At 69.6% G+C, this 56894-nt stretch carries 50 protein-coding genes and 1 tRNA gene (2 of these 51 only partly in view); 22 read left to right on the top strand and 29 right to left on the bottom strand.

Features of this window, described 5'->3' with window-relative positions; translation table 11 throughout:
- Positions 1 to 1190 carry the 5' end (the start) of a TonB-dependent receptor gene (locus ASD35_RS21705; RefSeq protein WP_056877007.1) on the bottom strand. The gene continues 2074 nt to the left of window position 1, outside the view, so only the first 1190 of its 3264 coding nucleotides appear in the window; the start codon lies at positions 1188 to 1190; its stop codon lies beyond the left edge, outside the window.
- A gap of 42 nt (positions 1191 to 1232) precedes the next feature.
- On the bottom strand, positions 1233 to 2807 hold the full coding sequence (locus ASD35_RS21700) for a hypothetical protein (protein ID WP_157275701.1): 1575 nt from the start codon (positions 2805 to 2807) through the stop codon (positions 1233 to 1235).
- A 204-nt stretch (positions 2808 to 3011) separates the two neighbouring features.
- Between ASD35_RS21700 and ASD35_RS21695 the strand changes: the two genes are divergently transcribed.
- The gene (locus ASD35_RS21695; RefSeq protein WP_235538419.1) at positions 3012 to 4505 is read left to right on the top strand and encodes a tryptophan halogenase family protein; all 1494 of its coding nucleotides are present in this window, start codon (positions 3012 to 3014) and stop codon (positions 4503 to 4505) included.
- Positions 4506 to 4732: 227 nt separating this feature from the next.
- Here the strand turns inward: ASD35_RS21695 and ASD35_RS26790 are convergent, their stop codons facing one another.
- From ASD35_RS26790 to ASD35_RS21665, 6 genes are all read right to left on the bottom strand, one after another.
- Entirely contained in the window at positions 4733 to 5848 is a 1116-nt protein-coding gene (locus tag ASD35_RS26790; RefSeq protein ID WP_255354549.1) for a LacI family DNA-binding transcriptional regulator, read from the bottom strand.
- A 308-nt stretch (positions 5849 to 6156) separates the two neighbouring features.
- Positions 6157 to 6232, bottom strand: a tRNA-Ala gene (locus ASD35_RS21685).
- Between the two features lie 54 nt (positions 6233 to 6286).
- Positions 6287 to 7348, bottom strand: coding sequence for a tRNA 2-selenouridine(34) synthase MnmH (gene mnmH / locus ASD35_RS21680; RefSeq protein ID WP_056877003.1), 1062 nt, complete (start codon positions 7346 to 7348; stop codon positions 6287 to 6289).
- Entirely contained in the window at positions 7345 to 9933 is a 2589-nt protein-coding gene (locus ASD35_RS21675; RefSeq protein WP_082580338.1) for a [protein-PII] uridylyltransferase, read from the bottom strand. Before ASD35_RS21675 ends, mnmH begins: the two co-directional genes overlap by 4 nt.
- A gap of 1 nt (position 9934) precedes the next feature.
- On the bottom strand, positions 9935 to 10756 hold the full coding sequence (gene map / locus ASD35_RS21670; RefSeq protein ID WP_056877001.1) for a type I methionyl aminopeptidase: 822 nt from the start codon (positions 10754 to 10756) through the stop codon (positions 9935 to 9937).
- Between the two features lie 27 nt (positions 10757 to 10783).
- Positions 10784 to 11626 carry an undecaprenyl-diphosphate phosphatase gene (locus tag ASD35_RS21665; protein ID WP_056877000.1) on the bottom strand — a complete coding sequence of 281 codons (843 nt, stop codon included), beginning with the start codon at positions 11624 to 11626 and terminating at the stop codon, positions 10784 to 10786.
- Between the two features lie 129 nt (positions 11627 to 11755).
- Here ASD35_RS21665 and ASD35_RS21660 point away from each other — a divergent pair, with 129 nt between their 5' ends.
- The 3 genes from ASD35_RS21660 (at position 11756) to ASD35_RS21650 (ending at position 14582) form a co-directional block, all read left to right on the top strand.
- A complete protein-coding gene (locus tag ASD35_RS21660) occupies positions 11756 to 12391 on the top strand; it encodes a TetR/AcrR family transcriptional regulator (protein ID WP_235538418.1) in 636 nt (211 codons plus the stop codon).
- Between the two features lie 52 nt (positions 12392 to 12443).
- Positions 12444 to 13097: a protein-L-isoaspartate O-methyltransferase gene (locus ASD35_RS21655; RefSeq protein ID WP_056877474.1), complete on the top strand. Its 654-nt coding sequence runs from the start codon at positions 12444 to 12446 to the stop codon at positions 13095 to 13097.
- A 138-nt stretch (positions 13098 to 13235) separates the two neighbouring features.
- Entirely contained in the window at positions 13236 to 14582 is a 1347-nt protein-coding gene (locus tag ASD35_RS21650) for a TolC family outer membrane protein (protein ID WP_056876998.1), read from the top strand.
- A gap of 18 nt (positions 14583 to 14600) precedes the next feature.
- Here ASD35_RS21650 and ASD35_RS21645 read toward each other — a convergent pair whose 3' ends face one another.
- Positions 14601 to 15104, bottom strand: coding sequence for an Lrp/AsnC family transcriptional regulator (locus ASD35_RS21645; RefSeq protein ID WP_056876997.1), 504 nt, complete (start codon positions 15102 to 15104; stop codon positions 14601 to 14603).
- Between the two features lie 109 nt (positions 15105 to 15213).
- Here ASD35_RS21645 and yedA point away from each other — a divergent pair, with 109 nt between their 5' ends.
- Positions 15214 to 16113, top strand: coding sequence for a drug/metabolite exporter YedA (yedA, locus tag ASD35_RS21640; RefSeq protein ID WP_056877473.1), 900 nt, complete (start codon positions 15214 to 15216; stop codon positions 16111 to 16113).
- Here yedA and ASD35_RS21635 read toward each other — a convergent pair.
- Complete coding sequence (locus ASD35_RS21635) at positions 16091 to 16945, bottom strand: MBL fold metallo-hydrolase (protein WP_056876996.1); 855 nt, start codon at positions 16943 to 16945, stop codon at positions 16091 to 16093. The two genes, yedA and ASD35_RS21635, sit on opposite strands and share 23 nt — an antisense overlap.
- 54 nt (positions 16946 to 16999) lie before the next feature.
- Between ASD35_RS21635 and ASD35_RS21630 the strand changes: the two genes are divergently transcribed.
- Genes ASD35_RS21630 through ASD35_RS21610 form a run of 5 tightly spaced genes read left to right on the top strand, consistent with a single transcriptional unit; the run spans position 17000 to position 19802 of the window.
- Entirely contained in the window at positions 17000 to 17323 is a 324-nt protein-coding gene (locus ASD35_RS21630; protein ID WP_056876995.1) for a metalloregulator ArsR/SmtB family transcription factor, read from the top strand.
- Complete coding sequence (locus tag ASD35_RS21625; RefSeq protein WP_056876994.1) at positions 17320 to 17748, top strand: YeeE/YedE family protein; 429 nt, start codon at positions 17320 to 17322, stop codon at positions 17746 to 17748. Before ASD35_RS21630 ends, ASD35_RS21625 begins: the two co-directional genes overlap by 4 nt.
- Entirely contained in the window at positions 17745 to 18149 is a 405-nt protein-coding gene (locus ASD35_RS21620) for a DUF6691 family protein (protein ID WP_056876993.1), read from the top strand. Before ASD35_RS21625 ends, ASD35_RS21620 begins: the two co-directional genes overlap by 4 nt.
- 34 nt (positions 18150 to 18183) lie before the next feature.
- Positions 18184 to 18963: a peroxide stress protein YaaA gene (yaaA, locus tag ASD35_RS21615; protein WP_056876992.1), complete on the top strand. Its 780-nt coding sequence runs from the start codon at positions 18184 to 18186 to the stop codon at positions 18961 to 18963.
- The gene (locus tag ASD35_RS21610) at positions 18960 to 19802 is read left to right on the top strand and encodes a 2OG-Fe(II) oxygenase (RefSeq protein WP_056876991.1); all 843 of its coding nucleotides are present in this window, start codon (positions 18960 to 18962) and stop codon (positions 19800 to 19802) included. The genes yaaA and ASD35_RS21610 overlap by 4 nt, the downstream gene beginning before the upstream one ends.
- Here the strand turns inward: ASD35_RS21610 and ASD35_RS21605 are convergent, their stop codons facing one another.
- Together ASD35_RS21605 and ASD35_RS21600 are read right to left on the bottom strand one after the other, a co-directional pair.
- Positions 19803 to 20753: a DUF3667 domain-containing protein gene (locus ASD35_RS21605; protein WP_056876990.1), complete on the bottom strand. Its 951-nt coding sequence runs from the start codon at positions 20751 to 20753 to the stop codon at positions 19803 to 19805. It abuts the gene before it with no gap.
- Positions 20750 to 21304: a LuxR C-terminal-related transcriptional regulator gene (locus ASD35_RS21600; protein WP_056876989.1), complete on the bottom strand. Its 555-nt coding sequence runs from the start codon at positions 21302 to 21304 to the stop codon at positions 20750 to 20752. The genes ASD35_RS21605 and ASD35_RS21600 overlap by 4 nt, the downstream gene beginning before the upstream one ends.
- Positions 21305 to 21385: 81 nt before the next feature.
- Between ASD35_RS21600 and ASD35_RS21595 the strand changes: the two genes are divergently transcribed.
- The 8 genes from ASD35_RS21595 to paoC all read left to right on the top strand — a co-directional run bounded on the left by ASD35_RS21595 (position 21386) and on the right by paoC (position 31725).
- Positions 21386 to 22093 carry a CoA transferase subunit A gene (locus ASD35_RS21595; RefSeq protein ID WP_056876988.1) on the top strand — a complete coding sequence of 236 codons (708 nt, stop codon included), beginning with the start codon at positions 21386 to 21388 and terminating at the stop codon, positions 22091 to 22093.
- 1 nt (position 22094) lies between these two features.
- Positions 22095 to 22733, top strand: coding sequence for a 3-oxoacid CoA-transferase subunit B (locus ASD35_RS21590; protein WP_056876987.1), 639 nt, complete (start codon positions 22095 to 22097; stop codon positions 22731 to 22733).
- Between the two features lie 109 nt (positions 22734 to 22842).
- Entirely contained in the window at positions 22843 to 24543 is a 1701-nt protein-coding gene (locus tag ASD35_RS21585) for a DUF1800 family protein (protein ID WP_235538417.1), read from the top strand.
- Positions 24544 to 24745: 202 nt separating this feature from the next.
- Positions 24746 to 26053, top strand: a complete 1308-nt coding sequence (locus ASD35_RS21580; protein WP_235538442.1) for a DUF1501 domain-containing protein — start codon at positions 24746 to 24748, stop codon at positions 26051 to 26053.
- Positions 26054 to 26079: 26 nt separating this feature from the next.
- On the top strand, positions 26080 to 27843 hold the full coding sequence (locus ASD35_RS21575; RefSeq protein WP_056876985.1) for a gamma-glutamyltransferase family protein: 1764 nt from the start codon (positions 26080 to 26082) through the stop codon (positions 27841 to 27843).
- Between the two features lie 101 nt (positions 27844 to 27944).
- Complete coding sequence (paoA, locus tag ASD35_RS21570; RefSeq protein ID WP_056876984.1) at positions 27945 to 28577, top strand: aldehyde dehydrogenase iron-sulfur subunit PaoA; 633 nt, start codon at positions 27945 to 27947, stop codon at positions 28575 to 28577.
- The gene (locus ASD35_RS21565; RefSeq protein WP_056876983.1) at positions 28574 to 29530 is read left to right on the top strand and encodes a xanthine dehydrogenase family protein subunit M; all 957 of its coding nucleotides are present in this window, start codon (positions 28574 to 28576) and stop codon (positions 29528 to 29530) included. The genes paoA and ASD35_RS21565 overlap by 4 nt, the downstream gene beginning before the upstream one ends.
- On the top strand, positions 29527 to 31725 hold the full coding sequence (gene paoC / locus ASD35_RS21560) for an aldehyde oxidoreductase molybdenum-binding subunit PaoC (RefSeq protein ID WP_056876982.1): 2199 nt from the start codon (positions 29527 to 29529) through the stop codon (positions 31723 to 31725). The genes ASD35_RS21565 and paoC overlap by 4 nt, the downstream gene beginning before the upstream one ends.
- A 43-nt stretch (positions 31726 to 31768) precedes the next feature.
- Here the strand turns inward: paoC and ASD35_RS21555 are convergent, their stop codons facing one another.
- On the bottom strand, positions 31769 to 32263 hold the full coding sequence (locus ASD35_RS21555) for a disulfide bond formation protein B (RefSeq protein WP_056876981.1): 495 nt from the start codon (positions 32261 to 32263) through the stop codon (positions 31769 to 31771).
- Complete coding sequence (locus ASD35_RS21550) at positions 32263 to 32730, bottom strand: RidA family protein (RefSeq protein WP_056876980.1); 468 nt, start codon at positions 32728 to 32730, stop codon at positions 32263 to 32265. The genes ASD35_RS21555 and ASD35_RS21550 overlap by 1 nt, the downstream gene beginning before the upstream one ends.
- Before the next feature lie 79 nt (positions 32731 to 32809).
- Between ASD35_RS21550 and ASD35_RS21545 the strand changes: the two genes are divergently transcribed.
- Both ASD35_RS21545 and ASD35_RS21540 read left to right on the top strand, forming a co-directional pair.
- Positions 32810 to 35212 carry a DNA internalization-related competence protein ComEC/Rec2 gene (locus tag ASD35_RS21545; protein WP_235538416.1) on the top strand — a complete coding sequence of 801 codons (2403 nt, stop codon included), beginning with the start codon at positions 32810 to 32812 and terminating at the stop codon, positions 35210 to 35212.
- A 46-nt stretch (positions 35213 to 35258) separates the two neighbouring features.
- On the top strand, positions 35259 to 36326 hold the full coding sequence (locus ASD35_RS21540) for a cyanophycinase (RefSeq protein WP_056876978.1): 1068 nt from the start codon (positions 35259 to 35261) through the stop codon (positions 36324 to 36326).
- A gap of 14 nt (positions 36327 to 36340) precedes the next feature.
- On the opposite strand, the gene ASD35_RS21535 is transcribed toward ASD35_RS21540, so the two are convergent.
- The 8 genes from ASD35_RS21535 to ASD35_RS21500 form a co-directional block, all read right to left on the bottom strand.
- A complete protein-coding gene (locus ASD35_RS21535; RefSeq protein WP_056876977.1) occupies positions 36341 to 37102 on the bottom strand; it encodes a hypothetical protein in 762 nt (253 codons plus the stop codon).
- A 101-nt stretch (positions 37103 to 37203) separates the two neighbouring features.
- Positions 37204 to 38271, bottom strand: coding sequence for a lytic murein transglycosylase B (mltB, locus tag ASD35_RS21530; RefSeq protein ID WP_235538415.1), 1068 nt, complete (start codon positions 38269 to 38271; stop codon positions 37204 to 37206).
- A gap of 35 nt (positions 38272 to 38306) precedes the next feature.
- On the bottom strand, positions 38307 to 39365 hold the full coding sequence (locus ASD35_RS21525; RefSeq protein WP_162254502.1) for an ankyrin repeat domain-containing protein: 1059 nt from the start codon (positions 39363 to 39365) through the stop codon (positions 38307 to 38309).
- Positions 39366 to 39370: 5 nt separating this feature from the next.
- Positions 39371 to 40402: an ankyrin repeat domain-containing protein gene (locus ASD35_RS21520; protein ID WP_056876975.1), complete on the bottom strand. Its 1032-nt coding sequence runs from the start codon at positions 40400 to 40402 to the stop codon at positions 39371 to 39373.
- A 54-nt stretch (positions 40403 to 40456) separates the two neighbouring features.
- Positions 40457 to 42484 carry a DUF3488 and transglutaminase-like domain-containing protein gene (locus tag ASD35_RS21515; protein ID WP_056876974.1) on the bottom strand — a complete coding sequence of 676 codons (2028 nt, stop codon included), beginning with the start codon at positions 42482 to 42484 and terminating at the stop codon, positions 40457 to 40459.
- A complete protein-coding gene (locus tag ASD35_RS21510) occupies positions 42481 to 43464 on the bottom strand; it encodes a DUF58 domain-containing protein (protein ID WP_056876973.1) in 984 nt (327 codons plus the stop codon). Before ASD35_RS21510 ends, ASD35_RS21515 begins: the two co-directional genes overlap by 4 nt.
- 36 nt (positions 43465 to 43500) lie before the next feature.
- A complete protein-coding gene (locus tag ASD35_RS21505; protein ID WP_157275696.1) occupies positions 43501 to 46971 on the bottom strand; it encodes a DEAD/DEAH box helicase in 3471 nt (1156 codons plus the stop codon).
- 99 nt (positions 46972 to 47070) lie between these two features.
- Positions 47071 to 48195: a pectinesterase family protein gene (locus ASD35_RS21500; protein WP_157275695.1), complete on the bottom strand. Its 1125-nt coding sequence runs from the start codon at positions 48193 to 48195 to the stop codon at positions 47071 to 47073.
- Positions 48196 to 48408: 213 nt separating this feature from the next.
- Between ASD35_RS21500 and ASD35_RS21495 the strand changes: the two genes are divergently transcribed.
- Entirely contained in the window at positions 48409 to 49500 is a 1092-nt protein-coding gene (locus ASD35_RS21495) for a hypothetical protein (protein ID WP_157275694.1), read from the top strand.
- Between the two features lie 20 nt (positions 49501 to 49520).
- On the opposite strand, the gene ASD35_RS21490 is transcribed toward ASD35_RS21495, so the two are convergent.
- The 7 genes from ASD35_RS21490 to ASD35_RS21460 are packed head-to-tail and all read right to left on the bottom strand — an operon-like array spanning position 49521 to position 56683.
- Positions 49521 to 50798, bottom strand: a complete 1278-nt coding sequence (locus ASD35_RS21490; RefSeq protein WP_056876970.1) for an L-fuconate dehydratase — start codon at positions 50796 to 50798, stop codon at positions 49521 to 49523.
- A complete protein-coding gene (locus ASD35_RS21485; RefSeq protein ID WP_056876969.1) occupies positions 50795 to 51649 on the bottom strand; it encodes an ureidoglycolate lyase in 855 nt (284 codons plus the stop codon). The genes ASD35_RS21490 and ASD35_RS21485 overlap by 4 nt, the downstream gene beginning before the upstream one ends.
- A gap of 12 nt (positions 51650 to 51661) precedes the next feature.
- Positions 51662 to 52594, bottom strand: a complete 933-nt coding sequence (locus ASD35_RS21480) for an ABC transporter substrate-binding protein (protein ID WP_056876968.1) — start codon at positions 52592 to 52594, stop codon at positions 51662 to 51664.
- A 20-nt stretch (positions 52595 to 52614) separates the two neighbouring features.
- A complete protein-coding gene (locus ASD35_RS21475) occupies positions 52615 to 53367 on the bottom strand; it encodes a hypothetical protein (protein WP_056876967.1) in 753 nt (250 codons plus the stop codon).
- 4 nt (positions 53368 to 53371) lie between these two features.
- Complete coding sequence (locus tag ASD35_RS21470; RefSeq protein ID WP_056876966.1) at positions 53372 to 54343, bottom strand: ABC transporter permease; 972 nt, start codon at positions 54341 to 54343, stop codon at positions 53372 to 53374.
- Complete coding sequence (locus ASD35_RS21465) at positions 54340 to 55860, bottom strand: sugar ABC transporter ATP-binding protein (protein WP_056876965.1); 1521 nt, start codon at positions 55858 to 55860, stop codon at positions 54340 to 54342. Before ASD35_RS21465 ends, ASD35_RS21470 begins: the two co-directional genes overlap by 4 nt.
- Positions 55861 to 55894: 34 nt before the next feature.
- Positions 55895 to 56683: an SDR family oxidoreductase gene (locus ASD35_RS21460; RefSeq protein WP_235538414.1), complete on the bottom strand. Its 789-nt coding sequence runs from the start codon at positions 56681 to 56683 to the stop codon at positions 55895 to 55897.
- Between the two features lie 100 nt (positions 56684 to 56783).
- Here ASD35_RS21460 and ASD35_RS21455 point away from each other — a divergent pair, with 100 nt between their 5' ends.
- Positions 56784 to 56894: the 5' portion of a FadR/GntR family transcriptional regulator gene (locus ASD35_RS21455; protein ID WP_056876964.1), read on the top strand. 588 nt of this gene lie beyond the right edge of the window; only the first 111 of its 699 coding nucleotides appear in the window; the start codon lies at positions 56784 to 56786; the stop codon falls past the right edge of the window.

Raw genomic sequence — 56894 nt, 5'->3', positions numbered from 1 at the left:
TTGAAGTTCCAGGCCAGTTCACTGGTGGTGCTGCGGTGCTCGGTGAACGCGCGGCTGGTGCCCATGCTCAGGCCGCCGTCGGCGAACTGGTTCGCGCCCTTGCCGCCATACGACCAGTTGATGGTCCCGTCAGGGTACGTGGGCAGCCGCAACGGATAGCTGTAGTGGCCCGACACCACCACGCCGCGGTCGTCGACCACCGGCCTCTCGATGAGGACGTTGTAGGGCGAGGCGTTGTAGTTCGGGTCGGAGAAGCTGGGATAGATGTTGGAGCCGGTGTTCTCGTCCCGGCCTTTGGAAATGAAGGCCGTCAGCGACGACTGCATGTCGTTCTTCTTCCACTGCAGTGCGCCATACAAGCCCCTGCGGTCCGTGGTCCCGACGTTCTGGCCCCAGTTGGCCGCGCCCGGTGCCCACACCGTCTGGCCGGGGATCACGTCGGTGCGGGGGAAGTAGGGCTGCAGCTCCAGCTTCTGCTGTTCGTAGGTCGAGTGGTTCAGAGCCACGTCGACCAGCGCGCCCCATTGGCCCGAGTCAGTGTCCCATCGGGTCGAATAGATGGCCGAGAGCGCTGGCGCCGCCTTCTTCGTCTTTTGCTCGTAGTTGCTGCCGAACCTGACGACGCTCTTGGTGCCGTTGAAGTTGAAGGGCAGGTGAGTGCGCAGGTCCACCTGGCCGCTGACGCCGCCTTCGATCCTTTCGGCCGACGGGTTCTTGTAGACGTCCACGGCTGCCATCAGTTCGGACGGCACCGCGCTCCAGCTCAGGTCGCGACCCGGCCAGCCGGCGGAGAACAGTTCGCGTCCATTGAGCGTGGACGATCCCCACGACAGGCCACGCACGTTGATGCGGTCGTCACTGCCTTCGGAGAAGTGCTTGGGGTCGTTGTTGGTCGAGCGCAGGCGCTCGATCGTCACGCCGACGATGCGCTGCAGCACTTCGGTGATGGACTTGTCGGGCAGCTTGCCTGCCTCGTCGGCAACGACCGAGTCGACGATCTCCTCGGAGTTCTGCTTGATCTTCTGCGCGCTCTGCAGCGCGGCACGCGTGCCCTTGACGACCACGGTCTCGAGCGATTGGGGCTTCTTGTCCTCGGCCGGCTGAGCCTGCGCCAGCGCGGCACCGCCGACGCTCAGCAGCGCGAGCTGAATGACGCCGCGGTGGATAGCTGTGGTTCGAAACTGTCTCATGGATGTGTCTCTGTTGATCGTTGTATTGCGTCCGAGGGGCCGTCACTGCACAGTGATCGGGCCGAAGACGGTGATGCCGGTGCTCAGCGTGTAGGCCGCATCTTTCGGATCGGTGGGCACGGAGCCGTCGGCATTGGGCGTCGGCCGGGTGGTGTTCAGGCCGTTCGGCGCGAACTGCAGTGCGCGGATGCCGTAAGTCCTGATTTCCTTGAGCGCAGCGGCCTTCGATTCAGCCGAGACGCCCCAGTCGAACATCCAGCCCTCGGTCTGGGGCAAATCGGCGCTTTCGCACTTGTCCGTCACGGCGAAGTCCTTGAACGGAAGCACGTAGCCCGCAGGTGCCGCAGAGGTTGGCAGCACGTGCGTCGATACCGTCACGTAGCAGTCGGAGCCATCGGACTTCTTCAGCAGGTGATTGGTCTTGACGCGGACGAAAACGCCGCCCTTCCCGTCGAACAGCGTCTGGTTCATGTTCAGCGTGACGAACAGCGACTCCTCGGTCTTCACGTCGAAGGGCAGAGCCTCGAACGTGGAACCGTTTTGCTTCATCGGCGCGCCGATCTCGAAGGTGTAGTACGACCAGCCGAAGTCGCCCTTCCAGTTGGGGTTGTTCGACGGCTTGATGTCGAAGCTGAAGGTCGCGGAGAAGGGGGTCACCGAGAGATTGCAGTACGACGGCGTCACCGCACCACACCAGGAGGCATCCGGGAACCCGCCGTTGGAGTCGATCCCACCCAGCTCCGCGGTGCGACTCGTGGTCGCGTTGAAGCCGGACGCGAAGAATCGCGGGCCGACGTTCACGGTGAGCGTTTCGGAAGCGCCGTTTGCCCCGGACATGCTCAATGTGCAAAGACCATCGGCAGTCAGCTGAAGAGAAGTGCCGGAGACCGAGCACACCGCGGGCGCGGTGCTTGAATAGGTCAGTGCGCTGCCGCTCGCGTCAACTGCGGCAAGCGCGATCGTTTGGGTCTTGTTCTGCCTTTGGACCACCATCGGGGGGATCGGTCCGACTGCGATTGCCGCGACTCCCCCTTCGAGCGCGGCGTAGTGGTCATTTGCCGGCGCCGTCACGCCCAGCATGCAGAGCCCGGCGCCCGAGGCCGTCAAGGTCTTGCCGCTGACCGTGCAAACGGTTGGCGTGGTGGACGTGTACGTCGCCGCGATCCCGGCCGAGGTCGTGGCCGACAGCTCCACGTTCGCGCTGCTCGCCCGCACCATCACAGCGAGTGGCACGATCGGCAGCTGGGGGTGCTTCAGCACCGTGAACAACTGATCGGCATCGTCCGCGGCGGCCCACTGGACGCCGTCATCGGTTTTTCCGCCCGCTTGACTGGCGATGACGCGGCACTCGCCCGCCTTCACCAACGTGAGTTGATCACCCGACACGGTGCAGAAGTCCGGCGTGGACGACTTGAAGCTCACCGCCAGGCCCGACGTCGTGGTGGCCGACAGCGTCTTCACCTGCTCCAGTTCGCCGCCGCCGGGATATTTGAAGGTGATGAACTGCTGGCGCCCGCCCGCGTTCGCCCCTTCACCGCCGCCGCCGCAGGCGGCCAACATTGCGCACGCCGCCAAAAGCGTCAACTTGCCGGCATGTGGAACCCATTTTTTCGTCACGATGTCTCTCCTCGTTCTCTGGTGAGCTGAGTGTTTTTCCCGGGAGGTGTTGTTCCGCACCCCACGCCACTCCGCAATGTGGAATATTGATATACCGAGATATCATCTAATTGGTCAGGCCAAAGCGCATCGGTAGAAACGCCACGCTGACCAGTTTCGAATCATTGAAGGGTTCTTGTTATGCGAAGTCGGTCTCTGCGTCGCGTGGTCATCGTGGGCGGCGGCAGCGCGGGCTGGATCACCGCCGCGCCCCTGGCCCGCATGCTCTGCGGGCCGGACGGGCCTGACCACTGTGAGGTCGTGCTGGTCGAGTCGGAGGAGATCGGTACGGTGGGCGTGGGTGAAGCCACGCTGCCGACCATCCGCTTCTACAACCAGTTGCTGGGCATCGACGAAACCGATTTCGTCCGTGCCACGCAGGCGAGCTTCAAGCTGGGCATCGAGTTCTGCGACTGGGGGCGCATCGGCCACCGCTTCTTCCACGGCTTTGGAGGCTTCGGTCCGCCCATCCACAACAGGCCGCTGTGGTCCTACTGGCTGCGCCTGCGCGAGCGGGATCCTGGCATCGAATCCTATGAGGACTGGTCCACCGCCACGGTCATGGCGCGTGCGCTGCGATTCACACCGCCGCAGCCGGGTGAACCTTCACCTGCGAACGCATTCGACTACGCCTACCACTTCGACGCGGCACTCTATGGCCGCTACCTGCGTGATTACGCGGTTCGACATGGCGCGCAACGCGTCGTCGGCACCATCGTCGGCGTGAAGACCTCGGAGCAGAACGGCTTCGTCGAGGCACTGCATCTGAGCGACGGCCGCCGCGTGGAAGGCGATCTCTTCATCGACTGCTCGGGCTTCCGCGCGCTACTCATCGGGGGCGCGATGAAGTCCCCTTACGAGGACTGGAGCCACTGGCTGCCTTGCGACCGGGCGTTGGCCGTTCCATGCGAACGCACCGACCCGATGACGCCCTACACCACCTCGACCGCCCGCTCGGCGGGCTGGCAGTGGCGCATCCCGTTGCAGCACCGCACCGGCAACGGGCTGGTCTACTGCAGCAGCCATCTCAGCGACGGTGAGGCTGCGCAAACCTTGCTGGCGAACCTGGACGGCAAGCCGCTGGACGATCCCAGGCCGCAGCGCTTCACAGCCGGCCGCCGCAAGCGGGCGTGGACCAAGAACGTCGTGGCCATCGGCCTGTCCGCTGGATTCCTGGAACCGCTGGAGTCCACCAGCATCCAGTTCATCATGGACAGCGTCGGCCGACTGACCGCGCTTCTACCGGACCGTGATTTCGCCCCTTCACTGGCCGAGGAGTTCAATCGGCAGATGGCATATCGCTATGAATCGGTCCGCGACTTCATCGTCCTGCACTACAAGCTCGGCGAGCGGCGCGACAGCGAGTTCTGGCGCTATTGCGCTGACATGAGCATTCCGGACGTCCTGGCGCACCAGCTCGAGTTGTTCCGGGAGACCGGCCGCGTGGCCATCATCGACCCGGAGGGCTTTGCGGAGCCGTCCTGGGCGTCTCTGATGCTGGGATTGGGGCTCACGCCGCGCCGGCGCGACCCCTATGTCGACCTGGTCGACCTCGACAGTGTCAAGCGGCACTTGGCAACCGTCCGAAGCGCCATCCGCCGCACCACGCAAGCCATGCCGTTGCATGCGGAGGTGCTGTCGCGAATTGCAGGTGGTTGAAGCCGCACAGGCCTTCGGCGGCGCAACCGGCCGAATCGGAGATCCGGCGTGCATGGGAACGAATGGAACAGCTGCACATTGCCGCTGCGGCTGCCTGCGGATTGCGCACCGCAAGGACGCGCAGGATCGCCTCGTGCTCAGCGCAGCCGCGAGCCGGGCCCTCGCGGGCTCGACCCGTTCAAGATAGCGTCGCAGTCGGTGGGATCGAGTGCGTTCCCGGGCGTCGGTCAGGCAATGGTCAGGCGAGCCCGACGTGGCGAGGCCAACGTCTTGCCCAGCACGACCTCGGTCGGCAGCACGACATGGCTCGGCACAGTCTCGTCGCCTCGATTGCGCGCCTCGATCCGCTGCACAAGCACCTCGACGGCGCGCCGTCCCATTTCATGCAGCGGCTGGTGCACTGTGGCCATTTGCACTGAGCGTGCCATCCAGCTGTTGTCATAGCCGACGACGGACACTTCCTCGGGCACGCGGACGCCTCGCATTCGCAGCGCCTCGATGCAGCCGAAGGCGATGGCGTCGTTGCCTCCGAAAACGGCCTCGGGGAGTTGCTCACCGCTGTGAACCTGCAGCCAATGCTGCATCGCTTCACGGCCACCCTCGACAGTCAGCGGTGCACGAACCACGTGGCCTTCAGGAGGCGCCACACCTGCTTCGGCAAAAGCACGCAGGTAGCCGTCCACTCGTCGAGTCGCCCCGGAGTACTGGGGTGGTCCGCCGACATGCAGGATGCGTCGGTGTCCGATCTCGAGCAGGTGGCGCACCATCTCGTATGCGCCAATTTCGTTGTCCGATTCAATGTTCACCACGCGGTAAACGGGTTGCTCGGCATGCACGGACACCATGGGTGTGTGTTTTGGCGACCACTTCGCGCCGTCATCTGGCAGCCGTGGGGCCAACAGGATCAGTCCATCAACGCGGCCGTCGCACAGCGTCGGTATGCGGCTGGGGGCGTCACGCCAGTCCTTCAAGGTGAAGACGGCAGTTGTCAATCCGGCTGCCGTCGCGCCCTGAATGACGCCACTGAACAACTCCAGGAAGTAGAGGTTAGGCTCTTCTCCCAGAAAGTTGGTGACGACGCCTACCGCATCAGTCCGCTGATGCGCGAGCGCGAGAGCAGTGGCGTTCGGCCGATATCCCAACTGCCCTGCAACGGCCAACACGCGATCCCGCGTTTCGGCCGAAACGCGCACCGAGCCGCGCTGTCCACCGTTGAGTGCGCCCGAGGCTGCCATCCTGGAAACCCCTGCTTCGCGGGCGACATCGGCAAGCGTCGGAGCACTGCTGCGTCGGCGTCCCTCCGCGGCGGGTTCGGTGGAGTCTTTCGGGCGATCTGGGGCCACAGAGTTCTAAGCGACAGGGGCAGAACGCCACTTCTTGAGGGCGGCGCACTTTAGCACTCCCCCTGAAACGCATTGCGAAACGATCGGGCGCCAGGCGGCGATCAGACTGCTCGAGACGACCGGCTCATTGGCCACTTCTGGCGAACCGCAGGCTGGCCTGCACAGGAGCGTCGGAAGCGTTCCCGGCGGGACTTCGACGTGAGGGATGTTCTTTTCGGTGCACGAACTTGGACGTGAACTTGGACATCCCCATCCAAGTTGGCGATGCAAAAGAAAAGGCCTTGAAGATCAAGGCCTTGGGTATCGAGTGGTGGAGAGGAGGAGGATCGAACTCCCGACCTCCGCATTGCGAACGCGGCGCTCTCCCAGCTGAGCTACCCCCCCACGCGAGCTAAAAAGTATAGCGCGCCGTGCGCATGCTGCGCCGGTACCGAGCCGCTACAGGCCGGCGCCGATCAGCGCGCGCGCGGCTTCGGTCATGCAGGCCGGCGAGCCGTCGGGCAGCGTGATTTCGCGTGCCTGGGCCAGCGCCGGGAAGTGGCCGCGCAGCGAGCGCTCGTAGCCCGGGTCGTAATGCTCGCGCATCAGCTCGGCGAAGACGCCGGCCCAGTCGCCGGCGCGGGCGCGGGCCTGCCAGTCTTCGACGCGGGCGCGGCCGCGCAGTTCGACGAGGCCGTCCAGTGCGCGGCAGAAGCCGTCGGGGTCGGCGCCGAAGTGGCTGTAGTCCTGGAGCAGCAGTGTCACGCGCGCCTGCTCCGGCATGGTGATCCAGACGCAGGCGCTGCGCTCGCCGCGCATCGCGTCGAGCAGGTTGGCGGGTATGGCGATGCGGCCGATCTTGCGGCTCTCACTCTCGACGATGACGGGCCGGGCGTCGTCCAGGCCGCGCAGCGCCGACCACAGCCTGCTGTCGAAGGCCTTTTGGCTGGGCTGCGGCGCGTCGGGCAGGGCGCCCAGCACGGAGCCGCGGTGGGCGGCCAGGGCTTCGAGGTCGAGCACCTGTGCGCCTTCGGCGGCGAGCGCATGCAGCAGCCGCGTCTTGCCGCTGCCGGTGCGGCCGCACAGCACGCGCCAATCGAAGCGGGCGGGCCAGGCGGCGAGGTCGTCGCGCACCTGGGCGCGGTAGGCCTTGTAGCCACCGATGAGCTGGCGCGAGCGAAAGCCGATCTGGCCCAGGAACCAATGCATGGCGCCCGAGCGCTGGCCGCCGCGCCAGCAGTAGACCAGGGGACGCCAGGTCTTGGGGTAGGCGACGGCGCTGGTCTCGATGTGGCGGGCGATGTTGCGTGCGACCAGGGCCGAGCCGAGCTTGCGCGCCTCGAAGGGCGAGGTGGCGTAGAGCAGCCCCACGTCGTGGCGCTCCTGGTCGTCGAGCACCGGCCAGTTCAGTGCGCCGGGCATGTGGTCTTCCGCGAACTCGGCGGGCGAGCGCACGTCGATGAGGGCGTCGAAGCGGTCCAGCTCCGCAACCGCATCGCCGATGGTCGTGGTGTAGCTCATGCGGGCAGCGAGACCGCGTCCAGCAGTTCGCTCTCGATCTGCAGCTGGGCCTTGTTCTGCTGCAGCGCCGCGCCGTCGACCAGGAAGGTGTCTTCCACGCGCTCGCCCAGCGTCGAGATCTTGGCGAGTTGCAGGTTGATGCCGTGGCGCGCCAGCACGCGGGCGATGGCGTAGAGCAGGCCGGCGCGGTCGCTGGTGGAGATGGTCAGCAGCCAGGCGGTGGCGCGCTCGTCGGGGCGCAGCGAGATGCGCGGCGTGTAGGGGAAGCTCTTCACGCGGCGCGACAGGCGGCCGCGCCGCGGCTCGGGCAACGGGCCGCCGGCCTGCAGCGCGCTGCCGAGCTTCTGCTCGACCAGCGGCACGAGGTCGCGGTGATGCACATCGGCTTCGGGGCGGATGACCTGGAAGGTGTCCAGCGCATAGCCCTTGCGCGTGGTGTGTACCTTGGCGTCAAGGATGCTGAAGCCGGCGGTGTCGAAGTAGCCGCAGATGCGGGCGAACAGGTCCGGCTGGTCCGGCGCGTAGACCAGCACCTGCAGGCCTTCGCCGATGGGCGAGGGGCGAGCGCGCACGACGGGCACCTGCGTTTCGACGTGGCGCCACAAAGAGCGCGCATGCCAGGCCAGCTCGGCGCCGTCGTGCCGCGCGAAGTAGCTGACCGCCAGCGTCTTCCACAGCGGCTCCTCGGTGCCGGGCAGCTGCGAATGCAGCGCCAGGTCTTGCCGGGCCTCCTGCTTGCGGGCCTCGATCTCCGCGTCTACGTTGATCCGGGCGCCGCCTAGCGCACGCAGCGTGATGCGGTAGAGGTCTTCCAGCAGCTTGCCCTTCCAAGCATTCCAGACCTTGGGGCTGGTGCCGCGGATGTCGGCCACCGTCAGCAGGTACAGCGCCGTGAGCCGCCGTGCGTCGCCCACCTTGGCGGCAAATGCGGCAATGACTTCAGGGTCGGAGAGGTCTTCCTTCTGCGCGACGCGCGACATCGTCAGATGGTGCTCGACGAGGAAGACGCACAGCGCGGTGTCCTCGGCGTTCAGGCCGTGCTGGCGGCAGAAGCGCCTGACCTCGACGGCGCCGAGCTCCGAGTGGTCGCCGCCGCGGCCCTTGGCCACGTCGTGGAAGAGGGCGGCGATGTAGAGCAGCTCGGGCGCGTCGAATTGCGCGGCGAGCTGCGAGCAGAACGGGTACTCGTGCGCGTGCTCCGGGATGAAGAAGCGCCGCACGTTGCGCAGCACCATCAGGATGTGCTGGTCCACCGTGTAGACATGGAACAGGTCGTGCTGCATCTGTCCAACGATGGAGCGGAACACCCACAGGTAGCGGCCCAGCACCGACGTCTGATTCATCAGCCGGAAGGCGTGCGTCTGGCCCTCGGGCTCGCGCAGCATGGTGATGAAGGTCTCGCGGTTGACCGGGTCGCGCCGCCACGCGGCATCCATCAGGCCGCGGGCGTTGTAGAGCGCCCGCAGCGTGCGCGCGGACAGCCCCTTGATGCCCGGCGTCTGTTGGTAGACCAGGAAGGTGCGCAGGATGGCGTGCGGGTCGCGCTGGTAGAGGTCGTCGCTGGCCACCTCAAGCATGCGGCCGCGGTCGAGGAAGTCCGGCTGGCCGTCCAGCGGGCGCAGCAGGCCTTGCTGCGAGCCGTTGATCTGCTCTTCCAGGTTCAGCAGCAGGATCTGGTGCAACTGCGTGACGGCCTTGGCCGCCCAGTAGTAACGGCGCATCAGCACTTCGGACGCACGCTGCGCCCCCGTGCCTTGGAAACCGAAGCTTTCGGCGACGGCGGTCTGCAGGTCGAAGACGAGACGGTCCTCCCGCCGGCCGGCGACGGCGTGCAGGCGGGCTCGGATCAAGCGCAGCTGGCCCTCGTTGCGCTGCAGCTGGCGGCTCTCGAACGGCGTGATCAGGCCGCGCTGGGCCAGGGCCTTCCAGGTCTTGCCCAGGCCCGCGGCGCTCGCGATCCAGATCAGCATCTGCAGGTCGCGCAGGCCGCCGGGGCTTTCCTTGCAGTTGGGTTCCAGCGCGTAGGGCGTGTCGTCGAACTTGGTGTGGCGCTGCAGGCTCTCCAGCGTCTTGGCGCGGAAGAAGGCCTTGGGGTCCATGGCCTGCATGAAGCGCTTGGCCATCTGCTTGAACAGCTTGGCGTCGCCGGCCAGCAGGCGGGCCTCGAGCAGCGCGGTCTGGATGGTCACGTCGCCCTGCGACTCGCTGAGGCATTCCCCCAGCGTGCGCACCGACGAGCCGATCTCAAGGCCGACGTCCCAGCAGGCCGTGATGAAGGCCTCGATGGCGGCCTTGACCGCGCCGGGGACGTGCGCCTCGACGCCGTCGGGCAGCAGCACGAGGACATCGACATCGGAGTGGGGATACAGCTCGCCGCGGCCATAGCCGCCGACGGCCGCGAGGCAGGCGCCCTCGGGCATGCCGGCCTGCGCCCACAGCGCGCGCAGCGTCTCGTCGACATGGCGGGCAAGCCGGCGCAGCAGCGTCTGCGCGCTGGCCTGGGTCGGGCGCTCGGCGAGGAAGCCGTCGATGAGCGCCTGCTTCCCGGCCTTGAACTGCTGGCGGAGGTCGGCGAGCGTCGCCACGTCAGGCCGTGGCAGCGGCTGCCTGCGTGATGAAGGCCGGCGGCGGCGGGCTGCCGGCGGACAGCGTCATGACCTCGTAGCCGGCATCGGTGACGAGGATGGTGTGCTCCCACTGCGCCGACAGCGACCGGTCCTTGGTGACGATGGTCCAGCCGTCGCCCATCTCGCGGATCTCGCGGCGGCCCGCGTTGATCATGGGCTCGATGGTGAACATCATGCCGGGCACCAGCTCGTCCAGCGTGCCGGGGCGGCCGTAGTGAAGCACCTGCGGCTCTTCGTGGAAGACGCGGCCGATGCCATGGCCGCAGAACTCGCGCACGATGGAGAAGCCGGCGTTCTCGGCGAAGGTCTGGATGGCGTGGCCGATGTCGCCCAGGCGCGCGCCGGGCTTGACCTTGGCGATGCCCTTCCACATGGCTTCGTACGTGAAGGCGCACAGCCGCTTGGCGGCGATGGAGCCCTCGCCGACGACGAACATGCGGCTGGTGTCGCCATGCCAGCCGTCCTTGATGACGGTGACGTCGATGTTGACGATGTCGCCGTTCTTCAGCGCCTTGTCGTTGGGGATGCCGTGGCAAACCTGGTGATTGACCGACGTGCAGATCGACTTGGGGTAGGGGATGTAGCCCGGCGGGCAGTAGTTCAGCGGGGCGGGGATGCCCTGCTGCACGTGGACGATGTGGTCGTGGGCGAGCTTGTCGAGCTCGTTGGTCGTGATGCCCGGCTTGACGTGGGGCGTCAGCATGTCCAGGACTTCGGACGCCAGGCGTCCGGCGATGCGCATGCCTTCGACGTCGGCAGCAGTCTTGATGGTGATGGCCATCGCGGAATTATCCCAGCAGGGCCAGCGTCAGTCTTTCCAGATGTCCATGCCCATGTACGCGGTGGCCAGCACGATCACGCCGAAGGCAATGCGGTACCAGGCGAAGACCTTGAAGTCGTGGCTGGACACATAGCGGATCAGCCAGCGGATGCACAGCAGTGCGCTGATGAAGGCGAACACCAGGCCCACGGCGAACATCGGCGCGTCCTCCCAGGCCAGGGCGTCACGTTGCTTGAGCACCGAGTACGCGCCGGCGCCCATCAGCGTCGGGATGCCCAGGTAGAAGCTGAACTCGGTCGCTGCCTTGCGCGACATGCCCAGCACCAGGCCGCCGATGATGGTGGCGCCCGAGCGGCTGGTGCCGGGGATCATGGCCAGGCACTGCAGCAGGCCGACCTTGAGCGCGTCCAGCGGGCCCATGTCGTCCACGGTCTGCACGCGCGGCTGGTGGCCGCCGTCGTGCAGGCGGCGGTTGCGGCCCTCCACCCACAGGATGATGAAGCCACCGATGATGAAGGCCAGCGCCACCGGCACGGGGTGGAACAGATGGGCCTTGATGAACTTGCCGAAGGCCAGGCCCAGCACCACGGCCGGCAGGAAGGCGATCAGCACATTGAGCGCGAAGCGCTGCGCCTGCGGCTCATGCGTGATGCCCTTGACGGTGCGCGCCAGGCGCTCGCGGTACTCCCAGACCACGGCGAACATCGCGCCGGTCTGCACGGCGATCTCGAAGACCTTGGCCTTCTCGCCGACGAAGTTCAGCAGCGAGCCGGCGAGGATCAGGTGCCCCGTGGACGAGATCGGCAGGAATTCGGTCAGCCCCTCGACGATGCCCATGACGGCGGCTTTGATCAGCAGGATGACATCCACGTAACGGCTCCGGAAGGCAGACGAATGCAAAAAAGGCGGCGCAGTGTAGTGGGGTGCCCGCGAGCCGAACTTGCCGCGCCCTGACCCCGGGGCTACATTACTGACCCTCGGGTCATTAACTCAGCCAGCTTGGCCACCGCCGCCCCCCGTCAACGCCGCAAGGACGCCCGCCCGCAGGAGCTGCTGGACGCGGCACTGGCGCTCTTTGTCGAGAAGGGCTTCGCCGCCACGCGCAGCGAGGAGGTGGCCGCCCGCGCCGGCGTCGCCAAGGGCACGCTCTACCGCTACTACCCCAGCAAGGACGAGCTGTTCAAGGCGATGGTGCGCGAGAACCTCGCGGTGCACATCGCCGAGTCCGCCGCCCAGGCTGCCCAGTACGACGGCCCGATCGCCGACCTGCTGGTCGAGATGATGCGGGCCTGGTGGGCCAAGGTCGGCCAGGGCAATGCGGGCGTCGTCTGCTCGCTGGTGATGACCGAGGCGCGCCATTTCCCCGAGCTGGCCCGGTTCTACGTCGACGAGGTCATCACACCGTCGCAGAACCTGCTGGGCGGGCTCATCGAGCGCGGCATCCGCGCCGGTGAATTCCGCGCCGTGCCGGTGGAGGCGACGGTGCATCTGCTCATCGCGCCGCTGCTGCACATGATGTTGCACGAGCACTCGTTCGGCGACCACGACGTCTGCCCCCACACCATGAGCCCCATGGAGCTGCTGGACGCGCAGATGTCGATGCTGCTGCACGGTCTGCTGGCCACGCCAAGCTGACCCCTACAATTTTTGGCTTTCAGTCCGCCGACCCGTGCTCCCGGAGAACAAGATGAATCTCGAACAAGCCCGCTTCAACATGATCGAGCAGCAGATCCGCCCCTGGGACGTGCTCGACCCCAGCGTGCTGGAATTGCTGCATGTCGTGCACCGCGAGGACTTCGTGCCCGAGGCGCACCGCCACCAGGCGTTTGTCGACATCGAGCTGCCGCTGACCGCCACGCGGCGCATGCTGGCGCCCAAGGTCGAGGCACGGCTACTGCAGGAGCTCAAGGTCCAGCGCCATGAGAAGGTGCTGGAGATCGGCGCCGCCACGGGTCACCTCGCCGCGCTGCTGGGCCACAAGGCGCAGCGCGTCATCGCGCTGGAGGCCGATGCCGGCCTGGCCGCCCAGGCCGCTGCCAACCTCAAGCGTGCCGGCGTGCTCAACGTCACCGTGCTCAACCAGGACGGCGCGGCCGGCCTGGCTGCCGAGGAGCCCTTCGACGTCATCCTGCTGTCCGGCTCGGTCGCCGCGGTGCCGCAGGCGCTGTTGAACCAGCTCAAGGTCGGCGGCCGCCTGGCGGCCATCGTCGGCGGTGAGCCGGTCATGCGCGCGCAACTTGTCACCCGCACCGGCGCGAACGATTTCAGCTCGGTCGTGCTGTTCGACACCGTGGCCGGGCGCCTGCCCGGCTTTGCGGAAGCACCTGCCTTCAGCTTCTAGCGCGCATGCAGCCCGTCGCCATAAAACGCTGCTTGCCGGCCCCGGGGGCGCAGGTCGTCGCATGGCTTCAGTCACCGGCGGGCTTTGCGTCTATAACCCCGGCCGCTGCTTAATTCACTGCTCCAGCCAAGGAATCCCATGCCCTTCGTCCCAGCCCGACGCCTGATCCTGCAACCGCTGGCCCTGGCCGCCTGCCTTTTGTTCGGCGGCGCGGCCCAGGCCCAGAGCCTGCAAGAGCTGTACGACGCCGCACGGGCCTATGACGCCACCTACCTCGCCACCAAGGCCAGTGCGGACGCCGCCGCGGCGCGCGCAGCGCAGGCCGAGGCGCTGATCAAGCCCTCCTTCGGCCTGTCGGCCTCGGGCACGCAGGCGCGCAACGACCCCCCCAGCGGCCAGGCCATCAACAGCCGCACGCTGACCGCCGGCCTGCAAGGCAAATACTCGGTCTACAACGCAGCCAACCTGCCCACCATCGACCGTGCCCGCCGCGGCTTCGAGGTGGCCCAGGCCGACCTGGAGAGCGCCGAGCAGGACCTCATCGTCCGCCTGGCCGCGGCCTATTTCGACGTGCTGGCGGCGAAGGACGCGCTGACCACCTCGCAGGCCAACAAGGCCGCCATCTCGGAGCAACTGGCCTCGGCCAAGCGCAACTTCGAAGTCGGCACGGCCACCATCACCGACACGCGTGAAGCCCAGGCCCGCTACGACCTGGCTGTGGCGCAGGAACTGGCCGCGGACAACGACCTGCGCGTCAAGCGTGTGACGCTGGACCAGTTCGTCGGCCGGGTCGGCGTCGAACCCAAGTCGCTGGCCACCCCGGTGGCGCTGCCGGCCCTGCCGAGCAACAACGTCGAGACCTGGGTCGCCACTGGCGACGAACAGCACCCGGCCGTGCGCCGTGCGCGCCTGGGCCTGGAAGTGGCCCAGCTCGACACCCAGATCGCGCGCGCCGGCAACCAGCCGACCGTCGACCTCAACGGCACGCTCGGCGCCCAGAACCTGCACAACAACCTCAACGGCATCGCCGCGCAGTCCTCCGGCGTGGGCACCGGCAAGACCGCCAGCGTCGGCCTGACGCTGAGCTACCCGCTGTACACCGGCGGGCTCACGCAGAACCGCATCCGCGAAACGCTGGTGTTGGAAGAGAAGGCCCGCAACGACCTCGACTTCGCGCGCCGCAGCGTCGCCGAGGCCACGCGCCGCGCCTTCTTCGGCGTGCAGTCGCTGAAGGCCCAGGTCAGCGCCTACGAGGCCGCCGAGTCGTCCACCAAGCTGGCGCTGGAAGCCACGCAGCTCGGCTACAAGGTCGGCGTGCGCGTCAACCTCGATGTGCTGAACGCCCAGACCCAGCTCTACACGACCCAGCGCGACCTGGCCAAGGCCCGCTACGACGTCGTCGTCAACAGCCTGCGGCTGCGCCAGGCGTCGGGCCAGCTGCGCCCCGAGGACCTGAGCGCCGTCAACTCGCTGCTGGCCCGCTGAAGCACGCCGCGCCCCGCATCAAGCCTCGCTGCGGCGAGGCTTTCTTTTGGCCGTCATGGGCAGGGGCTCAGTCTGCACCTGCGACAACGGCTTGAGCGGCGCATGTTCGCGCAGCGCGCGCAGGATGATGGCCGTGGACGTCGGCGCCTGCTGGCAGAAGCGCTGCAGCACCGCCTTCAGGTGCGCCACGTCGCGCACGGCGATCTCCAGGATCCAGCTGTCCTCGCCCGTCACGTCGTACGCCGTCATGACCTCGGGACTGGTTTCCAGCACACGCAGCATCAGCGTTTCATCCATGGACTCGATACGGATGACCGCCCGGATCGCATAGCCCAGCTTGCCGGCATCGACGACCGCGCGGTAGCCACGGATCACGCCGCCGTCCTCCAGCTTGCGCACCCGCTCCGTCACGGCCGGCTGGCTGAGGTGCACGCGCCGCCCCAGCTCCGCCATGGTCAGGCGCGCGTCCGCCTGCAGCTCGGCGAGGATGCGGTGGTCGTGGTGGTCAAGGTCGATGGCCATGTAAGTTGCCGTTGGCGGCATGAAAGTTCCGTAGATCCTAAGGCGAAGGCAAACATCAACCTTTAAAAGCCCATGTTGGGCGGGCGGCGGAATTCCTACGATGCCGGCCATGAACACGACGACGTTGCCGCTCAAGAACGCTTCGGGCCTGAGCCCCAAGCTGATGCTCTGCCTGGCCGCCACCTGGCTGGTCTGGGGCTCCACCTACCTGGCCATCAAGATCGCCCTGGTCAGCCTGCCGCCCTTCTTCCAGATGGGCAGCCGCTTCCTGGTCGCCGGCGTGCTGCTGGCCGGGTGGATGCGTTGGCGCGGCGCGCCCTGGCCGAGCCGGCGGCAATGGCTGCATGCCGTCGCCGTCGGTGGGCTGATGCTGGGCGGGGGCATGGGCGGCACGGCGACGGCCGAGCAGACCGTGGGCTCGGGCCTCGTGGTCGCCTTCATCGCCGTGATGCCGCTGATGATTGCCGGCCTCAACCTGTTCTGGGGCGAGAAGCCGACGCGGCTGGAGTCGCTCGGCATCGCCTTCGGCCTGGTCGGTGTGCTGCTGCTGACGCAAGGGCAGGGCTTCGGTGCCTCGCCGGCCGGCCTGGTCGCCATCAGCGTCGCTTGCGCGAGCTGGGCGGTGGGTAGCGTGCTGTCCCAGCGCAGCCTGCCGCTGGCGCCGGGCGCGATGGGCTTTGCGAGCGAGATGCTGGCTGGCGGTGCGCTGCTGATGGGCCTGAGCCTCGTCAGCGGCGAGACGCTGCCCTCCAGCATCGAGCCGCAGGCGCTGTGGGCCTGGGCTTACCTCGTGGTCTTCGGCTCGCTGGTGGCCTTCAATGCCTACATGGTGCTGCTGGCCGAAGCGTCGGCCGGCCTGGCGTCCAGCTACTCCTTCGTCAACCCGGTCATCGCGATGCTGCTGGGCGTGACGCTGGCCGGCGAGCACATCAGCGGCCACGAATGGCTGGCGGCGGGCGTGGTGCTGGTCGGCGTCGTGCTGCTGCTCATGGGGCGGGCAAGGCGTTGACGGGGATGCGCAGGTAGCTGATGCCGTTGGCCTCGGCCGGCGGCAATTGGCCGGCGCGGATGTTGACCTGCAGGGCCGGCAGCATCAGCGCCGGCACGCCCAGCGTCGCGTCGCGGGCCCGGCGCATCGCGACGAACTCGGCCTCGCCGATGCCGTCGCGCACGTGTATGTTGGCGGCGCGCTGTTCGCTCACGGTTGTCTGCCAGCGCGCTTCGCGGCCGTTGGGGTAGTCGTGGCAGACGAAGACCCGCGTCGCAGGTGGCAGTGCCAGCAGACGCTGCATGGAACGGTAGAGCTGGCGCGCGTCGCCGCCGGGGAAGTCGGCGCGAGCACTGCCGAGGTCGGGCATGAAAAGGGTGTCGCCGACGAAGACCGCGTCCTCCAGTCGATAGGCCAGGTCGGCCGGCGTGTGGCCGGGCACGAGCAGCGCGGTGACCTCGACTGAGCCGATGGACAGCCGCTCGCCATCGCGCAGCAGGCGGTCGAAGCCGTCGTCGACGATGGGTTGGTTGAAGAGCCGCGAGAAGGTGGCCTGCACCTCGCGGATGGGCTCGCCGATCGCGACGAGGCCGCCCGCCTGCTGCTTGAGGTACGGCGCGGCGGAGAGATGGTCGGCATGGGCGTGCGTCTCCAGGATCCACTGCAGGCTCAACTGCTGCTCGCGCAAATGGGCCAGCAACAGGTCGGCCGATCGCGTGGATGTGCGGCCGGCGGCTGCGTCGCAGTCCAGCACCGGGTCGATGACGGCGGCCTCGCGCGTGCCTGGGTCGTGGACGACATAGCTGACCGTGCCGGTGGTCGGGTCGTGAAAGCCTTGGATGACGGCGGGCATGGCAGCGTGCGGCGTGGCGAGGCTTTCAGTATATCGATAGATATAATGTTTGGCATGCCACGATCCCTCGCCCTCGACGCCCAGGCCCTGCGCGCGGCCGCGGGTGAGGCCGTGGCTGCGCTGAAAGCCTTGGGGAACCCCGAGCGGCTGCTGCTGCTGTGCCAGATGTCTCAAGGCGAGGTCTGCGTCGGCGACCTGGAGGTGTTGCTGGACATCCACCAGCCCACGCTGTCGCAGCAACTCGGCGTGCTGCGCCGCGAGGGCATGGTGGCCACGCGGCGCGACGGCAAGAAGATCTTCTACAGCATTGCCGACCCGCGGCTGCTGGCGCTGCTGCGCACGCTCTACAAGCTGTACTGCCCGAAGGAGGGCCCATGAACGTGGACTGGCATGCCTTTACGCCGGAGCCTGCGCTGGCCGGCGGGCTGCTCATCGGCCTTGCCGCTGCGGTGCTCGTGCGGTTTGCCGGCCGCATTGCGGGCATCAGCGGCATCGTCGGCGGGCTGCTTCGCCCAGTGACCGGAGACCGCGCCTGGCGGCTCGCCTTTCTCGCCGGTCTCTTGGGTGCGCCATGGGTCTACGGGCTGCTCGCCGGGCCGCTGCAGCCGCGCATCGACGCGGGCTGGGGCACGCTGCTTGCGGCCGGGCTGCTGGTGGGCATCGGCACCCGCTACGGCGCGGGCTGCACCAGCGGCCACGGCGTCTGCGGGTTGTCGCGGCTGTCGCCGCGTTCGGCGGTGGCTACCGCGGTGTTCATGGCAGCCGGCTTCGCGACGGTCTTCGTGTGGAGGCACCTGCTGTGAAGGCCATCGTCATCGCCGCGCTGGCCGGCCTGATCTTCGGCCTCGGGCTGATCGTGTCGGGCATGGTGTTCCCGGCCAAGGTGCTGGGCTTCCTGGACCTGGCGGGCGCCTGGGACCCGTCGCTGACCTTGGTCATGGCGGGCGCGATCGCGGTGGGCCTGCCGGCGTTCGCGTGGGCGCGGCGGGCAGGGGTGCGGCTGCCGGGCGCGACGCGCATCGACCGTCGCCTTGTCGGCGGCAGCCTGCTGTTCGGCATCGGCTGGGGGCTGGCGGGCCTGTGCCCCGGCCCGGCGCTGGTCGTGCTGGGCATGGGCGACCCCAAGGCCCTGGGTTTCGTCGCGGCGATGCTGGCCGGCATGGCGCTGTTCGAGCTGCTGGAGCGCCGATCCATGGCGCGCTGAGGCCACGCCCAAAGAGGCATCAAAATCCGCGCCCATGCTGTTCCTGCTCTCGCCTGCCAAGTCGCTCGACTACGACACGCCCACGCCGCCCGAACTGGCGCCGTCCCTGACCCGGCCGCAGTTCCTGGCCGACACCGCTGCCCTCATCGACATCCTGCGCACCAAGACCGTGGCCGACGTGCGCGCGCTGATGGACCTGTCCGAACCCCTGGCCCAGCTCAACGTCGAGCGGTACCAGGCTTGGCGCCCGCGCTTCACCGATCACAACAGCAAGCCGGCGGTGCTGGCGTTCAACGGCGACGTCTACGACGGCCTGGACGCGAAGACGCTCAGTGCCGACGACCTGGCCTGGGCGCAACAGCATGTGCGCATGCTGTCGGGCCTGTACGGCATCCTGCGGCCTCTCGACCGCATGCAGCCCTACAGGCTGGAGATGGGCACGCGGCTGGCCACGCCGGCCGGCGCCAATCTCTACGACTGGTGGGGCGACCGCCTGGCCCTGCACCTGAACAAGCTGGCTTCAGGCCAGAAGGCGCCGGTCATCGTCAACCTCGCGTCGCAGGAGTATTTCCGCGCGGCCGACCGCAAGGCGCTCAAGCCTCGCGTCGTCGATTGCCAGTTCGAGGATTGGAAGAACGGTGACTACAAGATCATCAGCTTCTTCGCCAAGCGCGCCCGCGGGCTGATGGCGCGCTACGCGATCCAGAATCGCCTCGAGACGCCCGAAGGCCTCAAGGGTTTCGATCTCGACGGCTACCGCCTCGCGCCCGAGGCGTCATCACCTGAACGACTCGTTTTCCGCCGCAAGTCATGAGCCAACAAGTCATCACCCCCGAACTGTGTGCGTGGATCTCCGAGCAGTCCCGCGCCGGCCATGCGTCCGAGAGCATCCTGGCTGCCATGCTGGGCAGCGGCTGGGACGAGACCATCGCCCGCCAGGCCCTGGCGCGCACGCTGGGTCAGGCGCCCGCACTCACCGCGCCACCCGGTGCCACGCCGGGCCTGCCCGAGCCAGACCTCAGCCGCTTCACACCGACCATCGATGCCGGCGACCGCCAGGTCAAGGTGGTGATGGCGCTGCGCCAGCCGCGTGTCGTGGTCTTCGGCGACCTGCTCTCCGAGGCGGAGTGCGACGGCATCATGAGCATCGCCGGCAAGCGCCTGGCGCGCTCCGAGACGGTGGCGACCGGTGGTGACGGCAGCGAGGTGAATGCCGCGCGCACCAGCGACGGCATGTTCTTCGAGCGTGGCGAGACCGAGCTGATCCACACCATCGAGGCGCGCATCGCCAAGCTGCTGCGCTGGCCGCTGGACCACGGCGAGGGCCTGCAGGTGCTGCGCTACCGCCCGGGCGCCGAGTACCAACCGCACTACGACTACTTCGACCCCGCGCACGTCAGCACGCCCAACATCCTCAAGCGCGGCGGCCAGCGCGTCGGCACGCTGGTCATCTACCTGAACACGCCGCTCGCCGGCGGCTCGACCATCTTCCCGGACATCGGCCTGGACGTCGCGCCCGTCAAGGGCAACGCCGTGTTCTTCAGCTACGACCGGCCGCACCCGGCCACGCAGACGCTGCATGGCGGCTCGCCCGTCATCGAGGGCGAGAAGTGGGTGGCGACCAAGTGGCTGCGCCAGGCCGTGTTCAACTGATCAGGCGGTGGCCGCGATAAGGGCCACCATCGTCAGCGCCACGCCGGCCAGCAGCAGGAAGTACAGCGCGCTGAGCAGCAGGCCGCGCCAGATCGCGCCCCACCAGCCCAGGCCGTAGACGCGCTGCATGGCGGCCAGGCCATGGCCGAACACGGCAAACATCATCAGCCCCTCCAGGCCGGCCGCCATCGCCAGCAGCAGCGCCAGGAACCAGACGCTGTGGCTGTGCAGCGAGAACACGAAGTGCTCGGCATAGCGGCGGCCGCTGCCGGCGAACGTCAGCAACAGCAGGGCCGCGAAGATGGGCTGCATGGCCAGCATCCCGTAAGGGGCGACGGCCTTGCCGCGCGCCTTCCACTGCTCGAAGGTGATGCTCTCGGCCTTGTTGACGAACTGGGTCAGCCAGCGTTCGAAGGCGCTGCAGGTCTCTGGGCGGGCCAGGTCGCACTCGCCGAACTTGGTGCTGACCGACACGCCCCCGGCGCCGCTGGCGCCCTTGGCCATGGCCTCGGCCGCGGCGGCGGTTTCGGCGGGCGTCGCGTTCGGCTTCACCCGCAGCCGCACCGGCTTGCCGGCCTCGGCGATGGCGGCCGGGTCGGCTTCCACGACCTGTGTCGGCCCCTGCGGCAGCAGCGCCCAGCCGACGAAGAAGATGAAGCTCGCGCTCAGGTAGACCCGCAGCGGCAGCACGTAGCGGCGCCGTTGGCCGTGGAAATAGGCATTCGTCAGGTGGCCCGGCAGGCAGACCAGCGCCCACAGCGTGCGCCACAGCGGGCCGTCGAAGGCGACGTAGTGGCCCAGGTACTCGGTGAACATCTCGCGCACCGAGGGCGGGTGCAGGTCGGTCTCCTGGCCGCAATGGCCGCAGTACACCGGGCGCGGCGTCGCCAGCGTGAAGTGGCAGTTGCGGCAGTAGGGCAGTTCGGGCGCGTGGTGCGTCTTGGAGCTCATGCGGACAGGAGTTTGTGGATCAGCTCGGGCGTGCTGCCCGCCTGGTATTTCTTCATCAGCCGGCCGCGGTAGATGTCGACGGTGCGCGGGCTCACGCCCAGGCGCCGGCCGATCAGCTTGCTGGTCTGCCCCTCGACGAGCAGCGCCGCGATCTCGCGCTCGCGCGGGGTCAGGTCGGCCGAGATCTGGCGCCGGGCCGACAAGTCCTCGAAGCTCCAGATGCCGCGGGCATGCGGGTCGGCTGGGTCCAGCGCGCGGCCGGTCACGTGGCACCAGAACAGCTCCCCGCTGCCCAGCCGGCGCATGACGCGGTCGTCGGCGTAGTGGCCTTGGGCGTCCAGGCTGGCGACGATGCGTGCGCCGGTGCGCTCGAACTCCGCGGCGCTGGGGTAGAGGACGGCGAAGCTCTGGCCGACGAGCTGCTCGCGCGTGGCCCCGAACATCTGCAGCACGCGCTCGTTGCAGTCGACGATCTGGCGCTGGGCCGACAGCACGAGGCCTATGGGGGCCAGCTGGAAGGCGCTGCGGTAATCGAGGGCGGCGGGTTCCACTTAGGCGAATTCGCGTAATCGACTTCGGAAGGGGCGCGATAGTACCCTTGCGGCCGTTGCCAACCGCAGGAGAACAACGGCATGAACAAGGTGTACCCGAGCGCTGAAGCAGCGCTGCGCGGCGTCGTCAAGGACGGGCAGATGCTCGCGGTCGGCGGCTTCGGCCTGTGCGGCATCCCCGAGGCGCTGATCGCCGCGCTGCGCGACAGCGGCGTCAAGGACCTGACGGTCATCTCCAACAACGCCGGCGTGGACGGCTTCGGCCTGGGCCAGCTGCTGGTCACGCGCCAGATCAGGAAGATGATCTCCAGCTACGTGGGCGAGAACAAGGAGTTCGAACGCCAGTACCTGGCGGGCGAGCTGGAGCTGGAGTTCACGCCGCAGGGCACGCTGGCCGAGAAGCTGCGCGCCGGTGGCGCCGGCATCCCGGCCTTCTTCGTGCGCACCGGCGTCGGCACGCTGATCGCCGAAGGCAAGGAGTCGCGCGAGTTCGACGGCCAGACCTACATCCTCGAGAAGGCCCTGGTGCCGGACGTGGCGCTGGTCAAGGCTTACAAGGCCGACAAGAGCGGCAACCTGGTGTTCCGCCGCACCGCGCGCAACTTCAACCCGGCCGCGGCGATGGCGGGGCAGCTGACGGTGGTGGAGGTGGAGCACCTCGTGGAAACGGGCGAGATCGACCCGGACGATGTGCACCTGCCAGGCATCTACGTGCACCGCATCGTCGTCAACGCCAACCCCGAGAAGCGCATCGAGAAGATGACCTTGTCGCCCAAGAAGGAGAGCTGACATGGCCTGGACCCAAGACCAGATGGCCGCCCGCGCGGCCCAGGAGCTGGAAGACGGCTTCTATGTGAACCTCGGCATCGGCATCCCGACGCTGGTGGCCAACCATGTGCCGGCGACCAAGGAAGTCTGGCTGCAGAGCGAAAACGGCATGCTCGGCATCGGCCCCTTCCCGACGGAAGACCAGGTCGACGCCGACCTGATCAATGCCGGCAAGCAGACCGTCACGACGCTGCCCGGCAGCAGCATCTTCGGCAGCCACGACAGCTTCGCGATGATCCGCGCCGGCAAGATCAACCTCAGCATCCTGGGCGCCATGCAGGTCAGCGGCAGCGGTGACCTGGCCAACTGGATGATCCCCGGCAAGATGGTCAAGGGCATGGGCGGCGCGATGGACCTGGTGGCCGGCGTCAAGCGCGTCATCGTGCTGATGGAGCATGTCGCCAAGAAGAAGGACGGCACCGAGGACCTCAAGATCATCCCCGCCTGCACGTTGCCGCTGACGGGCGTGGGCGTCGTGGACCGCATCATCACGGACCTGGGCGTGTTCGACGTCGTGCCCGAAGGCATCAAGCTCGTCGAGTTGGCGGAGGGCGTGACACGCGAGTTCGCGCAGAGCAAGACCGGGGTTCCCCTGCTCTGAGGTGTTTCTCTCGGTAAGCGGCAGGGCGTTTGTCACGCCGCTGCCGTGACGGGTGCGCCGAGGGGCGCGAGGTTGGAGATCATCCGGCCCGCCACCTCTCGGATGCCCCATGCCTGACCTGCTCGACGCTCCTGCCGCCGCTGCCGACTCTCTTTCGCCACTCACCCCGGCCACCGCGGCGCTGGCCGCCGCCGCGCTGCTGAGCGCCTGTGGCGGCGGCGGAGGAGGGGGCAGCGATCCCGGCCCCGGCTCGACGCCCGCCGCGTCGCCACCCCCGCCGCCGCCGCCCGCGCCGCCCACCGATGCGGAGGCTGCGCGCTTCCTCGCCCAGGCCGGCTTCGCCGCCACCACCGCTGACATCGCCACCGTCAAGGCCAGCGGTTATGCCGCCTGGCTGGATGCGCAATTCGCCCTGCCAGTCACCGCGGGTCATTTCGACTGGATGGTGGAGCGCGGCTATGCGGTGGAGGCCAACCGCAACAGCTTCGCCGGGCTGGACAACACGCTGTGGCGCAAGTTCATGTCCGCGCCCGACACGCTTCGCCAGCGCGTCGTGCTGGCGCTGTCGGAGATCTTCGTCGTCTCGATGAGCGGCATGTCCGTGCAGTGGCGCGGGTTGATGGGTGCCGCCTATGTGGACCTGCTGGAGCAGCATGCCTTCGGCAACTACCGGGAGCTGCTGCAGGCGGTGACGCTGTCGCCCGCCATGGGCGTGTATCTCGCCATGCGCGGCAACCAGAAGGAGGACACCCGCACCGGCCGCGTGCCCGACGAGAACTACGCCCGCGAGGTGATGCAGCTGTTCAGCATCGGCCTGGTGCAGCTCAATGCCGACGGCGCGCCCAAGCTCGGCAGCGACGGCAAGCCGCTGGAGACCTACACCCAGGCCCAGAACACCGAGCTGGCCCGCGTCTTCACCGGCTGGGACTACGACGGCGTGAGCAGCACCGACCCGGCCTATGTGCGCAAAGCCATGGTCAACAACCCGGCCCGCTTCGCCACCGGCGCGAAGAAGGTGCTGGACGTGGACATCCCCGCCACCGCCGACGGCGCCGCCGCGATGAAGACGGCGATGGACACCTTGGCGAATCATCCAAACGTCGGGCCTTTTATCGGCCGGCAGCTGATCCAGCGGCTGGTCGCGTCGCACCCCAGCCCGGCCTACGTCGCCCGCGTCGCGGCCGTGTGGGCCAACAACGGCGCCGGCGTGCGCGGCGACCTGAAGGCCGTCGTCCGCGCCGTGCTGCTGGATGCCGAGGCCAGGACGGTGTCGACCGCCCCCTCCGCCGGCAAGCTGCGCGAGCCGGTGCAGCGGCTGCTGCAATGGGGGCGCAGCTTCAATGCCGCGTCGCCCACCGGCGTCTGGAACATCGGCGACACCACCAACCCCGCCACGCGGCTGGGCCAGAGCCCGCTGCGCAGCGGCTCGGTGTTCAACTTCTTCCGCCCCGGCTACGTGCCGCCGGGCTCCACGCTGGGCAGCAACGCCGTCACGGCGCCCGAGTTCCAGCTGTGCAACGAGAGCACGGTCGCGGGTTATCTCAACTTCCTGCAGACGGCCATTGCCAACGGCATCGGCGAGGTCAAGGCCGGCTACACCGCCGAGCTGGCGCAGGCCGCCGACGCGCCGGCGCTGGTCGCCGACCTGGCGCTGCGGCTGGGCGGCGGCGGCATCTCGGCCGAGACCCAGGCCACCATCGCCACGGCGGTCGCCACCATCAACGCCGGCACCGACGCCGGCAAGCTCAACCGTGTGCAGGCCAGCATCCTGATGCTGATGGCCTGCCCCGAATACCTGGTGCAGAAATGACCCACCCCCTACGCGCTTCGCGCGCCCCCTCAAGGGGGCACTGCCAGTGGCCTGGCAGAGCCAGTTCCACGGCAGTCGCTGGATTTTCGTTGGATATGCGGCCAAGCGTATGTCGTTTGGCCCGAGGAGTGTTCTTGTGCGTGTGAACAAACTCCCCGCACTGCAGCGCCGCGAGTTCCTGCGCCGCGCGTCCGCCCTCAGCATGGCCGGCACGGCCGCGCCCTGGGCGCTGTCGCTCGCCGGCATCGGCGAAGCGGCCGCCGCCACGGCGCCGGGCGACTACAAGGCGCTGGTCTGCGTCTTCCTGTACGGCGGCAACGACTACGGCAACACGCTGGTGCCCTATGACGCGGCCAGTCACGCGGCCTACGCCGGCATCCGCGAGGCCCTGGCCACGCCGCGCGACGCGCTGGCCGCCACGGCGCTGCCTGTGGGCGAGGGCGGCCGCCAGATGGCGCTGGCACCGCAGCTCGGCAAGCTCAAGGGCCTGTGGGATGCCGGCCAGCTGGCCGTGCAACTCAACGTCGGCACGCTGGTGCAGCCGACGACGCTGGCGCAGTACAAGGCCAGGAGCGTGCCGCTGCCACCCAAGCTGTTCTCGCACAACGACCAGCAGTCCGTCTGGCAGGCCAGCTCGCCCGAGGGCGCCATCTCCGGCTGGGGCGGGCGGCTGGGCGACCTCTTCATGGGCGGCAACGGCACGTCCACCTTCACCTGCATCAACGTGTCGGGCAACGCCGTCTACATGGCCGGCAAGCAGGCGGTGCAGTACCAGGTGTCGACCAACGGCGCGGTCGCCGTCAACGGCATCACCAAGCCGCTGTACGGCTCGCAAGCCTGCGCCACTGCGCTGCGTTCGCTGATCACGGCCGACCGCACGCATTGGATGGAGGCCGAGCTGAACCGCGTCGTCAAGCGCTCGGTGGACGCGCAGACCACGCTGAGCACCGCGCTCGCCGGCGTGCCGGCCTTCGCCACGCCGTTCGACACGGCGGCGCTGTCCAGCCAGCTGTCCATGGTGGCCAAGCTGATCGCCGCGCGCCAGGGCCTGGGCGCGACGCGGCAGGTCTACTTCGTCTCCATCGGCGGCTTCGACCTGCACGACCAGCTCGTCACCCAGCACCCGCTGCTGCTGGCACAGGTCAACGACGCGCTGGCGAGCTTCCATGCCGCGACGGTGGAGCTGGGCGTCGCCAACCAGGTGACCACCTTCACCGCCAGCGACTTCGGCCGCACGCTGACGAGCAACGGCGACGGCAGCGACCACGGCTGGGGCAGCCACCACTTCGTCATGGGCGGCGCGGTCAAGGGCGGGCGCTTCTACGGCACGCTGCCATCCGTCAGCGTCAACGGGCCGGACGACGTCGGCCAAGGGCGGTTGCTACCCACCACGTCGGTGGACCAGCTCGCGGCCACGCTGGCGACCTGGATGGGCGTGTCGGCCACCGACCTGCCGCTGGTGCTGCCGCAGATTGCCAACTACACGCAGCGGGACTTGGGATACTTTTGAGGGAGGGGTGCTGCCTAAGATGGCGCATGCATTCGACGATTCCCCTGATTGCCGCGCTGCTGGCCTCTGCCGGCGCATTCGCCCAACCCGTCGAGCAGCCTGAGGCTGCCACCACCCGCACCGCCAAGACCGTCGGCCTGACCCAGCCGGCGCAGCGCTTCGCCGTCACGGCGGCCAACCCACTGGCCGCGCAGGCCGGCATGGAGATCCTGCGCGCCGGCGGCTCGGCGCTGGACACCGCCGTCGCCGTGCAGGCCGTGCTGGGCCTCGTCGAGCCGCAGTCCAGCGGCATTGCCGGCGGCGCCTTCCTGCTGCACTGGGACGGCCGCCAGGTGCAGGCCTACGACGGCCGCGAGACGGCGCCCGCCGCCGCCACGCCGGAGATGTTCCTCAAGCCCGACGGCAAGCCGCTGGCCATGCGCGACGCGATCATGAGCGGCCTGTCCACCGGCGCGCCCGGCGTGCTGGCCATGCTGGCCGAGGGCCACAAGGCACACGGCCAGCTGCCCTGGGCGCGCCTCTTCGAGCCGGCCATCCGGCTGGCCGAGCAAGGCTTTGCGATCAGCCCGCGGCTGTTCGAGCTGGCGTCGGCCGAGACCGCGCTGCGCAACGACCCGCAGGCCGGCCCCTATCTCTTCGGCGCGGACGGTGCGCCCAAGCCCGTCGGCACCGTGCTGAAGAACCCGGCCTACGCCGCCGTGCTGCGCGGCATCGCCAAACAGGGCGCCGCCGGCTTCTACAAGGGTGCCGTGGCCGAAGACATCGTGCGGCGCGTGAAGGGCCATGCGCGGCCCGGCCTGCTCACCACCGCCGACCTGGCCGGCTACAAGCCCGTCGTGCGGCCGCCGCTGTGCAATGAATGGCGCAGTTATCGCGTCTGCGGCTTCGGCCCGCCGACCTCGGGCCACCTGACGCTGATGCAGATCCTGGGCCTGCTCGACACCCAGCCCAGGGCCGTCGCGGCGCGCGGCATCTCCGCCGACTGGATGCATGCCTACGCGGAGTCGGCCAAGCTGGCGTTCGCCGACCGCGCCCAGTTCATCGGCGACCCGGCCTTCGTGGCCGCGCCCGGCGGTGACTGGCTCAACCTGCTTGCGCCGGCCTACCTGAAGGACCGTGGCGCGCTGATCGGCGAGCGCGCGATGGCCACCGCCACCGCGGGCGAGCCCGGCATCCGCCAGGCGCTGGCGCCGCAGGCCGAGCAAGCCGAGCACGGCACCAGCCAGGTCAGCGTCGTCGATGCCCAGGGCCGCGCCGTGTCGATGACGACCAGCATCGAGGCGGCCTTCGGCAACCGCGTCATGAGCGACGGCGGCACCGGGTTGCCGGGCGGCTTCATGCTGAACAACCAGCTGACCGACTTCTCGCTGAACCCGGTGGGCGCCGATGGCAAGCCTGTGGCCAACCGCGTGGAGGCCGGCAAGCGCCCGCGCTCCAGCATGGCGCCCACGTTGGTGTTCGACCGCGCGGGGCAGCTCGTCATGGTGGCGGGCTCGCCGGGCGGGCCGGTGATCATCCATTACGTCGCCAAGGTCATCACCGGCGCGCTGGCCTGGGGTCTGCCGGTGCAGCAGGCGGTGGACCTGCCGAACTTCGGGCACTTCAACAGCGGCTCGCTGATCGTCGAACGCGGCGCGTTGACGGCCGGCCAGTTGGCCGACCTGCGCGCGCGCGGCCACGCCGTCGTCGAGACCGACCTGACCAGCGGCCTGCAGGTGCTGTTGCGCACCAAGGCCGGCTGGGTGGGCGGTGCGGACCCGCGCCGGGAAGGCGTCGTGCTCGGCGAATAAGGGGGCCGACTGCCGTTCATCGGACAGATGGCGCCTTGTCCGACAGACGGCGCTCGAACTCCCCGCCTAGGCTGATGGATCACCAGCTCAGGGGGCGCGCCATGGCCGATGAAAGTGGATGTCTGTCACGCCGGGACGTGCTCATTGCGAGCGCTGGCACGGCCGCGATGACGGCGGCCGACGCGGCCGAGCCGGCGCAGGCCCTGGCCCCGCTGCCGCCCACGATGGGCCGAGTGACGCTGGAGGTCAACGGCAAGCCGCACACCGTCGATGTGGACACGCGCACCACGCTGCTGGACCTGCTGCGCGAACAGCTGCAGCTGACCGGCACCAAGAAGGGTTGCGACCACGGCCAGTGCGGCGCCTGCACGGTGCTGCTGGACGGCCGGCGCATCAACAGTTGCCTGATGCTGGCCGTGATGGCGCCGGGCGCCAAGGTGACCACCATCGAGGGCCTGGGCGCGCCCGGCCGCCTGCACCCACTGCAGGCCGCCTTCGTCGCCAAGGACGGCTACCAGTGCGGCTACTGCACGCCGGGGCAGATCTGTTCGGCCGTGGGCATGCTGGACGAACTGCAGCGCGGCATGCCCAGCCACGCGACGCCCGACCTGGCCATCAGGCCATTGCTGTCCGCCGACGAACTGCGCGAACGCATGAGCGGCAACCTCTGCCGCTGCGGCGCCTACTCCAACATCGCCGAGGCCATCACCTCGGTGGCTGGAGGTGCCGCATGAAAGCCTTCAGTTTCGAGCGCGCCCGCACGCCGGCCGAGGCCGCGGCCGCCGTGGCGCAACGGCCGGATGCGCGCTTCATCGCCGGCGGCACCAACCTGCTGGACCTGATGAAGCTGCAGATCGAGGCGCCCACCCACCTCGTCGACGTCAACGCGCTGGGCCTGGACCGCATCGAGGACAGCAAGGAGGGGGGCCTGCGCATCGGCGCACTGGTGCGCAACAGCGACCTGGCCGCCGACGCCACCGTGAAGCGCGACTACCCCGTGCTGTCGCGCGCGTTGCTGGCCGGCGCCTCCGGCCAGCTGCGCAACCGGGCGACGACGGCGGGCAACCTGCTGCAGCGCACCCGCTGCCCCTATTTCTACGACACCGCCCAGCCTTGCAACAAGCGCCAGCCAGGCAGCGGCTGCAGCGCCCTGCACGGCCAGTCGCGCTCGCTCGCCGTCATCGGCGCAAGCCACGCCTGCATCGCCACCCACCCCAGCGACATGGCCGTCGCCATGCGCGTGCTGGACGCCCAGGTCGAGACCGTCAAACCGGATGGGCAGACCCGCCGCATCGCCATCGCCGACTTCCACAAGCTGCCTGGCGACACGCCGCACGTCGAGCATGCGCTGGGGCACGGCGAGCTGATTACCGCGGTGCTGTTGCCCGCGCCGGTGGCGGGCGTGCACGTCTATCGGAAGGTGCGGGACCGCGCGTCGTACGCGTTCGCGCTGGTGTCGGTCGCGGCCATCGTGCAGCCGGGCGGCACGGGTCGCGTCGCCTTCGGCGGCCTGGCGCCCAAGCCCTGGCGCGTCGAGGCGGCCGAGGCCTTGCTCGCCAAGGGCGCCCGGGCCTTCACCGCCCAGGCCCTGGCGGGCGCCAAGCCGACCGAAGACAACGCCTTCAAGCTGCCGCTGGCCGAGCGCACGCTGGCCGGCATCCTCCAATCCGCGCAGGCAGCATCATGAGATTCGACCAACCCGCCACCACCAACCCCATCGACCAGGGCCGCGTGGTCGGCCGTGCCACGCCGCGCATCGACGGGCCGCTGAAGACGACGGGCACCGCGCCCTATGCCTACGAACGCCACGATGTGGCGCCGGCACCAGCCATCGGCTATGTCGTCGGCGCCGGCATCGCCAAGGGCCGGGTCGCGTCCATGGACCTGGCCGCCGCGCGCAAGGCGCCGGGCGTGCTCACCATCGTCACGGCACGCAACGCCGGCAAGCTCGGCAAGTCGGACAAGAACACGGCCAAGTTGCTCGGCGGCCCGCAGGTCGACCACTACCACCAGGCGCTGGCCCTCGTCGTCGCCGAGACCTTCGAGCAGGCGCGTGCCGCCGCGGCGTTGATCGGCATCCGGTATGAAACGGCGCCGGGCCGCTTCGACCTGGCCGCCGCCAAGCTGCATGCGCCGCTGGCCAAGGACGACGGCATGGGCGGCAAGTCGCAGACCCACGTCGGCGATTTCCAAGGCGCCTTCGCCAAGGCACCGGTGCAGCTGGACGCCACCTACACGACGCCCGACCAGGGCCACGCGATGATGGAGCCGCATGCGACGCTGGCCACTTGGGAGGGCCGCAAGCTGACGGTGTGGACTGCCAACCAGATGGTGGGCTGGGCCGTCGACGACCTGGCCGCCACGCTGGGCATCCCGAAGGAGAACGTGAGCGTGAAGTCGCCCTACATCGGCGGCGGCTTCGGCGGCAAGCTGTTCCTGCGCGCGGACGTGCTGCTCGCCGCGCTGGGCGCGCGTGCGGTGAACCGGCCCGTCAAGATCGCGCTGACGCGGCCGCTGATGTTCAACAACACGACGCACCGGCCCGCCACCATCCAGCGCATCCGCATCGGCGCGGGCAAGGACGGCCGCATCGCGGCGATCGGGCACGAGAGCTGGTCGGGCGACCTGCCCGGCGGCAAGCCCGAGACGGCCGTCGCACAGACGCGGCTGCTCTACGCCGGCGAGCACCGGCTGACCGCCATGCGCCTGGCCGTGCTGGACCTGCCCGAGGGCAACGCCATGCGCGCGCCGGGCGAGGCGCCCGGCATGATGGCGCTGGAGATCGCGATGGACGAGATGGCCGAGAAGCTGGGCCTGGACCCGATCGAGTTCCGGCTGCGCAACGACACCCAGGTCGACCCCGAGAAGCCGCAGCGGCCCTTCTCGCAACGCCGCCTGGCCGATTGCTTCAAGCTCGGTGCCGAGCGCTTTGGCTGGAGCAAGCGCAACGCCAAACCGGCCCAGGTGCGCGATGGCCGCTGGATGGTCGGGTTGGGGGTGGCGGCGGCCTTTCGCAACAACATCGTCATGAAGTCCAAGGCACGCGTGCGGCTGGACGGCGAAGGCCGCGTCGTCGTCGAGACCGACATGACCGACATCGGCACCGGCAGCTACACCGTCATTGCGCAGACGGCCGCCGAGACCATGGGCGTGCCGCTGGAGCGGGTGCGCGTGCTGCTGGGTGATTCGGACTACCCCGTCTCCTGCGGCTCGGGCGGGCAATGGGGCGGCAACAGCTCATGCGCCGGGGTCTATGCGGCGTGCATGAAGCTGCGCGGCATGGTGGCCCAGAAGGCCGGCCTGGGCGATGACGCAACGTTTGTCGACGGTGAGGTGCGCGGCGGCGGAAAGTCCGTGCCGCTGGAGTCCTTCTCCGGCCTCGTCGCCGAGGACGGCATGGAGTACGGCGACCTGGACAAGCGCTACCAGCAGTCCACCTTCGGCGCGCATTTCGTCGAGGCGGCGGTGGACGCCTTCACCGGCGAGGTCCGCGTGCGGCGCATGCTGGCCGTCTGCGCGGCCGGGCGCATCCTCAACCCGGTTTCGGCGCGCAGCCAGGTCATCGGCGCGATGACGATGGGGGTGGGTGCGGCGTTGATGGAGGAACTGCACGTCGACAAGCGCCGCGGCTTCTTCGTCAACCATGACCTGGCGGGGTATGAGGTGCCGGTGCATGCGGACATTCCGCACCAGGATGTGGTGTTCCTGGACGAGGTCGACCCGGTGTCGTCGCCATTGAAGGCGAAGGGGGTGGGTGAGTTGGGCATCTGCGGCGTGGCGGCCGCGGTGGCGAATGCGGTCTACAACGCGACGGGGGTGCGGGTTCGCGAGTACCCGATCACGCTGGACAAGCTGTTGAAGGGGTTGCCGCCGGTGGCTTGAAGTTGCTGTTGCTGAGTGACGCGCACGGCCGGCAGCACCACGCTCAGCGCTTCGTCAACACCACCAACCCCAGCGCGCCCAACCCCGCAAACAGCAGCCCGCTCCAAACCTCATACGGCAACCCGAGCAGCCGATACCCCGCCGCCTCCGCACAGTTGGCCGTGATCATGAACACCGACGGCCACAGCTCCTCCAGCCCCAGGGCCGTCACGATCTTGTCCGCCAGGCCCATCGCGCAACTCGCGCTCTGCGAGGCCACCTCGTGCTGGAAGACCGCCGCCGTCAGCCCCGCCGCGCACAGCATCAGCACCGCGACCAAAGCCGCCTGGCGCAGCGAGCGTTGCGCCTGCATCAACCAGCCGAGCAGCGAGAACGCACCGATCAACAGGAACAGGCCACGCTGCAGCACGCACCAGGGGCAGGGCTTGACGCCGAACTGGTGCTGGGCGATCAACGCGACGCCGACGGCGGCGAAGCTCGCCAAGGCCATGCCGGCCAGCGCGCGGGCCGGCAGCTTCGAAGGCTTGATGAAGAACATCAATCAGCGATCTCCGCGATCAGCTCGATCTCGACACACGCACCCAGCGGGATCTGCGCCACGCCGAAGGCGCTGCGCGCATGCTTGCCGGCGTCGCCCAGCACCGTGGCCAGCAGCTCGGAGCAGCCGTTGGTGACGAGGTGCTGCTCCGTGTAGTCGGGCGTGCTGTTCACGAGGCTCATCACCTTGACGATGCGCACCACCTTGCCGAGGTCGCCGGTGGCGGCCTGCAGCGTGCCCAGCAGGTCGATGGCGACGGCGCGGGCGGCGGCCTGGCCGGTGGCGGTGTCGACATCCTTGCCGAGCTGGCCGACCCAGGGCTTGCCGTCCTTCTTGGCGATGTGGCCGGACAGGAACACCAGGTTGCCGGTGCGCATGAAGGGCAGGTAGGCCGCAGCCGGCACGGCCACGGGGGGCAGCGTGATGCCGAGTTCGGCAAGCTTGGCTTGGATGGCGGAAGAGCTCATGGGGGAAGCGCGCTGGCGCGAGAAAAAAACCGCGGCATGCTACACCCCGCCCCCCAACGACCGGGGGCGGGGAGGGGCATTGACGCAGCGGCGCTGGGGCGCTCGGGAGCTGGTGGCGATGGGGCTGGCCTGGCTGGTGGGGCTGGCGCTGCTGCATGGCTGTGCCCGACTGCCCACCGCCGCGGCGTACGCGGTGCTGGCCTTTGCCGCGGGGCTGCTCTTCGTGCTGCGGCGCCACCACTGGCTGGCACCGGTGGGCTGTGTCGCGGTGCTGGCCTTCACGCAGGCCGCGCTGCGCGCCGAATGGCGGCTCACGCCCGAACTGCACCCCGCGTGGGAAGGCCGCGACCTGGTGCTGACGGGGCGCGTCGATTCGCTGCCCATCGCCGTTACCGGCCAGGGCGGGGTGCCGGGCTGGCGTTTCGAGTTCGCGGTCGAGGCCGTCGGCCCGACGGGTACGGCCCTGCCGCCCGAGGTGCCGCGGCGGCTGATGCTGCTGGTGTACGACGGCGCTCCCGTCACGGCCGGCGAGCGCTGGCGCTTCACCGCAAGGCTCAAGCGCGCCCACGGCCTGGCCAACCCGGGCGGCTTCGATGTGGAGCTGTGGCTGTTCGAGCAGGGCCTGCGCGCCAGCGGCGTGGTGCGTGCCTCGCAGCGCCTGCAGGCCGCGCCGTGGTGGGAGATCGACGCCGCCCGCCAGCGCCTGCGCGCGGCCATCCGCGCGCATGTGCCGGACCCCGGCATGGCTGGAGTCATCGCGGCGCTGAGCCTGGGCGACCAGAACGCGATCGCGCACAGCGACTGGGCGCTGTTCCGCGACACCGGGATAGCGCATCTTCTGAGCGTGTCCGGGCTGCATGTCACGTTGTTCGCATGGCTCGCGGCCGCCCTCGTCGCGTCGCTGTGGCGGCGCAGCGGCCGGCTCTGCCTGCGCCTGCCCGCGCCGACGGCGGCACGCTGGGTCGGCGTGCTGGCCGCGCTGGGCTATGCGCTTTTCTCCGGCTGGGGCGTGCCGGCCCAGCGCACGGTGCTGATGCTCGCGGCCGTGGCCGGCCTGCAAACACTGGGCCTGCGCTGGCCCTGGCCGCTGGTGCTGCTGGCCGCCGCGGTGGTGGTCACGGCGGTCGACCCGTGGGCGCTGATGCAGCCCGGCTTCTGGCTGTCCTTCGGCGCCGTGGCGCTGCTGATGGCGGCCGGCGCCGAGCACGCGCAGGGCTGGCGTCCACGGCTCACGGCCGCCTTGCGAACCCAGGCCATCGCCACCGTCGGCCTGGCGCCGCTGAGCCTGGTGTGCTTTGCGCAGCTGTCGCTGGTGGGGCTGCTGGCCAACCTGCTGGCCATCCCGCTGATCAGCTTCGTCATCACGCCGCTGGCGCTGCTGGGCGGCGCCATGCCACCGCTGTGGGCGCTCGCGGCCTGGCTGGTGGGGCTGCTGATGGGCTGGCTGAAGCTGCTGACGGCGTTGCCCGGCGCGGTGTGGTGGCTGCCGGCCGCGCCGCTGTGGTCGCAGGGCCTGGCGCTGCTGGGCGCCGTGTTGATCGGCATGCGCCTGCCCTGGCGGTTGCGGCTGGCGGGCCTGGCCATGATGCTGCCGCTGCTGTGGCCGGCCGTGACGCGACCGCCGGCGGGCGAGTTCGAGCTGCTGGCGCCCGACATCGGCCAGGGCAACGCGGTGTTGATCCGCACCCGAGAGCATGCCCTGCTCTTCGACACCGGTCCGGTCTATGCGCCCGGCGCTGATGCCGGCGAACGGGTGCTGCTGCCGCTGTTGCGCTCGCTGGGCGTGAGGCGGCTCGACATGCTGATGCTGAGCCACCGCGACAGCGACCATGTCGGCGGCGCCGCGACACTGCTGCAGGCGCTGCCGGTGGGCGAACTGCGCAGTTCCCTGGAGCCTGGCCACGCGTTGCTGCGCGCCGGGCCGGCCGAGGTGCGCTGCGAGGCCGGCCAGGGCTGGACGTGGGACGGTGTGCGCTTCGACGTGCTGCACCCGACAGCGGCGCATTTCGAGGCGGGGCTCAAGTCCAACGACCTGTCCTGCGTGCTGCGCATCACGGCGGTCTCGGGCCGGCGCGCGCTGCTGGCCGGCGACCTGGAGGCCGAGCAGGAGCGCGCGCTGGTGCGCCGCGAAGCTGACCTCCGCGCCGACGTGCTGCTGGTGCCGCACCACGGCAGCAAGACGTCGTCGAGCACCGAGCTGCTCGCCGCCGTGCGGCCGGCCATCGGCGTCGTGCAGGCCGGCTACCGCAGCCGTTTCGGCCACCCCGCGCCGCCAGTGCTGGCGCGCTATCAGGCCGCGGGCATCGCCATCGTCACCAGCGCTGGCTGCGGCGCGTGGCGCTGGCAGAGCGACACCGCCGGCGCCGCCTGCGAGCGTGACCGCCGGCGCCGCTACTGGCAGGACCGCAGCCCCGCTCCCAGCGGCGTGGAAGGCCCGCCGCTTGACGATGCGGCAGCGGTCGACACCGAGCTGGCCTTCTGAGACTGCGCCTGCCACACTCGGCCGGCCGTCAATCGAAGGAAATCGCATGAAGCGCCTGCAAACCTGGGCCCGTCGCACCGTCTCGTTGAGCCTTTTGTGCGTGAGCTTCGCCGCCCTGGCCGGGGGCGGCAGCGCGGGCAGCGGCGCCAAGGCGACCGCCGGCAGCAAGGACTACGACCTCTATCGCAGCGGCAGTGCGGCCGATGCGCTGCCGCCGCAGCCGGCCAGCAACCAGCTGGTGCTGATGGGCGGTGGCCTCGACGTGGACGATGCCTTCCGCGCCATGATCGCCAAGGCCCGCGGCGGCACGGCCGCCAAGGTGGACGTCGTCATCCTGCGCACCTCGGGCGCCGACGGCTACAACGCCTACCTGATGGCGATGGACGGCGTCGACTCGGTCGAGTCCATCGTGCTGAAGACGCGCGCCGGCGCCAGCGCGCCCGAGGTGCTGGACCTCGTCGCCCGTGCCGACGTGCTGTTCATCGCCGGTGGCGACCAATCGACCTACATCGCCCAGTGGGCCGGCACGCCGCTGGAGGCGGCGATGAAGGCCGCCGTCGCGCGCCGCGTGCCTTTCGGCGGCACCAGCGCCGGCCTCGCCGTGCTGGGCCAGTTCGACTACTCCGGCGCCAACCAGTCGGTCTCCTCAGCCGAGGCGCTGGCCAACCCCTACGACCGCAACGTGACGCTGGACCGCAGCTTCCTGAACGCATTGCCGTTGATGGCCGGCGTCATCACCGACGCCCACCTGGTCGCGCGTGACCGCATGGGCCGCCTCGTCACCTTCCTGGCGAGGCTTTCGGCCGATGGCTGGGCCGGCTGGCAGGCGCTGCGCGCCGTCGGCGTGGACGAGCAGACGGCCGTGGTCGCCGATGGCGACATCGCCACCGTCATGGGCAATGACGACGGCCAGGGCGGCCGCACCGGCCGCGCCTACTTCGTCAAGCCGACAGTGGCGCCGACGACGGTGCAGGCGAAGAAGCCGCTGACCTTCCGCAACCTGCAGGTCGAGAAGCGTGTGGCCGGCGGCCAGTACAACCTGGCGACCTGGCCGACCGTGTCGCCGTACTTCATCTCGGTGGAGGCGGGCGTGCTGCTGCCCAACCCCTACTGAGAGTGGCCCTGGCGTCAGTGGAAGGGGCTGATCTCGTCGGCCGCGCCGTCGAAGAACTCTTCCGGGAAGCGCTGCTGCAGCAGCGCGTCCAGCGCGTGGATCTGCCCCGCCAGCGTCGCGCCGGACAGCCCCAGCTCCTGGAGCGCGGTGCGGCAGCGGGGGCCGATCTCGCCGTCCATGTTGCCGATGTCGTGGCCCAGCCGGATCAGCGCCGACTGCACATAGGCCTGCGACTCGGTGCCCTTGAACTTGTCGTGCTGCAGGCCCACCGAGATGATGGCGCTGGCCGCCATCGCCGCGGCCGGCTTGGCGAAGTTGCTGGCCTTGCCGGCCGAGTAGTAGTCATGCACGAGTTGATGGCTGCCGCGGCGCTCGAAATGCCAGCACTCGGACGTCTTGGGGTTGGGCGTGGCGATGATGGGCACGATGCCCCACGGCCTGGCCAGTTCCCAGAAGGCGTCCAGGCTCACCGCGATGGCGGAGAGGTCGACATCGAAGGCGCGGCCCGACTCGTGCATGCTGCCCCCCGGGGCCGGGCTGAAGGCGCTCTTCTTGCCGCTGGTGAAATCGAGATGGGCCTGCAGCTGCATGTCGTAGCTGCGGAACAGGTCCGACAGCACCAGCCGGCCGCCGAAGGGCTTGAGCGACTCGCGCACGCCGTACAGCCCTTTCTTCAGGTCCGGCGTGGCACGGGCCATGCGCTCCGGCATGGGTACGGGCGCACCGTTGACCTTGTAGATGGACATCACCAGAGGTTTGACGAGGATGGCGGGCATGGCGGCTCCAGGCGGGTTGCGGGCTCGCGTCGATGGCGTACCCCCCGCAACTTGACGCCGATCCGGCGCGCCGCGCATCCGCCGTTTTGAGGAACTGGCCGCTAGCCTGGCGGTTGGCGCAGTGCGGCCTTCACGGCCTCGCCCAGCTCGATGACGGCCAGCGCGTAGTAGGCCGACCAGTTGTAGCGCGTCACCACCCAGAAGTTCTCCGTGCCCAGCACCACCGTGGGTGGCTCGCCGCCGTTGTGCAGCTCGATGACGGCCAGCGGCCCGACATGGTTGCGCGCGGCGCCCGTGGGTTCGGCGCCGGCGGCCAACAGTTCGGCGACGCTGAAAGTGGGCTTGATGTCCGGCGCCAGCAGCCGCGCACGCTCGGCCGGGTCGACCGGCAGCGTGACGCCGTAGTGTGTGGGCTGGCCGGGCTTCCAGCCGAACTCGGCCAGGTAGTGGGCGATGCTACCGATCGCGTCCGCCGGGCTGGCGAGCAGGTTGATGTGGCCGTCGCCGTCGAAGTCGACGGCGTACTTGCGCCAGCTGCCGGGCATGAACTGCGGCCAGCCGAGCGCGCCGGCATAGCTGCCGCGCACGTCCGTGGGGTCCAGGCCCTGCTCGCGCGTGAGCCTGAGGAACTCGGCCAGCTCGCTGCGGAAGAAGGCCTGGCGGTCGGCGGCGCGCGGGTGGGCGGCGGGGAAGTCGAAGGCCAGCGTGGCCAGCGCGTCCAGCACCTTGAAGCCGCCGGTGATGCGGCCATAGAAGGTCTCGACGCCAAGGATGCCCATGATGACCTCGGCCGGCACGCCGTACTGGCGCTCGGCCTTGGCGAGCGCCGCCTCGTGCTCGGCCCAGAAGGCGACACCGGCCTCGATGCGTTTGGGCTCGATGAAGCGGTCGCGGTAGGCGTTCCAGTTCTTGGCGGTCTGCGTCGTGGCCGGCAGGATCAGCTGCCTGACCTTGGGCAGGTTGCTCGCGGCAGCCAGCTGCCGGTGCAGTTGAGCGGCGTCCCAGCCCTCGGCGGCGGCGAGGTCGTTGGCGAAGGCGACGAGGGCTGGGCGGGTGCCCAGCGGCTTGGGCGGCGGCTCGCGCTTGGGCTTGGCCTGCACCTGGGCCACGAGGCCGAGGGACAGGGCCAGGCCGGCGCAGAAATGCGGGATGAGGCGGATGCGTGTCACGGCAACAGCATACGGGCCGCGTCGGCCCGGGGCGTTCAGCTGTAGTTGAACTCGAATTCCTGCTCGAAGGTGTGCTCGCCCTTGCATTGATAGCCGGCCAGCGCGCGCAGGATCACGGCGCGGAAGTAGTCCATGAACTTGGAGGCAGGTGGGCGCGATGACATCGTCTCGAAGTCAACGGTCTCCACGACGCCCCCGCGCGTCCTGACCACCGCCCGGATGCGCACATTGCCCGACCATTGAAGGGTGCCGACCTGGGGCTTTTCCATGTGCGCGCAGTGCAATTGCTGGACATCGAGCGCCGGCAGCGGCGCCCCGTTGCGTCCCTTGTCCTCACGGGTGAACTTCATGCCCTCGGGCGGTTTCTCGGGCAGCTGCATCACGTCCTTGCGCGCTGCATCGTTGAACTCTCGCTGGCGCGCCAGGGCTTCGTTCACCAGCGTCTGCGTCAGGCGGTTGCCGGCCAGCGCTTCACGCAGGGCCGGCGTGGCGTTGGGGCATTGCGCCAGCCAGAGCCGCTTGGCCGCGGCCTCGTCGGCTTCGGCGCCGCCTTGCTGCAGCAGGGCCATCACTTCGCCGACGGCTGCCGCATTCGTCTTCAACAGGTGGCTCATGCGCCGCAGATACGGCGGCAACAGCACATAGCGCTCGCGTGTCAGCGTGCCGGGCTGGCAAGCCACCAACGTCAGCGTCGGGGCGAAACTGGCGACGATCCAGGCCGTGGCACCGGCCGCGTCGGGTTGGTTGACGCGGAGCTTCACGCTGGGGTCGGCCAGCAGCGCCTGCACGACCAGCGGGTAGCCGCCCGCCGCAGCCAGCATCAACGGGGTGCGGCCACGCTGGTCGATGTCGGTCAGTGACAGGTGACCTTCGGCGCTGCGGACGAGGGCCGCGATCTCGTCCGCCGCGGCGCGTTCTGCGTCTTCGGGCGTCTTGTCGGGCTTGCCGCTCTCAAGAATGCGGCGAACTTCGACGTCCAGGTCCTCGATCAACTGCCGCGGTGTCCTGGCGGTTTGCGCCTGCGCGGTTTGATGAAGCGCGGCGAGCAGCGCCAGCAGCAGGGCGCCGACGCATTGCAATGGGCGTAAGGGCATTTGCGTCAATCGACCTTGAATTGAAATACCTGCTCGAAGACGTGGTCGCCTTCGCATTGGTAGGCGGCCAACGCTTGCACGACGGCACTGCGGAAGTACTGCGCGACGTGCGGATTCGGCGTACCGGACGAGATCACTTCGAAGTCGACCGCCTCAACGACGCCGGCGCGGGTGGCGATCACGGTCTTGAACGTCAGCTCACCCGACCAGGGCATGGCGCCACGCAACGGCGGCGCAGGCGTGCGAATACACCGGAGCTGGCCAGCGGTGCGCGGCTTGCCCTCGCGAAGCTGCACGAACTTCATGCTGTCAGGCGGAGTCTGCGGTATGCCGGCCACGCCCTCGCGCAGCGCCTTGCTGAAGCGGGACTGGCGGCTCACGGCGTCGTCCACGAGCGTCTTCAGCACCTCATCGCTCGCCAGCGCCTGCTGCAGTTCTGTTGGCGTGTTCGGACAGCGGGCCAGCCAGGCGCGTCGGGCGCCTTCGGGGTCGGGCCGTGCGCCGGCGTCTTCCAGCAGGCGCACGATGCCGGCCAACGGCGAATCCTTGGGCTTCAGCAGTGCCGACATCCGCAGCAGGTAGGGCCGCAGCAGCGGGTATCGGTCCAGCGTCAGGTTGCCGGGTTGACAAGAGGCTAGCGTCAGTGCGGGCGCAATGGTGGCATGCATCCAGGCCGTCTGGCCGGCCGCGTCTTTCGTGTTGACGAGCGCCTTGACGATGGGATCGTCCAGCAAGGCCTTCACCACGAGCGGATAGGCGCCACTTGCGGCCAGCATCAGTGGCGTGCGGCCTTGGTCGTCGCCGTCGATGAGTGCCTCGTCGCCGGGCGAGCGCCTGGCCCATGCGGTGATCTGCTCGGCGACGGCGCGCTCGGCGTCGGCAGGCGTCCGGTCGTTGCGGGGTTTCTCCAGCAGCTGTCGTGTCTCGACACCGAGGCGGTCGATGAGCTGCCGGGGCGTCTGCGGGGGCTCAGCATGGGCGGCCTGAGCGGCGCACTGCGCCAGCAGGACGGTCATCATCGGCAGGAAGACGCGCATCGATAAGCGGGCGGAGGTTTCGCGACGGCGCGCAGTGTCACCCGAATTGGACGGTCAGGGCCTGAGCATGCGGGCCGCTTGGTGAAATTCACGCCAGGCCGGTGCTGGTGCATCTGCCGCATAGCGTGAGCGCTCCAGCCGCTCCAGCCACTGCGCCGCGGGTTCGGCCTTCTGGCCATGCTGATGTCGCAGCGTGCGCGCCCAGGCGGCCGGGCTCGCATGCGCGGGCAATGTCACCCCCGCGCGGGCGAGCAGCGCCAGGATGCGCGCCCGCTGCCGGCTCCAGGCGTCGTGCGGGCGGCTGCTCCAGCGTATCCACGCGGCCGACGCAATGGCAAGCGCGAGGATGACGCCGGCCAGGGCCTGGCCGAGGGCGGCCCACTCGGGGCGCTCGAAGCCGAGCTTTTTCAGCAGGTCGAACTGGTTCTGGCGCGAGTAGTTCAGCACCAGCTGCTGCCAGCGGTTGTTGACGGTCTCCCAGCCGTTGCGCAGCGCCCGCCACAGCGTCGGGTTGAGCTGGCCGAAGACCCCCGGCGACGGCTGCAGCGCCTGGCCCTGCGTAACGCGGTTGGGCGCCACCGCGGCGGTCGGGTCGCTGCGCACCCAGCCGCGGCCGTCGACCCAGTACTCGGCCCAGGCGTGGGCGTTGGCGTTGCGCACGACGAGGTAGCCGTCCTGCGCCTCGGGGTCCCAGCCCTGGAAGCCCGTGACGATGCGCGCCGGCACGCCCATGCCGCGCATCAGCACGACGAAGGCCGAAGCGAAGTGCTCGCAGAAGCCCAGGCGCCGGTCCAGCCAGAACTCGTCGATGACGTGGGGCGACTCCTCGCCGTAGCGGCCGGGCGAGAGGGTGTAGATGAACTCGTTGTTGCGCACGTGCGCCAGCAGCGCGGCGGCCAGCGCCTCGGCGCGCGGCCCCGGTGCCAGGTCGGCAAAGCGCGGCTGACCGGCCAGCTCGCGGGCCCAGGCGAGCGTGCGCGGGTTGCCACCCGCGGGCAGCTCGAGGTTGCTTTGCTGCTGGATGCGGTTCAGGCGCAGGCCAGCCTGCCAGCTCATGTGGGCGCTGGTCTCAAGCCGCAGCCGTTCGGTGATGGGCCGCGGCGACAGCCATTGCAGCTCGGGCCCGCGCGTGAGCGTCAGGTCGGGCAACGGCAGGTCGGTGCCTGGCCCGCCCGGGCTCATCTCCAGCAGCGGCAGCACGGGGATGCGCAGCGGTTCCAGCGTCAGCTCATAGCGCAGCGCCGGGCCGCTGAGGGCCAGGTCGTCGAGGCCGCGCAGCCAGCTCTGGCTGACACGGGGGTCGGGCACGCGCCAGGTCTTGCCGTCGAAGCGGCTCAGCACCGGGCCGCGGAAGTAGCGCTGGTCGGGCGGCGGCGCCGCGCTGCCGTCGAGGAAGCGCAGGCGCAGCGCGATGCTGTCGTCGTTGGCGATCTCGTTCATCGCGCCGAACTCCAGCTGGTTGGACAGCCCGGTGCGGCCGATGGCCTCGGTGGGCACGCCCCACAGCGGCGCGATGCGCGGGAACAGCACGAACAGCAGCACCATGACCGGCAGGCCCAGCGCCGTCGTGCTGGCCGCGCGCCGCGCGGCGATGGCGATGCTGGGCACGCCGGTGGGCATCTGCGCCAGCACGACGGCGGCCAGCAGCCCCCACAGCGACAGCAGCGCGCCGATGGCCGTCAGCAGCGACTGCGAGTACAGGAACTGCGTCAGCACGAGGAAGAAGCCGAGGAAGAACACGACGAAGGCGTCGCGGCGCGCGCGCAGCTCCAGCGTCTTGAGCGCCATCAGCATGACCAGCAGCGTGATGCCGGCCTCGCGGCCGACCAGCGTGCGGTAGGTCAGCCACGTCAGCGACGCATAGAGGGCGACGATGGCCACCAGCCACCAGCGGCTGGGCAGCGGCCTCTGGCGCCAGGCCAGCTGCGCCCGCCAGCCCAGCACGATGGCCGTCAGCGCCGTGCTCCACCAGGGCAGGTGGCCGGCATGCGGCGCCATCACGGCGGTGATGACGCCGAGCAGGAAGAAGCTGTCGCGGGTGTCGCGCGGCAGGCGTTCCCACCAGGCCTGGATCGCGTTCATCCGACGTGCCCCGCGAGGAGTTCCAGGCAGGCCTGGCGGTGCGCCGCGCCGAGCGACGGCGCCAGCTCGCGGCCGGCCAGGCGCAGGCCAAAGGGCTGGCCGCTGCGCTCCGCGGCCAGCACCCAGGCGGTCAGGCGGGACAGCCGCGCCTCCACGTCGCGGCCCTGGGTGTCGCGCCAGTCCAGCCAGAGGTCCTTAGCCAGCGGCGCCTCGGTTTCGCGCACCCACAGCGGCAGGCCCTGGTCCAGCGCCAGCGCGGACTTGCGCCACAGGATCTGCTTCATCGAGTCGCCGCGGCGGTAGCTGCGCACGCCGGAGAAGTCGGTGCCGCTGGCGGACTGGCGGGTCGACGCGGCCTCGCCCGCGCCGGCCTCGGCCTGGGCGGGGAAGGGCGCCAGTACCTCTTCGGGCCGTGGGTAGACCCAGACGCGGCTGGCGGGCCGCCAGTAGCTCCAGGCGCGGAAGAAGCCGAGCGGGAAGCGCGTCGTGACGACCAGGCGTGGCAGCTCGCGCAGGCCGCGCTGGAGCGCCGGCAGCCGCAGCTTCAGCACCGCATGGCCCAGCGCCGGCACGTCGACCCAGGCGGGCTCCGTCGGGCCGCCGTCGAGCTGCGCGCTGACGGCAATGCCGAAGCGGGCGCTGCCGGTGTTGTGCAGCCGCAGCTCCAGCGTGAACTCGTCGCCGGCATGCACGCCCTCGGGGGCCTTCAAGTCCATCTGCAGGCCGCGCAGGTTGGCGTGCGTCGTGTGCATGGACGCCAGACCCGCGCCGGTCAGCGCGAAGGTGAGGGCGTAGCCCAGGCTCAGCTGTTCGTTGATGCTTGCCAGCAGCAGCACGCCCAGCGTGCCGCAGAACGCCAGGCCGGCCACTGTGGGGACGATGTAGACGTTGCGCTGCGTGGTCTGGTGGGTGTCGGCCGGCGGTTGGCGGGCCTGCCACCAGGCTTGCCAGCGGGAACGGATTGCAGGGAGGACGGCCATGGCCGAAAGAATAGAGCGTGAAGCGCGCCGGCCGGGCTATGGCGGCGAGACGCGCTGCAGAAACTGTGGCGGCGTGACCCTCGGCAGGCGCAGGGCGTGGGCTGCCGTGAAGTTGCGCAGGCCGCCCCACAGCGCCTCGTCGCCGATGAGCACGCACCGATGCTTGGCACGCGTGACGGCCACGTTCAGCAGGTTGGGCTTGCCGGCGGCCCACTGCGCCGCGCCGATGCTGCGTGCGTCGCAGCCCAGCACCAGCCACACGATGCTCTCTTCCTTGCCCTGGAAGGTGTGCACGGTGCCGATGCGCTCCTTGCACCAGTGGCGCAGCTCGGCGGCCGTGGGCGGCTGGACCTGACCGCCCGCGGCCTTCACCCAGAGGTCCCGCTCCTTCAAACGGTGGACCAGCGCCTGCTTGATGCGCTTGAACGGCGAGATGACGTAGATCGGCGGCGGCTTGCCGGTGCGGGTGAACAGCGCCAGCACCGCCTGCTGGACCAGGTCGACCTGGGCCTCCACCACCTGCTTGTCGCTTGCCGGGCCGGGCGCATGCACCCAGGCGCTGGGGCCGGTGTCCAGGCTGTCGCCGGGTGGCAGGCGCGCGCGGGGATCGCCCGGCGCGAAGAAGATCATCTTGCCGTCGTAGGCGATGTCGTTGGCGATGGAGAACATCGGGTCCACGCAGCGCCGGTGCACGCGCAAGGGACAGCCTATCCATTGCCGGCGGTCGTCCGCGCCCACCCAGGCGCCGATCGGGTTGGCTTCGTCGGCGAGCTTCTGCACGGAAACGCGGTGGGGCGACACGTCCATGTCGGCCGGCAGGCGGCTGGTCTTCTCGAGGGCTTCGAGCAGCTTGATCGGGACCGTGAAGACCGGCTCGATCTGCAGAGGGTCGCCAACGACCACGGCGCGCCGGGCCCGCCACAGTGCGCCCACGGCGGCCTGCGGCACGGCCTGGCCGGCCTCGTCGATGAACAGCCAGCCCAGCGAGTCCGCGCCGAGGTGCCGGAACTGGCGGGCAAACGACGCAAAGGTGCTCGACACCACCGGGACGAGCATGAACAGGCTGCGCCACAGCGTGAGCGCCGCGTCGCCCGGCCCCTGCAGGCGCCTGCCGTCCAGCAGGTGGCACAGCGCGACGATGTTGGCGCCGAAGCCGGCGCCGGTCTTCAGGACCTCCGCGAGCCAGGCCTCGTGCAGCTGCAACGCGGCGACGAAGAGGGCCGAGCGCTGCTCGTTGACGAGCGCGCTGTGCCACAGGCCCTGGATCTGCCAGCGGTCGTACTCCAGCTCGTCGAGGTGCGGCGGTTCAGCCGCCTGGGGGAACTGCTTGGCCAGTTCTTCCCGTTGCCGCACCGCGCCCGCCCATTCCCGCTCGCGGGCGGCCAATGCGGCTTCGGCCTGGACGGCGGCGGACTCGGCCTGCGCGAGCAAGCGCTTCGCCGCAGTCCTCGTCGGCTCCACCTCGTAGCGGCGGCGGATCCACCGGCCTTGCTCCTGCCGGTTGGCCGCCAGCTCCGCAGCGTGCGCGCGCTGGGCCTTGCGATCGCGCAGCCGCGCCCACCAGCCCGGCCGGCTTTTCTCGATCAGCGCCTCTTCGGCCTGCAGCAGCTCAAGCTGCCGCTGGCTCAAGGCCCATTCCTCGTCGAGGCGCGCAAATTCCTGCTCGGCGGCCTCCACGGCATGGGTGGCGGCGGCCAGTGCGTCGACCGCCGTGGCGATGAAGGATGCCTGCGTGACGCCCGCCAGCCGGTGCTGCAGGCCGGCGTACTGCTCGAGCCTGGCCAGCGTCTCCCTGCAGGAATCGTCCGCCGCGGTGAAGGCCCGTTTCGCCTCGGCGAAGCTCGGCCCCGAATACGCGGCGCGCCAATGCCAGATGGATTGATGGCGCGCAGGGTCGTAGCCCTTGGGCGGCTTCTCATTGGGCTTGGGGCCCGCGAAGCGGAGCCCGCGGACGAATGCGTCACGGTTGCGCTTGTTGCCCAGCGCACAGGCGACCAGGCCCCAGCTGTTGTCGTCCGATGCCCTCGGAAGCTCGTAGGCGCCCTTGCTGTTGCGCTCGAAGAGGTTGCGGGCCACGGGCTGCAGGTAGCTCACCCTGGCCTGGCCCGACGCATCGCGCCAACCCGCTTCGCCGGCCGGGGCCGGCTTGCCCAGCGACTTGTTCCTGGGAAGATCCCTGGAGATGTTCTCCACGGCGGCGTTGTTCGACGACGCCACCACCATCTCGAAGCCGATCAGCTCGTCCTTCAGGACAGCGACCGTGCAGTCCGGCACGCCCTCGAACGACACCGTGGCACGGTCGCGCTGAAAGGCATCGGCCGCCGTGCCGCACCGGCCCAAGGCCCGCGCGCGCCGGACGACGTTCTCGGCGACGAGGTCGCGCAGCAATGTCGTCTTGCCTGTGCCCGGTGGGCCGTTCACCGAGAGGATGCCGCCGCGATCCAGGCGCTCCAAGACGCTGTTGATGGCGAACTGCTGCATCAGGCTCATCGCATGCGCCGGGTTGTCGGGCCAATGGCCGGCATTGAGATGCCGTGGCCGCAGCCGCTCGGCCAGCTCGCGCCGGCCGGCCGCCTGATACAGGTCCAGCCGGGCGGCCTCGGCGCCGGGCGTCAGGTAGGTGCGCAGCGCGGCGCCGGCGGTGCCCCGCTCGATCGACGCGATGGCGCGGGCGATGTCGTCGGCGAAGAAGCTGTTGAGGATGCTGATCTCGGTGTCGCCCGCCGCCTCGCCGTCGTCGTCCTCGTCCTCCCCCTCCGCCGTGCTGCCGACCTTCGGCGGGCCCTTCGCGGCATCGGCTGCCGGCTTGGCCTTGTCCTCGACGCTCTTCGCGCGCACGACCACCACCGGCGCCCTGGCATCGTCAGCCGCCGGCTCATGGCCGGACCAGGCCACGGTGATCCGCAGCAGCGCGAGCAGCTCTGCGGCGCTCAACGGCGGCGAGTCCTGGCCCGCAGCGTCGGGAGACCGGGGCAAGGACGCGCGGAAGCTCCGCACGTCGCGTTTCAGCGCTTCCAGGTCGGCCCTGAAGGCGTCGAAGTCCAGCCCGCCCAGCCCGTGCCGGGCGATCCGTCCGAGCGCCCACGGCACGGTGGACACGGCCAGGTCGTCGAGCAAAGGCGAGCCGTCGGCACTGACCCGAATGCTGGCGCTGCAGGTCAAACCTTCCAGCTCGCCGCGCTCGTCCTGGTCGAAGGCTTCCGACGGGCTCAGGCTCGCGCTGATGACGCGGCGCGTCACGTCGGCCAGCTCCGCCTTGTCGAACACGCCGAGATAGACGTCGAAGCCGCTGAGCTTGCGCCCCTCAGGCACCGGCGCCGACCACAAGGCCTGCGGCGAGAGCGCCGCGAGTTGCGCCGCCGACAGCGGCCGCACGCTCCACTCGGCGTCCTTGTCCTCCAGCACCTGCCGCTGCAGGTCGTACGGGATGAAGAACTCGACCTTGTGCCAATAGCCCAGGATGCCGACGTGCCGCGACGGCGACGCGCCATGAAACTGTTCTTTCAACCGCTGCTCCCTTCCGTCCTCGCGCCGCCGATCGGGCATCGGCGCTTGCGTGGAGTCCGGAAGTTAGCTTAACGCGCGGCGGCGGAGGCCTCCCGGCCGTCAGGGCGCCGCGCCGCTGCCTGTGTTGGCGTACTCGGCCAGCCGGCGGTTGCCGGCGCTGCCGTAGTTGACCTTGTTGCTGGCGTTCCAGTCGGCCCAGGGCGCGGTCTTCTTGATGTGGCCGCCCAGCGCCACCTCGCGCACGATCATCTGCCCCGTGGTCGAGCCGTTCTGCGGCCACTGGCGGGCGAACGACACGCTGTTGCTGCCGCCGGTGGTCGTGAACGAGCCGCCCTTGAACAGGAAGCCCTTGTTCGCCAGCACATGGCTGGGCGCGGCGATGACGCCGGTGCTGGTGCGCGCGTTCGTGTAGCGGATCTCGCAGGCGTCGAACACGGCCGTCATGTCGCCGAAGATGAAGTCGACGTCGCCCTGGATGAAGCTGTTGCGCACGTAGGTGCGCTTGGCCGAACCGGCCAGCCACAGCGTGTCCTGGTTGCCGAGCAGGCGCACGGTGTCGAGCTGCACCTGGTCGCCGCCGTTGTTCAGGTAGGCCACGGCCTGGTGCTGGCCGTTGGCCGCCGCGTTGTTCTCGCCGTAGGTGTTCTGGATGGTCAGGTTCTTGATCTGCAACTGGCTCGCGTAGCTGACCACGGTCGCCGTGCAGTTGGTGCCCAGCGTGCTGCGGCCGCCGCAGTCGTTGTAGTAGCCGCTGACGCGGCTGGGCGCACCGCTGCCGAAGTCGGCCGTGTTGCCCACCGCGGCCTTGAACGCCGAGCCGGTCATCGCGTAGTGCGCGCCGAGCTGCAGCACCACGCCGGTCTGGCTGTCGCCGTAGACGGTGAGCGGCACGCCGGAGGGAATGACGACCAGACCCGTGTAGGTGCCGGCCTTGATCTGGATGTACTTGCGCGTGGTGCCGCCGGCGGCGATGGCTGCGTTCACGGCGGCCTGCACGGTGCGGTACGGGCCGCTGGGGCTGACCACGTAGTCGCCGGTGCTCTTGGTGCCCACCGTGCCGGGGCTCCAGCTGCCGAGGAAGGTGGCCAGCGTGTAGCTGCCTTGCTCCGCCGACGACAGCTGCGGGCGCGTGGCCGTGGACGTGGCGGACCAGGCCGGCAGCGCGGCGGATGCGGCGGCGGCCAGGGCCAGCTTGATCACGGCGGAGGGGTGGATTGCAGTCATGACCAGGTGTCTCGTGGGTGGTATGCGGGGCCCGGAACCGGGGCGACACATGCACCGACGTGCTGCGCGGCATGGCGCAGTGGCTGACGTGCAAACATGCCTGGCGATGGAGACGGCCAGGCGGGCGCGATTCTGCAAGTCGCCTGGCCGCCGAGGCACTATGGGTTTCCCCGGTGTGCGTCGTGCGGACGCTCGCCGATGCTGCGCGCCGTGATGCGACGCGCCGCAATCCTGGCCACGCTCGGCGGCCTTGCCGTGGCCGTGCTGCGGCCGACCGCGCCCGCGGACGCCCCGCTGGCAGGCCGCCCCGAGCAGCCGGCCATTGCTGCCGCGCTGCCGCGGGCTGAGGCACTCGCGGCGCCGTATCCGCCTGCGGTGCCAGTCGCGGCGGCGGTCGCGCCGGCGGGCGTCACGGTCGAGCTGTGCGGGACCGGGCGCATGCCGTTGCGCGGTGCGGGCAGCGTCAGCGGCGGCGATGCCTTCGACGACTTGCCCGACCCCGTGGGCCGCCTCGCGTTGCAGGAGCTGCAGGAGCGGCTGCTGCGCGTGCTGGCCGCTGGCGATGCCCGCCAGCGCGTGGCCGCATGGCTGCTGCGCCAGCCCGCGGTGGCCGACCCGGCGGCACAAGCCGCATGGGCCGCCGCCCTGCTGGCCGAAGCCCGTGCCGGTGGCGACGCGCAGGCGCTGCGCTGGGCGGTGGCGGCCTGCGGCCACACCGACGACGCCGCGCGCTGCCGGCGCGAGCTGGCCCTGGCACGGGTGCAGGCCGAACCCGACAACGGCTTGCACTGGCTCGAATGGGCGCACGAGGCGTCGAGCGCGTCAGAACAAGGCGAGGCCTGGCAAGGCGTATTGCGCGCGCACCGCTGGCACGAGCATCCCGGCGGCCTCACGGCCGTGACGCAACAGGCGCTGGCGGCCATGCAGCCGGTGGCGCCCGCCTACCTGCGCGCCCGGCTTGCGCGCGAGACGCTGGGTCGCGACACCGCCGAAGCGCCCGCCGGACAGGTCTGGCTGGAGCAGCAGTGCGGCCCAGGCCATGCCGACTGCGCGCCCCTGGCCGAACGCATGGCCGGCACGGCCGATTCCGCGGCGCTGTTGACGCAGGCCGCGGTGCTGGGCCGGCAGGCCGGCTGGGCCGAGGCACGCGTGCAGGCGCTGACGGCGGCCACGCAGGTCTTTCATGCCCAGTTGCCGAGCTGGCCCGAGGCCGAGCGGGCGGTGCTGGCCTGCAGCGGCGCCGAACCCCCACTGGCGCATGTGCAGGCCGTGGCGCGGCGCGGCGAAGTGCCGCGCGTGCGCTGAATTGCCGGCGGGTGCCCTGCTCAGCCCCTGAAGCGGTACTGTTCCAGGGATGCCGCCTTCATCGTGATCGAGAAGCCCGGCGCTGCGGGCGGCATGTAGGCCGCGCCGCGCACGACGCAGGGGTCGACGAAGTGCTCGTGCAGATGGTCCACGTACTCGATGACGCGGCCATCCCGCGTGCCGGCGATGCACAGGTAGTCGATCATGGACAGGTGCTGCACGTACTCGCACAACCCCACGCCGCCGGCGTGCGGGCACACCGGCAGGCCCAGCTTGGCGGCCATCAGCATGACGGCCAGGATCTCGTTGACGCCGCCCAGCCGGCAACTGTCGATCTGCACCACGTCGATGGCGCCACGCATCATGAACTGCTTGAACAGGATGCGGTTCTGGCACATCTCGCCGGTGGCGACCTGCATGGGCAGGACGGCCTGCCGGATGGCGCGGTGGCCTTCGACATCGTCGGGGCTGGTCGGTTCCTCGATGAACCAGGGCTTGGCAAAGGCCAGGTCCTTCAGCCAGTCGATGGCGACGGGCACGTCCCACACCTGGTTGGCGTCGATCATCAGCTTGCGGTCCGGCCCCAGCACCTCGCGGGCGATGCGCAGTCGGCGGATGTCGTCCTCGCGATCACGGCCGACCTTCAGCTTGACGTGGTTGAAGCCGGCGTCCACGGCCTCCTGGCAGAGCCGGCGCAGCTTGTCGTCCGGATAGCCCAGCCAGCCGGCGGACGTCGTGTAGCAGGGGTAGCCCTCGCGCTCCAGCGTGGCCAGGCGCTCGGCCTTGCCCTCGGCGGCGCGGGTCAGCAATGCCAGCGCTTCGTCGGGCGTGATGCAGTCGGTGATGTAGCGGAAGTCGATGCAGCGCACGAGTTCTGCGGGGCTCATGTCGGCCACCAGGCGCCACACCGGCTTGCCCTCGGCCTTGGCCCACAGGTCCCACACCGCGTTGACGACGGCGCCCGTGGCCAGGTGGATGGCGCCCTTGTCGGGGCCGATCCAGCGCAACTGGCTGTCCGACGTGACGTGACGCCAGAAGCGGCCCATGTCGGCGGCGATCCAGCTCAGCTCCAGGCCGACGACGAGATGCCGCATGGCCTCGATGGCCTTGCAGCAGATGTCGTTGCCGCGGCCGATGGTGAAGGTCAGGCCGTGGCCTTCGAGGCCGGGCTGGTCGGTCTCCAGGATGACGTAGGCGGCCGAGTAGTCGGGGTCGGGGTTCATCGCGTCCGAGCCGTCGAGGTGCTGGGACGTGGGGAAGCGCACGTCGACCGTGCGCAGATTGGTGATGCGTGTCATGCGGCAACCGTCTTCTGGGTCTGGACCCCCAGGCCCTCGATGCCCAGGCGCATGGTCTGACCCGGCTTGAGATAGAGCGGTGGCTTCTGACCCAGGCCGACGCCGGGCGGCGTGCCGGTGGAGATGATGTCGCCGGGCTGCAGGCTCATGAACTTGCTCAGGTAGCTGACGATCTGCGCCACGTTGAACACCATCGTGCGCGTGTTGCCGTTCTGGAAGCGTCGGCCGTCGACCTCGAGCCAGAGGTTGAGCTGCTGCGGGTCGGCGACCTCGTCGGCCGTGACCAGCCAGGGGCCGATGGGGCCGAAGGTGTCGCAGCCCTTGCCCTTGTCCCACTGCGTGCCGCGCTCCAGCTGCCATTCGCGCTCGGACACGTCGTTGACGACGCAGTAGCCGGCCACGTGCTGCATCGCGTCGGCTTCCTCGATGTAGCGCCCGCCCTGGCCGATGACCACGCCGAGCTCCACTTCCCAGTCGGTCTTGACCGAGCCGCGCGGGATCTGCACGTCGTCGTCCGGGCCGCAGATGGCGCTGGTCCATTTGGCGAAGACGACCGGCTCGGTCGGCACCGGCAGGCCGGACTCGGCGGCGTGGTCGGCGTAATTCAGGCCGATGCAGATGAACTTGCCGACGCGGCCGACGCAGGGGCCGACGCGCAGATCCTGCTGGGGCGTGCCGTCGACCAGCGGCAGCGTGTCGATGTCGATGCCGCGCAGCCGTTCTAGGCCGGCGGGCGTGATCACGTCGCCGGCGATGTCATCGACGAGGGCCGAGAGGTCGCGCACGCGGCCTTGCGCGTCGAGCAGGCCGGGACGTTCGTGGCCCGGGGAGCCGTAGCGGAGGAGTTTCATGATGGTGGTTCCTTAGTCGTAGAGAACTGCGGCGATCTTGGGGTCGCGCAGGTTGGTCTTGTCGTACCAGTAGTAGCCGGTATCGATGGCCTTGGGCAGGGCCTCGCCCTTTAGCGCCTTCACGGCGGCCTCGACGGTGCGGTAGCCGATGCCCACCGGGTTCTGCGTGATGGCGCCCGCCATGGCGCCGCTGGCGATGGCGTCCTTCTGCTGCTTGCCTGAATCGAAGCCCACGACGACCACGCCGCTGCGCTTCATCTCGCGCACCGCGTTGACGACACCGATGGCCGAGCCCTCGTTGGTGCCGAACAGTGCCTTCAGCTTGGGGTTGCCTTGCAGGATGGACTTGGCGACCTCGGTGGACTTGAGGTGGTCGCCACCGCCGTATTGCACGGTGACGACGCGCACCTTGGGATAGGCGGCCTTGAGCCGGTTGACGAAGCCTTCGACGCGCTCGATGCCCGTGCGGCTGGTCTGGTCATGGCCCACCACGGCCACCTCGCCTTCGCCGCCGATCAGCGCGGCCAGCTTGTCGGCGGCCAGTGCGGCGGCGGCGCGGTTGTCCGTGGACGCGGTGGCCAGCGGGATGTCACTGTCCACGCCCGAGTCGAAGGCGATGACGGGGATCTTTGCCGCGTGCGCCTTGCGCAGCAGCGGGATGGTGGCCTTGCTGTCCAGCGCGGCGATCGCGATGGCCTGTGGCTTCTTGGCAAGGGCACCGGCCAGCATGTCGATCTGCTTGTCCACCATGGCCTCGCTCTCGGGCCCTTCAAACGTCACGCGCACCTTGTAGTCCTTGGCGGCCTGCTCGGCGCCGGACTTCACGGCCTGCCAGAACTGGTGCTGGAAGCCTTTGGAGATGAGGGGGATGTAGACCGTGGGTTGCTGCGCTTGCGACGCGGTGGCGGCGAGCAGGGCGGCGGTCAGCAGGAGGCGGCGGCGCATGGGTTTGTCTCTTGTCGGTGTTACTGAGGCTGCTTCAGCGGCGGCGAGGCGGTGAAGGACTTCATCAGGTAGACGTAGTCGTGGCCGAACTCGCGGCCGCTGATGAGGTCGCCCACGCGCGCATCACCTCGGGGAACGGCCAGCTGCGTGTTGGCCGCACAGGTGGGGGGCGGCGGGGGTGCGTTGCCTGTGGAGCGGCTGGTGCAGTTCCAGGCCGTGCCGCCTTCCAGGGCCTGCAGATCGACGTGCACCGTGCCTTCGCCCACGTAGGTGCCCATGGGCCGCACGTTGGGCATCCATTCGATGGGCTCGCGCCGGCTGTGGAAGTTACCGCCGAGCACGATGACGCGAGCGTTCTGGCGCATCAGCGCGTTCAGGCTGAGGCCGGCGGCCTTCTCGTAGTCGGCCTGATCGGGGTAGCTGCCGGTGGGCTGGTGGTGATGCAGCTTCAAAGCCCCTGCGGCCTCCTGGGCCTGCAGCCATTGGTGAAGTTGCCACATGGCCTGCGAGGCGCGGCCGTCCTGGCTCTTCCACTGCCAGCTGTCGGGTTGGCGAGCGTCCTCGGGCATCTCCAGTGACACGGCCAAGCTGGTCGGCTTGGCGGCGATGGCGCTCTGCACGAGGCATTGCACGAGCTGCGGCACTTCCTGGGTGCCGTGGGCTTCGCCAAGGTAGAGATGCTCGAACGATGCCAACTTCTTGAACCCGGCATCGTCTGGGCAGGCGGCCGCGACCAGGGTCGGCAGCAAAGCAAGCAGCAGAAGCGTTCTCATCGGTTCAGTCCTTTCCGCGCCGCAGGATGTCGACATAGACGGCCAGGACGATGATCACACCCGTCACCGCCGTCTGCCACTCCTGCGTCACGTTGAGGATGCGCAGGCCGTTGGCCAGCACGCTCATGATGAAGGCACCGATCAGCGTGCCCAGGACGGATCCACGGCCGCCGACCAACGAAGTGCCGCCGATGACGACGGCGGCGATGGCGTCCAGCTCGTAGCCCTGGCCCAGCGCCGGCTGCGCGGAGTTCAGCCGCGACGCGATCAGCAGGCCTGCGATGCCGCAGATGGCACCGCCCACGGCGTACACCGCCACCTTCCAGCGCTTCACCTGCAGGCCCGACAGCCGCGCGGCTTCCTCGTTGCTGCCGAGCGCGAAGGCATAGCGGCCGAACAGCGTCTGGCTCAAAAGCCAGCTTGCGACTATGGCAACGGCGAAGAGGATGAGCACCGAGTTCGGAATGGGCAGGGCGGGCAGCACGTTGGCGAGCAGCGAGTCCTGCGCGATGGCTTCGAAGCCCGGCGTGTCCAGGAAGTAGATCGGCTTGCTGCCCGAGATGACGAGGGCCAGGCCCTTGAGCAGCATCATCATGCCCAGCGTGGCGATGAAGGGCGGCACGCGCAACTGCGCGACGAGCCAGCCGGACAGCCCGCCGCAGGCCGCACCGCAGGCAATCGCCGCGAGGATGCCCAGCGGCAAAGGCATGCCCCAGTTCGTCAGCACCACGCCGGTGACGACGGCGCAGAAGGTCATCAGGCAGCCCACCGACAGGTCGATGCCGCCACTGACGATGACCAGCGTGCAGGCGATGGCGAGCACGCCGTTAACGGCCGTGGCCTGCAGGATGCTGACGAGGTTGTCGGTCTGCAGGAAGTTGTCCGACATGAGGCTGAACACGACCATCAGCGCGACGAGGCCGGCGAAGGCGAGCAGCCTTTGCAGTGCGGCGGGAGAGAAGGGGAGGGTTGTCATGCGGGTTCGGTCTCGCGGCGCGTGGCCAGGGCCATCAACGCTTCCTGCGTGGCCTCTGCAGCGCTCAGTTCACCGCTGATGCGGCCCTCGCACATGACGAGGATGCGGTGGGCCAGGCCGAGCAGCTCGGGCAGCTCGGAGGAAATGACGATGAGCGCCTTGCCGGCGGCGGCCAGCTCGCGCAGTAGGCGATGGATCTCGGCCTTGGCGCCGACATCGATGCCGCGCGTGGGCTCGTCGACGATGAGGATGTCGCAGTCGCGCAGCAGCCATTTGGCCAGCGCGATCTTCTGCTGGTTGCCACCGGACAGGCGCGCCACCGTCTGGCCCAGCGACGGCGTCTTGATGCCCAGGCGCTGGACGAAGGCCTGCGCTGCGCTCTGGCCGGCACGGCGGTCGATATGGCCTAACGCGCCGGTGAAGCGGGCCAGGCTGGGCATCAGCAGGTTGGCCTCCACGTCCAGCCCCGTCGCCAGGCCCAGGCCCTTGCGGTCTTCGGACAGGTAGGCGATGCCGTGCCGCACCGCATCGGCGGGGCTGCGGATGTCGGCGGGCTTGCCGTTGACGAGCACGTCGCCGCCGTCGCGCCGGTCGCCGCCGTCGCGCCGGTCGGCACCGAAGACGAGTCGGGCCAGCTCCGTACGGCCGGCGCCCATCAGCCCCGCCAGGCCCAGGATCTCGCCACGGCGCAGCGTGAAGGACGCCTCCCGCACGGCGCGGCCGCGGCTCAAGCGCCGGGCCTCCAGCACCACGGGCGCGGCGCTCAGGTCGGGCGCGGCGTGTGCGGTCTGCTGCAGCTCGCGGCCCACCATCAGGCGGATCAGCTCGTCCATCTCTGCGCCGGCCATGTCCTGCGTGGCGATGAGCCGGCCGTCGCGCAGCACGGTGACGCGGTCGGCGATGCGGCGCAGCTCGTCCATCTTGTGCGAGATGTAGACGATGCCCACGCCCTCGGCGCGCACCTGGCGCACCACGCGGAACAGCTCTTCGACCTCTTCGGGGTTCAGCGCCGCGGTCGGCTCGTCCATGATGAGGACGCGGGCCTTCAGCGACAGCGCCTTGGCGATCTCCACCATCTGTTGCTGGGCCACGCTCAGGGTGCCGACGGCGCGGCGCGGGTCCAGCGACAGGCCCAGGCGCTCGAAGATCACCTGTGTGTCGGCGAGCTGGCGGGTGTGGTCCAGCCGCCAGCCGGTGCGCCGGCGCTCGCGGCCGATGAACACATTGGCCGCCGCGCTGAGGTCCGGCATCAGCTGCAGCTCCTGGTGGATGAGCGCAATGCCAAGGTCCTGCGCCTCGCGCGGGCTGCTCAGGCGCACGGGTTTGCCGTCGAGCAGGATCTCGCCGGTGTCGGCCGCGTGCACGCCGGCCAGGATCTTCATCAGCGTGGACTTGCCGGCGCCGTTCTCGCCCATCAGCGCATGCACCTCGCCGGCCTGCAGGTCGAAGTCGATGCCTTGCAGCACGGTCACGCCGCCGAAAGCCTTGCCCAGGCCGCGGGCTTCGAGCAGGTTCATGGGGCCGGGTGCGGCTGCTTGTCGGTTCGCGCCGTCAGATCGTCACGCCGCCATCGACGCAGACCGCCTGGCCGGTGATGAAGCGCGAGGCATCGCTGAGCAGGAAGACGACCAGCGGTGCGATGTCGTCCACGGTGGCGAGCCGCCCCATGGGCTGGCGGGCGATGAAGTCCTTCTCGGCCTGCACCGGGTCGGCCGCGGCGGCGATGCGCCCGCGCAGCGAGGGCGTGTCCACCGTGCCGGGGCACAGCGCATTGCAGCGCAGGCCCTGCTTGACGAAGTCGGCCGCGACCGCCTTGGTCAGGCCGATGACGGCGGCCTTGGTGGTGCAGTAGGCGAATCGGTTCGGAAAGCCCTTGATCGACGACGCCATCGACGCCATGTTCAGCACCGCGGCGCCAGCGCCAGTGCGTTGGCTTTCGGCCAGCATGCCGGGCAGGAAGGCGCGCAGCGTGCGCAGCATGCTCTTCACGTTGAGGTCCATGCTGAAGTCCCAGGCCGCCTCGTCGCAGTCCAGCACGCTGCCGTGGTGCACGAAGCCGGCGCAGTTGAAGAGGCCGTGCAGCGGCGGCAGCTCGGCAGCCAGCGCGTTGACGGCCGCGGTGTCGCGCACGTCCAGCAGCGCGGTGCGCAGCCGGGCGCCAGCGCCGGCTTCGGTCACCAGCGTTTGCAGGCCTTCGGCCTGCACGTCGGTGGCGATGACGTCGGCACCGGCGGCCAGGCAGGCGAGGGCGCTGGCCCGGCCTATGCCTTGCGCTGCGGCGGTGAGCAGGATGGTTTTGCCGGTGAGGCCGGCAGAGGAGGGGGGTGTCAGCGTTGTCACGGGGCAAGTCTAAGATGACCAGCCGAATTGGCCTTACCGGGTAAACCCCATCGGGGCTGATTCTAGTTATTGGTAAGGCCAGTGCCGCCAGAATGAAAGCATGCTCGAACACCTGAAACCCGCTGACAGCCGGCGCCTTTATCACCAGATTGCCGATCAGCTGCGCGAATTGATCCGCAATGGCAGCTTCGACATCGGCAGCCGGCTGCCG

It is taken from the genome of Pelomonas sp. Root1444 (genome assembly GCF_001426885.1).
Taxonomy (GTDB): Bacteria; Pseudomonadota; Gammaproteobacteria; order Burkholderiales; family Burkholderiaceae_C; genus Pelomonas.
The sequence above is the reverse complement of the archived record's forward strand: the minus strand, read 5'-3'. Positions and strand labels throughout refer to the sequence as shown.

Excerpts from the sequence above, each read along its gene's own strand:
- ASD35_RS21635 (WP_056876996.1), bottom strand. The coding sequence starts at position 16,945 with ATGCCCGCCGTCATCCAAGGCTTTCACGACCCGACCACCGGCACGGTC.
- paoC (WP_056876982.1), top strand. The coding sequence starts at position 29,527 with ATGAGATTCGACCAACCCGCCACCACCAACCCCATCGACCAGGGCCGC.
- ASD35_RS21510 (WP_056876973.1), bottom strand. The coding sequence starts at position 43,464 with ATGGCCGTCCTCCCTGCAATCCGTTCCCGCTGGCAAGCCTGGTGGCAG.
- ASD35_RS21540 (WP_056876978.1), top strand. The coding sequence starts at position 35,259 with ATGAAGCGCCTGCAAACCTGGGCCCGTCGCACCGTCTCGTTGAGCCTT.
- ASD35_RS21575 (WP_056876985.1), top strand. The coding sequence starts at position 26,080 with ATGCATTCGACGATTCCCCTGATTGCCGCGCTGCTGGCCTCTGCCGGC.
- ASD35_RS21595 (WP_056876988.1), top strand. The coding sequence starts at position 21,386 with ATGAACAAGGTGTACCCGAGCGCTGAAGCAGCGCTGCGCGGCGTCGTC.
- yedA (WP_056877473.1), top strand. The coding sequence starts at position 15,214 with ATGAACACGACGACGTTGCCGCTCAAGAACGCTTCGGGCCTGAGCCCC.
- ASD35_RS21495 (WP_157275694.1), top strand. The coding sequence starts at position 48,409 with ATGCGACGCGCCGCAATCCTGGCCACGCTCGGCGGCCTTGCCGTGGCC.
- ASD35_RS21555 (WP_056876981.1), bottom strand. The coding sequence starts at position 32,263 with ATGTTCTTCATCAAGCCTTCGAAGCTGCCGGCCCGCGCGCTGGCCGGC.
- mnmH (WP_056877003.1), bottom strand. The coding sequence starts at position 7,348 with ATGAGCTACACCACGACCATCGGCGATGCGGTTGCGGAGCTGGACCGC.
- ASD35_RS21515 (WP_056876974.1), bottom strand. The coding sequence starts at position 42,484 with ATGAACGCGATCCAGGCCTGGTGGGAACGCCTGCCGCGCGACACCCGC.
- map (WP_056877001.1), bottom strand. The coding sequence starts at position 10,756 with ATGGCCATCACCATCAAGACTGCTGCCGACGTCGAAGGCATGCGCATC.
- ASD35_RS21550 (WP_056876980.1), bottom strand. The coding sequence starts at position 32,730 with ATGAGCTCTTCCGCCATCCAAGCCAAGCTTGCCGAACTCGGCATCACG.
- ASD35_RS21465 (WP_056876965.1), bottom strand. The coding sequence starts at position 55,860 with ATGAACCTGCTCGAAGCCCGCGGCCTGGGCAAGGCTTTCGGCGGCGTG.
- ASD35_RS21655 (WP_056877474.1), top strand. The coding sequence starts at position 12,444 with ATGAATCTCGAACAAGCCCGCTTCAACATGATCGAGCAGCAGATCCGC.
- ASD35_RS21630 (WP_056876995.1), top strand. The coding sequence starts at position 17,000 with ATGCCACGATCCCTCGCCCTCGACGCCCAGGCCCTGCGCGCGGCCGCG.
- yaaA (WP_056876992.1), top strand. The coding sequence starts at position 18,184 with ATGCTGTTCCTGCTCTCGCCTGCCAAGTCGCTCGACTACGACACGCCC.
- ASD35_RS21645 (WP_056876997.1), bottom strand. The coding sequence starts at position 15,104 with ATGGCCATCGACCTTGACCACCACGACCACCGCATCCTCGCCGAGCTG.
- ASD35_RS21625 (WP_056876994.1), top strand. The coding sequence starts at position 17,320 with ATGAACGTGGACTGGCATGCCTTTACGCCGGAGCCTGCGCTGGCCGGC.
- ASD35_RS21475 (WP_056876967.1), bottom strand. The coding sequence starts at position 53,367 with ATGAGAACGCTTCTGCTGCTTGCTTTGCTGCCGACCCTGGTCGCGGCC.
- ASD35_RS21585 (WP_235538417.1), top strand. The coding sequence starts at position 22,843 with ATGCCTGACCTGCTCGACGCTCCTGCCGCCGCTGCCGACTCTCTTTCG.
- ASD35_RS21520 (WP_056876975.1), bottom strand. The coding sequence starts at position 40,402 with ATGCGCGTCTTCCTGCCGATGATGACCGTCCTGCTGGCGCAGTGCGCC.
- ASD35_RS21470 (WP_056876966.1), bottom strand. The coding sequence starts at position 54,343 with ATGACAACCCTCCCCTTCTCTCCCGCCGCACTGCAAAGGCTGCTCGCC.
- ASD35_RS21590 (WP_056876987.1), top strand. The coding sequence starts at position 22,095 with ATGGCCTGGACCCAAGACCAGATGGCCGCCCGCGCGGCCCAGGAGCTG.
- paoA (WP_056876984.1), top strand. The coding sequence starts at position 27,945 with ATGGCCGATGAAAGTGGATGTCTGTCACGCCGGGACGTGCTCATTGCG.
- ASD35_RS21650 (WP_056876998.1), top strand. The coding sequence starts at position 13,236 with ATGCCCTTCGTCCCAGCCCGACGCCTGATCCTGCAACCGCTGGCCCTG.
- ASD35_RS21535 (WP_056876977.1), bottom strand. The coding sequence starts at position 37,102 with ATGCCCGCCATCCTCGTCAAACCTCTGGTGATGTCCATCTACAAGGTC.
- ASD35_RS21525 (WP_162254502.1), bottom strand. The coding sequence starts at position 39,365 with ATGCCCTTACGCCCATTGCAATGCGTCGGCGCCCTGCTGCTGGCGCTG.
- ASD35_RS21580 (WP_235538442.1), top strand. The coding sequence starts at position 24,746 with ATGGCCGGCACGGCCGCGCCCTGGGCGCTGTCGCTCGCCGGCATCGGC.
- ASD35_RS21490 (WP_056876970.1), bottom strand. The coding sequence starts at position 50,798 with ATGACACGCATCACCAATCTGCGCACGGTCGACGTGCGCTTCCCCACG.
- ASD35_RS21565 (WP_056876983.1), top strand. The coding sequence starts at position 28,574 with ATGAAAGCCTTCAGTTTCGAGCGCGCCCGCACGCCGGCCGAGGCCGCG.
- ASD35_RS21610 (WP_056876991.1), top strand. The coding sequence starts at position 18,960 with ATGAGCCAACAAGTCATCACCCCCGAACTGTGTGCGTGGATCTCCGAG.
- ASD35_RS21605 (WP_056876990.1), bottom strand. The coding sequence starts at position 20,753 with ATGAGCTCCAAGACGCACCACGCGCCCGAACTGCCCTACTGCCGCAAC.
- ASD35_RS21485 (WP_056876969.1), bottom strand. The coding sequence starts at position 51,649 with ATGAAACTCCTCCGCTACGGCTCCCCGGGCCACGAACGTCCCGGCCTG.
- ASD35_RS21480 (WP_056876968.1), bottom strand. The coding sequence starts at position 52,594 with ATGCGCCGCCGCCTCCTGCTGACCGCCGCCCTGCTCGCCGCCACCGCG.
- ASD35_RS21500 (WP_157275695.1), bottom strand. The coding sequence starts at position 48,195 with ATGACTGCAATCCACCCCTCCGCCGTGATCAAGCTGGCCCTGGCCGCC.